Raw genomic sequence first — 55,584 nt, 5'->3', positions numbered from 1 at the left:
ATGAACTTGCCGAGCGCAACGGCATACCCGCTGAAAACCGGCACATGATCGTCGGCAATCCCGCGAAAGTGCTCGCCAGTTTTGCCGAAACTCGCGAAATCGATGTCATCGTCATGGGGCGGGTGCATCGGCGTGGTGCGAGCAAGAGCTTTGGCAGCACCGTGGAGGATGTGCTGTACCGGATGCCGAGCAGCGTGCTGGTGATCACCCCTGAGGACTTTGTCGGTTGAGGGCGTCCTGCCGCGCACGCTCCTTGATCCGGAGCATGCGCGGGTGGGTTACTGGCTGAGGTCGAGCTCATGGATCAGCTCGCTGAATTGGCCATTGTCATAGCGGCTGGTAAAGCCCAATTTTTTCGCCAATCGGTGCATGCTGTAGTTGTTGGCCGAATCCAGCGACGTCATGCGCTCGAATCCGTTGCGGCGGGCGGCCTGGATCAGGTGCTGCATCAGCAGTGTGCCCAGGCCACGGCGTTGCCAGTCATCGGCGACGACCACGGCGCATTCGCAGTGCTTGTGCCCCGGCATCGCCGCATAGCGGCTTACGCCGATCTCATGCAGTTCGCCGTTAACGTGGGCCAGTGCGACGTAGGCGATCCGGTTATGGCCATCCAGGTCCATTAGCTGATCCAGCAGTGTGAGGTCATCCCGATTGAAACCGCCCATGAACCGGGAGTGGCGGGACTCGGGTGACAAGTGCCTGATGAACTGAAATTCGCGCTGGCGATCCCGTTCTTGTAACGAGCGAATCAGCACATGGGTGCCGTCATTCAAGGCTTGTATCCAGTGCTCTTCGGTTTCGCCCTGGCAAAGGGCGGCCAAGGCTTTTTGTTGGCTTGGATCATTCGACATGGTGTGCTCCCGGATGGGCAATGGTGGCGGAGGTCTGTTGCAAGGTGTACGACGATCAGCCACGGCGTGTCTGATTTACATCAAGGTCTTCGGTCCTCCATGCCATTGGGCGAGATGACGCCAGGGGATGGATGTGCGCTTTTCAGGAACCTGTTCAAGCAGGCCAGTTGCTCCACATCGGTCACCGCCAGGTAAGCGGTGCTGCTCAGCCAGTGGCTGTTGAACAGGGCGAGGCGGATAACCCCATTCTTTGCCAGGAAACGTTGGGAGATGCACCGACATACCGGGGGCGCCAGGTAGCCCAGTCCGCTTTCCTGCTCATTGGCGGCCAGGGTACGGGTGAAGTTGGCAACACAGGTGGCGACAATCGCTGCGCTGGAGCGCGCTGCCAGGTAGGCCGTTGCGACGTAGCCGCCGATGAAAAGCAGGGTGATGAGGGAGAGCAGGGCCAGTTCATGGGGCCGTCGGCGTGCTGCAGCTGCGGTTTTTTTCGGTGAGCTGGCGGGCGCAGCGGGTGAGGGGCGGGATACCCGCGCGCACGCCAGGCCTGTCAGCCAGCATCCCGTGGTAAACAGCAAGATCGCCACCAACAGCGCCAGCCACAGTCGGTTGAACACGTTGAAGCCGGTGATGATCGCCAGCACGCTGACGAAGCCGAGACCGCCGACGACAAAGCCAAGACGTGCCAATGCGTCGATCAGCCGGGCTTGTCGCCTGTCGACCCTCATGACGTTGTCCTCGTTCGCTTACTCACCTCAAGGGTAGTACGCAGTGCCGCCGGTGTTGGCCGCATAACCCCCTGTGCGATAACCGTGCACGCTCGGAATTGGCCCGCAACCTGCATTGGCCCTGGCATCGATAGCTGATCGATTGGTCAAACACGTCGTGCACGACGTGGGGTTGTTCAACTGCACGTGCGCCTGCTCGCTCTATAGGGATGCAGTGCACCGTGTTCACCGAGGCGGGTTGCATGTCTGTTGCCGAACCACTCGACGCCACCTGCGCGCCGGCAGGCTGGAGCGCCGAGCTCACGCTGCGTTTTGTCCGTCGTGAAACGAAGACCTGTATTGGTGCGCGGCGTCATTTCGGACCTCTTTTGGTGCAGCGTCCGTTCTACCCGGAGGGCGCGCCTTGCCACGTGTATGTGCTGCACCCACCCGGTGGCGTCGTGGGGGGAGACCGCCTGGCGCTGGACATCCACCTGGAGCCCGGCAGCCATGCGCTGATGACCATGCCCGGTGCCACCAAGTTCTACCGCAGTGCCGGACCGACTTCGACCCTCAAACAGCATTTTCACCTGGCAGAAGACAGCATCCTGGAGTGGCTGCCTCAGGACAGCATCTGCTTTCCCGGCGCCCGGGTGTCGCTGCAAACCTGCTTTAGCCTGGCGCCCGGGGCCCGCCTGCTGGCGTGGGAAACGCTGTGCCTGGGGCGTCCGGTGATGGGTGAAACCTTTAGCCAGGGTGCGCTGGACAACTGCTTGCACATCGACATGCCTGATGACCCCGGTCTGCATGAGCGCCTGCGCCTTGAGGGTGGGCGCCTCGACAAACTCGGCGGCTACCCGCTGCTCGCTACCTTCTGCGCCGCTCCCGCTAACCCGGAGCTGTTGGAACAGGTGCGCGGCCTGATCGACGACCTTGCCGTTCCCGCCGGGGCGACCCTGCTGGGGCAACTGCTGGTGGTCCGTCTGCTGGACCACGACAACCAACGCCTGCAATCCACCCTGCAACGGCTGTGGCACGCCCTGCGACCGGCTGTTGTCGGCCTGCCGCCGTGCCCGCCGCGCATCTGGGCTACCTGAGAGAACACACCATGGAACTGACGCCAAGAGAAAAAGACAAGCTGCTGCTGTTCACCGCGGCGTTGCTCGCCGAGCGGCGCCGCGACCGAGGGCTGAAACTCAACTACCCCGAGGCGGTGGCGCTGATCAGTGCCGCCGTGATGGAAGGCGCGCGGGAGGGTCGCACCGTCGCCGAGCTGATGAGCCTGGGCCGTGAAGTCGTTTGTCGTGAGCAGGTGATGGAGGGTGTCGCGGAAATGATCCACGACGTGCAGGTAGAGGCGACCTTTCCCGATGGGACCAAGCTGGTCACCGTCCATGACCCGATCGTCTGACCGTCGCTACAGGAGAACGCCATGATCCCCGGAGAAGTACAGGTCGCCGATGGCGACCTCGAACTCAACACTGGCCGCGAAGCGCTGCGTGTCAGCGTCGCGAACCACGGCGACCGGCCAATTCAGGTCGGTTCGCACTACCACTTTTATGAGGTCAACAACGCGCTGGTATTCGACCGTGAGGCCACCCGTGGCTTTCGCCTGGATATTGCCGCCGGTACGGCCGTGCGTTTCGAACCGGGCCAGTCGCGTACCGTCAACCTGGTGGCTTACGCCGGCAAGCGCGAGGTCTACGGCTTTCAGGGACGGGTGATGGGCAAGCTGGAGGTGGGGGCATGAGTCGAATTTCCCGTCAGGCCTATGCCGACATGTTTGGTCCCACCGTCGGCGATCGCGTGCGTCTGGCTGATACCGACCTGTGGGTTGAAGTCGAGAAGGACTTCACGATCTACGGTGAAGAGGTCAAGTTTGGCGGTGGCAAGGTGATCCGCGACGGCATGGGGCAGGGCCAGATGCTCGCTGCCGAAGCGATGGACCTGGTGTTGACCAATGCGCTGATCATCGACCACTGGGGTATCGTCAAGGCCGACATCGGCGTCAAGCAAGGCCGCATCGCGCGCATCGGCAAGGCCGGCAACCCAGACGTGCAACCGGGTGTAACCGTGCCGGTGGGACCTGGCACCGAAGTCATTGCGGCCGAGGGCAAGATTGTCACTGCCGGTGGTATCGACTCGCACATCCACTTCATCTGCCCACAGCAGGTCGAAGAAGCGCTGACCTCGGGTGTCACCACCTTCATTGGCGGCGGCACGGGGCCGGCCACGGGCACCAACGCCACCACCTGCACACCCGGCCCCTGGTACCTGTCGCGCATGCTGCAGGCCGCGGATGCGCTGCCGATCAATATCGGCCTGCTGGGCAAGGGTAATGCCTCGCGGCCCGAAGCCCTGCGCGAGCAGATCGAGGCCGGTGCCGTGGGCCTCAAGCTGCACGAAGACTGGGGCTCGACGCCCGCTGCCATTGACTGTTGCCTGAACGTGGCTGAAGAAACCGACGTGCAGGTGGCGATTCACAGCGATACCCTCAACGAATCCGGTTGCGTCGAGGACACATTGGCGGCCATCGGTGATCGCACGATCCATACCTTTCATACTGAAGGGGCGGGCGGTGGACATGCGCCGGACATCATCCGTGCCGCTGCCTTCGGCAACGTGCTGCCGTCCTCGACCAACCCGACCTTGCCGTACACCGTCAACACGGTGGACGAGCACCTCGACATGCTGATGGTCTGTCACCACCTTGACCCGAGCATTCCCGAGGATGTCGCCTTCGCCGAGTCGCGGATTCGCCGCGAGACTATTGCTGCCGAAGACATCCTGCATGACATCGGTGCTTTCTCCATGACCTCGTCCGATTCCCAGGCCATGGGCCGGGTCGGTGAAGTGGTGTTGCGTACCTGGCAGGTCGCCCACCAGATGAAACGGCGGCGCGGCCCACTGGCGCCGGACACCGCCCGTAACGACAACTTCCGGGTCAAGCGCTACATCGCCAAGTACACCATCAACCCGGCGCTGACCCATGGCATCGCCCATGAGGTGGGTTCGGTCGAGGCTGGCAAGCTTGCCGACCTGGTGCTCTGGTCGCCGGCGTTCTTTGGCGTCAAACCGTCGCTGGTGCTCAAGGGCGGGATGATTGCCATGGCACCGATGGGCGACATCAACGGCTCGATCCCGACCCCGCAACCGGTTCACTACCGACCGATGTTCGGCGCCCTGGGCGCTGCCCGGCATGCCACGCGCATGACCTTCCTGTCCCAGGCGGCGGTAAGCCGTGGCGTGGATCAGGCGCTGGGCTTGCGCAGCCTGATCGGTGTTGTCAGCGGTTGTCGCCGTGTGCGCAAGGGCGACATGGTGCACAACGGCTTGCTACCGACAATCGAAGTGGACTCACAGACCTATGAAGTGCGCGCCGATGGTGAGCTGCTGGTATGTGAGCCGGCCAGTGTGCTGCCAATGGCGCAACGTTACTTCCTGTTTTGAAGGAGCAAGCATGATTCTTTTAACCCGTCGGGTAGTGGACGCCCCCCGAATCAGCGGTACCGTCACCCTTGATCTCGATGCTCGCATCAAGAGCCGCGTGCGCATCACCCTGGATGACGGTAGAGCGGCTGGGCTGATGCTGGCTCGTGGCCAACTGATTCGCGGTGGCGAGTTGCTGGCTGACGAGCAGGGCGGCGAAGTGATTCGCGTACAAGCGGCTGCCGAGGAGGTATCGACCGTGCGCTGCGACGACCCGTTGCGGCTGGCGCGGGCGGCTTATCACCTGGGCAACCGCCATGTGCCGTTGCAGATCGAAGCCGGTTGGCTGCGTTACCAACATGACCATGTGCTGGATGACATGGTGCGAGGTTTTGGCCTGCCGGTTACGCGGGAGCAGGCACCTTTCGAGCCGGAGGCCGGCGCCTACCAGAGCGCGCCGCATAGCCATAGCCACAGTCATAGCCATGACGCTAACCACGACCATCCCTTTGTGCGCATGCCTGGCCACGCTCACCCCTGAACTCGATCTGGAGACACCACCATGAAGAAGACCCTCGCACTTGCACTGCTGCTGATCGCGGTCCCCGCTTTTGCCCATCCCGGGCATGACACCCATCCGTTGCAGGATGGTCTGCTACACCCACTGACCGGCCTTGACCATTTGCTGATGCTGCTGGGCACCGGTGTCTTGGCCGCGTTGACCGGCCGCACCCTGACGCTGCCCCTGCTGACCCTCGGTGCCATGTTCGGTGGCGCCGTATTCGGCCATTTGCTGGGTGGGGTACCGGGTATGGAAACCCTGATCATCGGCTCGCTGCTGGTCGCGGCTGGCGCACTGTTATTGCCGCGCCGTCAGCACCTGCTGGCCTTGGCCATGCCACTGTTTGCCCTGTTCCACGGCTGGGCCCACGGAGTGGAAGCCAGCCCGGGTGCCTTCTGGGTGTTCAGTGCCGGTTTCGTTGCCGTCAGCGCCATGCTGTTGTTGGCGGGTTTCATCGGCGGCGGTTTGCTGCGTCGCCATGCACGCCTGCAACAAGCCTTCGGCGGTGGTTTGCTGGCGGGTGCAGCGCTGGTACTGGCCGGTTGATGCGTACCGATCTCAAGCTGCTGCGCCTGCTGCAGTTGGCCAGCCCCAACCTGCCAGTGGGCGGTTTTACCTACTCGCAAGGCCTGGAATGGGCGGTGGAGGCAGGCTGGGTATGCGGCACCGAAGGGTTTCGCGCCTGGCAGCGTCAGCAGCTCGAAGACACCCTTGGCCACCTCGACTGGCCTTTGTTGGCACGCCTGTATCGGGCCTGCCGTGACGACGATGCGTTGGCGTTTGCCCGTTGGAGTCAGTTCCTGTTGGCCAACCGCGAGACCGCCGAGCTGCGTCTGGAAGAGCGCCAACGTGGCATGGCCCTGGCACGGTTACTGGATGGCTGGGCGCTGTGCCAGGCACCAGCATGGCGCTCAAGCCTGGAACTGAGCCAGTTGGGCGGCATGGCCTGGTTGGCTGTGCACTGGGATATCCCGTTGCGCGACCTTGCCTTGGGGCACGGCTTCGCCTGGCTGGAAGGTGCAGTGATGGCGGGGGTCAAGCTGGTGCCTTTTGGTCAGCAGGCTGCCCAGAGCTTGCTTCGCGATTTGTGTGCAGAACTGCCCGCCGTACTCGAGGCGGCCCTGACGCTGCCCGACGAGCAACTTGGGGGTGGCCTGCCGTTGCTGGCCATCGCCTCGGCTCGTCACGAAACCCAATACACCCGATTATTCCGTTCCTGAGGTAACTGCCATGCAAAGCTACAAGCAACCCCTGCGCGTTGGTGTCGGCGGTCCGGTCGGTTCCGGCAAGACCGCATTGCTCGAAGCACTGTGCAAAGCGATGCGCGACCATTATCAAATCGCCGTGGTGACCAACGACATCTACACCAAGGAAGACCAACGCATCCTGACCGAAGCGGGGGCCTTGGCGCCTGAGCGTATCGTTGGCGTGGAGACCGGCGGCTGTCCGCACACGGCCATTCGCGAAGATGCTTCGATGAACCTTGCCGCCGTGGAAGCGCTGGCACGTAAGTTCGGCAACCTGGAAGTGATCTTCGTCGAGAGTGGCGGCGATAACCTCAGTGCCACGTTCAGCCCGGAACTGGCCGACCTTACGGTGTACGTGATCGACGTGGCCGAGGGCGAGAAAATCCCGCGCAAGGGTGGGCCGGGTATCACCAAGTCGGACTTTCTGGTGATCAACAAGATCGACCTGGCGCCCTACGTGGGGGCCTCACTGGAGGTGATGGAGCGCGATACCCAACGCATGCGTCCGGCGCGCCCTTGGGCGTTCACCAACCTCAAGACCGGGCATGGGCTGCAAACCGTGATCGACTTCATTGTCGAAAAAGGCCTGCTGGATACCGCCCGCGCCTGATGAGGGTACAACCAGGCCCGGCGTCTGCCACGTTGCAGAGGTCGGGCCTGCAGGCGGCGAATAACTTGAATCATTTGCAATATTTACATGAGAATCATTATCAAATTAAAATCGATGCCATTCACACCCCTTTGAGCATCGCCCTTGAACGCCGTATCCAACGTGTTTCTTCATTCACCTTCCACCCCGTTCCTGCTCTGTGCCTTGACCTGCGCCATGCTGCCTGTTCCGGCGGTTGCCGAACCCGCGCAAACCACATTGCCCGCGACGCAGATCGCCGCCGAAGCGTTCGATACGGCAGAAGGTTACCGTGCCAGCAGCGCCAGTACGGCGAGCAAAAGCGACGTTCCACTCAAGGATGAAGCACAGTCGGTTAACGTGGTGACACCGCAGACGATTGCTGACTACAACGTTCGCTCGCTGGACGATGCCATGAAGTTCGTCAGTGGTGTCAGCCAGGGCAATACCCTGGGCAATACCAAGGACTCACTGGTCAAGCGTGGGTTTGGTACCAACGACGACGGTTCCATCCTGCGTGACGGGGTACGCTCGGTGGTCTCGCACAACTTCAGCGCCACCACCGAGCGCGTCGAAGTGCTCAAGGGGCCGGCGTCGCTGCTGTATGGCGCCATGGAGCCAGGGGGTGTGATCAACGTGATCAGCAAGCAACCCCAGTACGTGCGCAGCACTACGCTGAGTGGTTCCGCTTTCAGCGAAGGCGGTGGCAGCGTTGGCGTCGACACCACCGGCCCGTTGGGGGACACCGGCCTGGCGTATCGCCTGGTTGCCGAGCGGCAGAGCGAGGACTACTGGCGTAACTACGGGGTCGACCAACACACCCTCATCGCGCCATCGCTCAGCTGGACGGGCGAGCGCGCAAGCCTGACGCTGGCTTACGAATACAACGACTACACGAGCCCGTTTGATCGTGGCACGGTGTTTGTCGATGGGCACCCTGCCAGTGTCGACTATGACAAGCGGCTGGATGAGCGTTGGGCGAAAACGGCGGGGATCAGCGAAACCGCCACGGCACGGTTCGAGTACCAACTGAGTGATGCCTGGAAGACCCGTCTGACCTATGGCTGGAACAACGACCGCTACAGCCTGGCGATTGCTCAACCCACGGCATTGTCGGCCAGCGGTGTACTGCAGCGTCGGGCCAATGGCGGGCAATACGATTACGAAACCCGCTATGCCAGCCTGGACTTCATTGGCCAACAGGTCGTTCTGGGGCAACAGCACGACCTGCTGGTCGGTGCCGAGCAGGAAGACTCCGACAAGTTCCGTGGCAAGACTTACCGTAATGCCGTGGACAAGGACTTCAATATCTATTTGCCAGTTTACGGTGGCATGGATAAGCCAAGCCTCGTCAGCCAGGCCGACAGCAACCTGAGCAATCAACTGACCTCGACGTCGCTCTACCTGAAAGACAATTGGCACCTTAACGACCAGTGGATTCTGGTCTTCGGTGGCCGTTATCAGCATTACGACCAGTTCAGCGAGCAGGGGCTGGGCAGTAAACGGACGTTGAACCGTGACAGCAATGGCGACACCTTCCTGCCGATGCTGGGGGTGGTGTTCAAGGTCGATGAAGACCTGTCGTTCTACGGTAACTACAGCCGTTCCTTCGTGCCCAACGACGATGTGGATGACAATGGCAACACCTTTGACCCTGAAGAGGGCCGTAGTTACGAAGTCGGTGCCAAGTATGACCTCGCGCCCGGCCTTAACCTGAACCTGGCGTTGTTCGATATCGAGAAGAAAAACGTTGTGACCCCTACGGCGGTAACGGGTATCAGCGAGGCCGCAGGCAAGGTGGGTTCCCGTGGCCTGGAACTGGATGTGACCGGGCGTATTGCCGAACGCTGGGACATGATCGGCACCTATGCCTACACGCGAACCGAGATTCTTGACGACCCGAAGCATGAAGGTAATCGCCTCGGCCAGGCGCCCAAACACGTTGCCAGCCTATACCTGAGCCACCACCTCCAGGTGCCTGCGGGGCTGGGTGACTGGCATGTGGGCGGCGGTGCCCGTTATGTCGGTGACCGTGCCGGAAACAATGAAAACACGTTCTACATGAGCAGCTACACCGTGGCGGACGCGTTCTTGCGGTGGGATGTACCGATGGCGGGCTACAAGACGCGCCTGCAACTGAACGTCGACAACCTCTTTGACAAGCACTACTACCCATCGAGTACGGGTAGCGCGTTGCAGGTCAATGTAGGCGAACCCCGTACTGCCAGGCTCAGCGCCAGCGTGACCTTCTAGCGCAACCTGCATCGCAGGCAAGCCTGCTTGTGTCCACACAGAATGCAGTGTTCTACGCGGATCCTGTGGGAGTTGGCTTGCCAACGATGCAGGCCCTGCGCACTTACTGACACCGCGCCGATGCTATCGCAGGCAAGCCTGCTCCTACAGAGAATGCAGTGGTCCACGCCAATTCTGTGGGAGTTGGCTTGCCAACGATGCGGGCCCTGCGCACTTACTGACATTCCGCCAAAGCCATCGCAGGCAAGCCTGCTTCCACGGGAGGTGGGCATGCCGGGCAAGGGGGAGGCTCTCGCCATCAACGGATTTTCACGCGAACCCAGTACCAGGGCGCTCACCGCGCAGTTAGCTAAACAAGAAAATTCCCCGGCCTAACCTCGTCGGTGCCTTCCAGTACCGGTATCTGCGCCTCATCCTTCAGGTTCACCCCCGACAACTGCCGCCGCCATGCCTCGCGCATCAGGTAACCGAGTTTGTGGGTGGCCATGGCGTAACTCAGCCCCTCCAGCCGCACGTTGGAAATACAATTGCGCGAGGCGTCGTTCAAGCCCACCCGCGGGGCATAGGTGAAATACAGACCGAGGCTGTCCGGCGAGCTGAGCCCGGGGCGCTCACCAATCAGGATTACCACCATGCGTGCGCCAAGCAGTTCAGCCACCTGATCGGCCACCGCTACGCGGCCTTGTTCGACCAGGCAAATCGGAGCAACGCTCCAGCCTTCATCCTTGGCCAGTGCTTCTATGCGCTGGAGCATCGGTTGGGCATGGCGGTGTACGGCCAGCGCAGACAGCCCGTCAGCCACCACCAGGGCCAGGTCGACCCCTTCCGGTTGAGCCTTGGCGTAGTCGCGCAGTTGCGCCACCGATGCTTCGTTCAGGCGTCGGCCGAGATCAGGACGTTGCAGGTACGTGTGCCGGTCTGGCGCAGCGCTGTGCAGGGCCAGGCTCTGCCCGCAGCCTGCGGCCAGACCGGCCAGGTCAAAACGCAGGTGCACGGCGTCACGGGCCTGGGCATGGGCATACTGGAAGTCGAGTTGCGCAGCCGTAGGCAAGCTGGTGCCCGCGCGGCCCAGGGCAATCCGCGCCGGGGTCAGGTTGCGTAATTGCTGCCAGGGGTCAGGCCGGGCGGGGCTTTTACCGTTATCGTCCATTGCTACCTCTACTTCAACTGTGCCAGGGCGGTGCGAAACAGCGGTGGTACGCCACTGCCCAGGCGTACCTGACCGTCGTGCTGTTGCAGGATGTCCATGCGTGCCAGCCACGCTTCAAACTCTGGTGCCGGGCGCAGGCCCAAGGTCTTGCGCGCATACAGGGCATCGTGGAATGAGGTGGTCTGGTAGTTGAGCATTACGTCATCGGAGCCTGGAATGCCCATGATGAAGTTGATCCCGGCCACACCCAGCAAGGTCAGCAGCATGTCCATGTCGTCCTGATCGGCTTCGGCATGGTTGGTGTAGCAGATGTCGCAGCCCATGGGGACGCCAAGCAGCTTGCCGCAGAAATGATCTTCCAGCCCGGCCCGGATGATCTGCTTGCCGTTGTACAGGTACTCCGGGCCGATGAAACCCACCACGGTGTTCACCAGGAACGGGTTGAAATGCCGGGCCACGGCATACGCGCGTGCTTCGCAGGTCTGCTGGTCGACACCCTGGTGAGCGTTGGCCGAAAGGGCGCTGCCCTGTCCGGTTTCAAAGTACATCAGGTTGTTTCCCAGGGTGCCGCGTTTCAGGCTCAGGCCTGCCTCGTAGCCTTCCTGGAGAATGCTCAGGCTGATGCCGAAACTGCTGTTGGCCGCTTGTGTGCCGGCGATGGATTGAAACACCAGGTCCAGCGGCACGCCCCGTTCGATGGCCGCCACCGAAGAGGTAACGTGGGTCAGCACGCAGGACTGTGTGGGAATCTCGTAATGCTGGATGACCCCATCGAGCATCTTCAGCAATTCGCTGATGGCGCTGAGGCTGTCGGTGGCTGGGTTGATGCCGATCATGGCGTCGCCATTGCCGTACAGCAGGCCGTCGAGCAGGCTGGCGGCGATGCCGGCAGGATCATCGGTCGGGTGGTTGGGTTGCAGCCGCGTGGACATTCGCCCACGCAGCCCAACGGTGTTGCGAAAGCGGGTCACCACACGGATTTTCTGCGCCACCAGTACCAGATCCTGAACGCGCATGATCTTCGATACGGCTGCAGCCATCTCCGGGGTCAGTCCGGGTGCCAGCGCCTTGAGACTGGCTTCGTCGGCGTCGTCTCCCAGCAGCCAGTCACGAAAGCCGCCGACGGTCAGGTGGCTGACCGGCGCGAAGGCCGCGTGGTCATGGCTGTCGATGATCAACCGCGTGACTTCATCCTCTTCATAGGGGATCAGGGCTTCGCTGAGAAAGCGCGTTAATGGCACATCGGCCAGGGCCATTTGTGCCGCCGCACGTTCTGCATCACTGGTGGCCGCGATCTCTGCAAGACAGTCGCCAGAGCGCGCCGGGCTGGCCTTGGCCATCAATTGCTTTAGGCTTTCAAAACGCCAGGTAGTGCCGGCGACTGTATGCACGAAGCTCATGGTGTGTCTCCTTACTCGCTGGCCAGCGCCACGGTGCCTGCGTTCTGGCTACGAACCGCGACGCAGAACAGCATGCCCACTGCCATCAGACCGATGAAGATCCCGCAGATCAAGGTGTTGAACCAGACCATTGCGACCAGGCAGACCACCGCCAGCAACAGCGCAATGGCCGGTACTACCGGGTAGCCTGGGGCACGGAAGGTGCGCTCAAGGTCGGGCTCGCTGCGACGCAGTTTGAACAGGCTGAGCATACTGACAATGTACATCACGATAGCGCCGAACACCGACATGGTGATCATGGCTGCAGTCAGGGTCATGCCCTGCAGGTTGACCAGTCCGTCGCTCAGGATGGCGGCGATACCGACGACGCCGCCGGCCAGAATCGCCCGGTGCGGGGTGTGGAAGCGTGACAGCTTGGCCAGCCCTTTGGGCAGGAAGCCGGCGCGGGCGAGGGCGAAGAACTGGCGCGAGTACCCCAGAATGATGCCATGAAAGCTCGCCACCAGGCCGAACAGGCCGATCCATACCAGCATGTGCATCCAGGTCGAATTGTTGCCCACGACCGACTTCATGGCCATTGGCAGCGGGTCGTTGATATTGGCCAGTGCGCGCCAGTCACCCACGCCCCCGGCGAAGATCATCACGCTGATGGCCAGGCTCACCAGGGTCAGGATGCCGGCGATGTAGGCGCGCGGAATGGTACGTTTCGGGTCTTTCGCTTCCTCGGCGGCCATGGCTGCGCCCTCGATGGCCAGGAAGAACCAGATAGCAAAGGGGATAGCGGCGAAGATGCCGCTCAGTGCGCCCAGGCTGAAGGTGTCGGAACCGGCCCAGCCCCCCAGGACAAAGCTGCTGAAGCTGAACGCAGGGGCGACCACGCCCATGAACACCAGCAGCTCCAGCACGGCGAGGACAGTGACGACCAGTTCGAACGTGGCGGCAATGCTCACACCGACAATGTTCAGGGTCATGAAGACAAAGTAGGCGCCCACGGCGGCCACTTTCGGATCGAGGTTGGGGTATTGCACATTCAGGTAGGCGCCAATCGCCATGGCGATCGCAGGCGGTGCGAAGACAAATTCGATGAGCGTCGCCATCCCGGCGATCATCCCCCCGGTCACACCAAAGGCGCGCAGGCTATAGGCAAAGGGGCCGCCAGCATGGGGAATGGCGGTGGTCAACTCGGTGAAGCTGAAGATGAAGCAGGTGTACATCACCGCGACCAGCAGGGTGGTCACCAGGAAGCCCAGCGTACCGGCGGTGCCCCAGCCGTAACTCCAGCCGAAGTACTCGCCGGAGATCACCAGCCCCACCGCAATGCCCCAGAGGTGCAGGGTGCCCAATGTTGGTTTTAGTTGTGATACGGCCATGGTATGTCCCCTTGAAGGTGTACCCGAAAAAATGCCTGGCTGGGAGCATAACCACAGGCCTGCGCTCAAGACTTGACCGGCCGACACCGCCACAATCGCGCTCGGTCAACTTTTGCCAAAGGCGCCTGCATGGCGCGTACGACACTGATCATGCACTCACGTGGGGCGGGTCGGAATCGCCCTGCACAGTGTCACCGAGCGGCAACGGGTGTTGGCGCAACCGCCTACACACTGCCCATTGCACCGAGTATTCGGGTAGCAGTTGCGGGTGTCGGCGCACCGGCAACCTCCTGTGCTAAAGCGTTTATGCACAAAGGTACGGTATTTGCTTGGAGGGGTGATTGCATTCTCTACACGGTAACAGCAGCCATGTTCCAGTCCTCCCTTGCCCAGGCTCCCTTGAACGCCCCTCGTGCGAACAATCGGGGTGTGCTCTCGGCGGCTGCCACCGGTATGGATGCCTTTATCGTCAACCATGGCGGTGACCTTGACCGGGTGTTCGGCCATGCCGGTATCGACCCCGAGCAACTCCAGCACCCGACCTTGAGCCTGGCCTTGCCGAACTACTGTCAGGTACTGGAGGAGGCGGCACAGCAGACCGGGTGCGATAATTTCGGCCTGCGTTATGGCGAACAATTCCAGCCCCAGGCCCTTGGCCTGCTGGGGTATGTCGGCCTGTGTTCGGCCACCCTGGAAGACGCGCTGATCAACTTCGCGCAGGCGTTTCCGTATCATCAGCACAGCACGTTGATCCGCCTGGTTGATCAGGGCGAGTGCTACAGCTTCGATTACCAGATCCATCACAGCGCTATCCGCCAGCGGCGTCAGGATGCCGAGCTGACCATGGGCATGGCGATGAACCTGGTGCGTCATGTACTCGGGCCGAAGTGGGCACCGCGTGAAGTCGCCTTTGAACATGCTCGGCCACAAGACTGGCATGAGCACCGTGAGGTGTTTGACGCCCCGGTGTATTTCGAGCGCGCCTGTAACTCCATTTTGATTCCCAAGCGCGAAATCGTCGGCAAGGCCATGCCCGGCCATGACCCGGTATTGCTCACGCTGGTCAAGGATGCGATCCGGCAATTGGGTGAAACCAACACCGGCCCGGATCTGCTGGAGCAGGCCTGTCAGGCCATCATTACGCTGTTGCCGCACGGTGATCCGAGCCTCGACAGCGTTGCCGATCAACTGCAACTGCCGCATTGGTTGCTGCAGCGTAAATTACGTGAGCAGGGCCTTAGCTTTACCCAACTGCTGGATCAGATCCGCCAGGACCTGGCTCTGCAGCACCTGGGGCAGCAAAGCCTGAACATCTCCGAACTGGCGCCATTGTTGGGCTACTCGGAAACCAGCGCGTTTTCCCGCGCGTTCCGCCGCTGGTTTGGCGTGAGCCCGCGCAAATGGCGCAGCGAGCACGAGCATTAGGCTGGCACAAGCATGCACGTGTTGCGCTAGCCTGCCCTCAATGCCCACAGCACTTCCAACACATGCTGAGTGGGGCGGTCGACGTCACCGGTACGGTGGGCAATGCCCAGTTGGCGCCACAACAAGGGCTGTAGTGGTCGCATGACTACCCTGGCATCGGGCAATGGGGTGTTGGCTTCATGGGGTAGCAGCGTTGCGCCATAGCCGGCTGCGACCAGGCTTTTGATGGCGTCGTTGTAGTTCAGTTGAATGCGGGGTGTCGGCTGGTAGCCGTCGTTGGCGAACCACTCCGACGTCAAGCGTGAGAGCCGCGTGCTGTTGTCATTCAGTATCAGCGGCTGAGCGGCCAGCCAGTCGGGGGTGACGACGTCCGGGCACGTCCAGCGGGCAGGCAAGAATGCCATGACCGGGTCGCGCCGCCAGGGTTCGATGTGCACGCCCTTCATCGTGGTTTGCGGGAGCGCGACCAAGCCGATGTCCAGCGTGCCTTCCACCAGCTTCTTCAGTGTCTCTTGCGAGGTCAGCACGGCGACCTGTACGTCGATATCCGGGTGCTGCTGGCCGAGGGTTTCCAGGGCTTGTGGCATCAACTGTGCGATGGCGCCGGTCGAGGCGCCCAGCCGTACGCGGCCAGCCAGGCCCTGCACCTGACGCTGCACCTCCTCAAGGGCCTGCTCGGCATCGGCCAGCAAACGCCGTGCGCGCTCCACCAGTGTTTCGCCAATCGCCGATGGCTGAACGCGTCCCCGTGTACGCGACAACAGTCGGGCGCCAACCCGTGATTCCAGATCGGTGATATGCAAGCTGATGGTTGGCGGCGCAAGGTTCAGCACCCGAGCGGCTTCGGCAAATGAGCCCAGGTCGGCAATCGCCACCAAGGTGCGCAGGCGGTCCAGGCTGATTTCGCGCATGGCGCGCTCCTTGATCAGAAAATCTGAATGTAATCGTTTGGAAATTCAACTTTTCCTATCTTAAGCCTGCGTCGAAGATCAGGTCTGCTGATTTCTGACTTCCGAGAGCACTTCATGACAATTCCTCTTGTATTCATCGATGGCGATCAGGGCACTACGGGCTTGCAGATCCACCAGCGACTGCGCGACCGGACCGACCTGCGGCTGCTCACGCTCAGCGCTGAGCACCGCAAGGACGCAGCTCATCGTGCCGAGGCCATCAATGCCTGTGACATTGCGATCCTGTGCCTGCCGGACGAGGCCGCACGTGATGCGGTCGCGAGTATCGAAAACCCCGCCGTTCGGGTGATTGATGCCAGTTCGGCGCACCGCACTCACCCGGACTGGACCTACGGTTTTGCGGAAATGAGCCCGCAGCAGGCGCAGCGCATTGCGACGGCGCGGCGTGTCAGCAACCCCGGTTGCTACCCCACGGGGGCGATAGGTTTGTTACGCCCACTGCTAGAGGCGGGGCTGGTGGGCGCCGACTACCCGATCAGTGTGCAGGCCGTATCGGGTTACTCTGGAAGAGGGCGGGCAGGGGTTGAGGCGCATGAGGGGCACGGCGCTTCGCTCGCACCGGCATTCCAGGTGTATGGGTTGGCGCTGGCGCACAAGCATGTTCCAGAAATTCAGCAGCACAGTGGCCTGACTGAGCGACCGATATTTGTGCCTGCCTATGGCGCGTTTCGGCAAGGTATTGTGTTGACCATTGCGTTGCAGCGTCGGCTGTTGTCGCCGGGGGTGGGCGCACTGCAGTTGCAGGCGTGTCTGCAGCAGCACTACACCCATTTCGAGCATGTGCAGGTGATGTCGATGCACGAGTCAAAGGCACTCACGCACCTTGATCCGCAGGCACTCAATGGTACTGATCAACTGCGCTTGATCGTCCTGGAGAGCGAATGCGAAGGGCAGGTGCTGTTGGCGGCCGTGTTCGATAACCTGGGCAAGGGCGCGGCGGGCGCTGCCGTGCAGAACCTGGATTTGATGCTGGCAGGCACATGCCGCCCTTTGCCGTCACGCACCTAAGGGCGGCATGCTCACGCCTACCCGCCATCACGCAAGATCGAAGCGATCAAGGTTCATCACCTTGTTCCAGGCTGCCACGAAGTGACGCACGAACAGTGGCTGTGCGTCGCGGCTGGCGTAGACCTCGGCAATGGCCCGCAGTTGTGCGTTTGAACCGAAGACCAGGTCAACCACAGTGCCTGTCCATTTGAGCGCGCCTGTCGCCCGATCGCGCCCTTCCAGCACGCCTTCAGTGGCCGCAGACTTCTGCCAGGTTGTGTTCATGTCGAGTAGGTTCACGAAAACATCAGGGGTCAGTGTTTCGGGGCGCTGGGTGAGCACGCCGTGTGCAGCGTGCCCGACGTTGCAGTTCAGTGCGCGCAGGCCGCCGATCAGTACCGTCATCTCGGGGGCGCTGAGTGTCAGTTGGTTTGCCCGCTCCAGCAGAAGCTCAGCTGCCGATCCTTCAAGCCCGCTGCGCAGGTAGTTACGGAAACCGTCTGCGCTGGGCTCCAACACGGCAAAGGAGGCGACGTCGGTCTGTTCCTGCGAGGCGTCCGTACGCCCGGGTGAGAAGGGTACGGTCACCTCGTGGCCAGCCCGCTTCGCCGCAGCCTCTACCGCGGCACAGCCACCCAGAACGATCAGGTCGGCCAGCGAGACTTTCGTGCCATTGGCCTGGGCGTTATTGAAGTCCTGCTGGAGCGTCGTCAGCGTGTGTAGCACTTTCGCCAATTCAGCGGGCTGGTTGACCGCCCAGTCTTTCTGCGGTGCCAGGCGAATGCGTGCCCCATTGGCACCACCACGTTTGTCGCTGCCGCGGAACGTTGCTGCCGATGCCCAGGCCGTCGTGACCAGTTGCGCGATCGAAAGTCCGGATGCCAGAAGTCGTGCCTTCAGGCTCGCGATGTCCTGCTCCCCGATCAGTGGGTGATCCACCGCGGGGACAGGGTCTTGCCAAAGCAGAGGTTCCTGGGGGACCAACGGGCCCAGATAGCGAGAAACAGGCCCCATGTCCCGGTGTGTCAGCTTGAACCAGGCCTTGGCGAAAACCTCGGCCAACGCCTGAGGATCGGCGTGGAAGCGCTTTGAAATCGGCGCGTACACCGGGTCCATGATCAGTGCAAGGTCGGTGGTGAACATGATTGGTGCGTGGGTTTTCGTCGGATCATGGGCGTCTGGTACGGTACTGGCGGCAGCGGCTTCCTTGGGCGTCCATTGGTGGGCACCGGCAGGGCTCTTGGTGAGTATCCACTCGTAGCCGAACAGGTTCTCAAAGTAGTTGTTGTCCCATTTCACCGGGTTGGTGGTCCAGGCGCCTTCCAGCCCGCTGGTGATGGTGTTGGCACCGTTGCCGCTGCCAAAGGTATTTTTCCAGCCCAGGCCTTGCTCTTCGAGCGCTGCTGCTTCGGGCTCAGGGCCTACATACTGGCTTGGGTCAGCCGCGCCATGGGCTTTACCGAAGGTGTGGCCTCCGGCAATCAGTGCGACGGTCTCTTCGTCATTCATCGCCATGCGGGCGAACGTCTCACGAATGTCCCGTGCTGCCGCGAGCGGATCCGGGTTGCCATTCGGGCCTTCCGGGTTCACGTAGATCAGGCCCATCTGAACCGCACCCAGCGGGTTCTCAAGCTCACGATCGCCGCTGTAACGCTCGTCTGCCAGCCACTGGCCTTCCGGCCCCCAGTAGATGTTGTCTTCGGGCTCCCAGATATCGACACGGCCACCGCCGAAGCCGAAGGTCTTCAGGCCCATCGAGTCCAGGGCGACCGTGCCTGCGAGCACCATCAGGTCGGCCCAGGACAGTGTGTTGCCATACTTCTGCTTGATCGGCCAGAGCAACCGCCGCGCCTTGTCGAGGTTGCCGTTGTCTGGCCAGCTATTGAGCGGTGCAAAGCGTTGCGCACCGCCGCCCGCGCCACCGCGCCCGTCGGCGATACGGTAGGTGCCCGCGCTGTGCCAGGCCATGCGGATGAACAGCGGGCCATAGTGGCCGTAATCGGCGGGCCACCACGCCTGCGAGGTCGTCATCAGGGCATGCAGGTCTTTGATTACCGCATCCAGGTCGAGGCTTTTGAACGCCTCGGCATAGTTGAAGGCTTCGCCCAGGGGATTGGCCTGGGGCGCGTGTGGGTGGAGGATTTTCAGGTTGAGTTGATCAGGCCACCAGTCGGCATTCGAGGGTGCCCCGGTTGCAGTGTGTTGGCGAGCGCCGCCCGCGAACGGGCAGGTTGCTTCGTTAGACATGATGCTCTCCTGTTATGTCCGGTTATCCCGTCATTTCAGCGTGGAGCCCGACTGCGGCCCCAGCCAATAGGTTTTCAGTATGGGATTCATAGTAGACGGGGAAGGTGAGCTGCCCGGCGCTGCGGATGTTTAAAATAATCGACTGGTGCTGGTGGAAAAGGTGTCTTTTTAGCCATGTAAATCCGCTTTACCCAAAAAAACGTCGCATTTCGTCATTTTTTATCCAGATCCCGGCGGTAATTGTTTGACATATTTAACGGCTTTGGCAGACTGCCAAGCCGTTGTCATAAGTGGTTACGATTTCCTCGTGCTGGTTACAGACGAGTTGTCGCACCGCCTGCGATACGCAAACAAAAACAACATAGTCAGTCGCGCTGCCCCTGTACGAGCCACGCTCGTCAGCCCGGTGTCGGACGAGCCAACGGAAAGTACAAATGCTGATTTGGTTTGTTGCGCTTTATCTGCTGCTCACGGTAGGTGTCGGTTTCTACGCGTCCACTCGCGTGAAAAACTCCAGGGATTTCGCTGCCGGTGGCCGCAGCATGTCCTTCCCGCTGGTCGCCGCGATGGTGTTCGCCACCTGGTTCGGCTCCGAGGCCGTATTGGGGATACCCGCTACCTTCATCCAGGAAGGCTTTGCCGGCATCATCGAGGACCCGTTCGGTTCCTTCGGCTGCCTGATGTTGGTCGGCCTGATTTTCGCCCGCCCCCTCTACCGCATGAACCTGCTTACGCTCGGTGACTTCTTCCGCAAGCGCTTCGGCCCGAACGTGGAAATGATCACCAGTATTGTGATCATCCTGTCCTACCTGGGTTGGATCGCCGCACAGTTCACCGCACTGGGCGTGGTGTTCAACGTGCTCTCCGACGGCGCCATCAGCACCACCCAAGGCATGTTGATCGGCGCGGTGATCGTGCTGCTTTACACCTTGTTCGGGGGGATGTGGTCGGTCGCGCTGACGGACTTCATGCAGATGCTGATCATTGTCGCCGGCCTGGTGTATCTGACCTGGTTGATCGGTGACATGGCAGGCGGGCCTGTGGCGGTCATCAGCCATGCGGCTAACGAAGGCAAGTTCAGTTTCATGCACAGCTTCGAGCCGAAGGACTTCGTGGCCTTCATCGGCGCTGCGGTGACCATGATGTTCGGCTCGATTCCGCAGCAGGACGTTTATGCCCGAGTCATGTCGGCCAAGACCGAGAACATCGCTGCGCGTGCATCGATGGCGGGTGCCTGTTTCTACCTGGCGTTCTGCATGCTGCCGATCTTCCTGACCTACGCGGCCTCGATGATCGATCCAGCGATGGTTCAGCGCTGGCTCGCTGATGACGCCCAGATGATCCTGCCGCACCTTATTCTGGAACGGACGCCATTGTTCGCCCAGATCATGTTCTTCGGCGCGCTGCTCTCGGCGATCATGTCCACGGCCTCGGGCACCCTCCTGGCGCCGTCGGTGACCTTTACCGAGAACGTGCTCAAGCGCTTCCTGCCAGACATGAACGACAAGCAGTTCCTGCTGGCCATGCGCCTGACCATCCTGGTATGCGCCATCCTCACCTGTGTGTTTTCGCTGTTTTCCAATGCCAGCATCTACGAGATGGTGGGCAACGCCTACAAGGTGACCTTGGTCGCCGCGGCGGTGCCGTTGTTTGCCGGCCTGTTCTGGAAGCGCGCCACCACCCAGGGCGCTCTGGCCTCGATGGGGTTTGGCATGGCGTCCTGGCTGTGGCTGGAATACACCCACACCGATGCCGACTTCTGGCCGCCGCAGTTGGCCGGGCTGCTGTTCAGCTGGCTGGGCATGTTGCTGGGGTCGCTGTTGCCACAGATTCTGAGTGCCCGCGACCCGGCGCGCGCGCACGTGGTGGGCAACGCCTCAGGTGCTGTTGCTATCGAGTAAGCCTATCGCTAACGAACATATTGGCTGAGGATAGGAATGGACGGGCAGTGCGCAAGCGCTGCCCGTTTTTTTTGCGCGCACACCAGGCACGTCGTGCCCGTGAGAATTTCAAACGCTGCGAAGACTTCTGTGAACACATTTCTGCAGTCGATGTCGCAACGCGGGGCAAACAGGTCATTTCTGCGAGAAGTGGTGAGTAAAACGCGCGAAAACAACGGAAATTCAACGCCAAAATAGTGGCACATTAATTGCTGCCGGGGCCTCGCATGGTTCGATAACTATAAGAGGGTCCAATGGCTATGGCCATCACTTGCGTTGCTTCCCAGTCTGTCGAGGTCTACTCGATTGCCTGCCAATGGCGCTTCACACGCCCTATGTCTCCAGCGTTTGAAGAGTGCCCGTCCTATGTTTGTTAAACACTCCTTGCGCACGCAAATACTGACGTTGCTGGGCGTCAGCCTGATGCTGGTTCTGCTTTCAGCACTGGTGTGTTTCAGCTTTTTCGCCAACAGCCTGAATACCTACAACGAGGTGCTGACGCGCTCTGCCCAGGCATCGAGGTATGTCAATGAAGCCAGCCTTGCATTCAAACGCCAATCTCAGGCGTTCACTAGTGCAGACCGCAGTCTTGATGCGTTTGAAGCGGCAGAGCGGAGGGTCAGGGAGTGCTTGGCCAAGGTGCTGGCGCTGGATATTGATGTATCGCTAAAGGCCCGGGTCAATGATCTGCTCAACGCACATCAGGTGCTGGGCGATCAATACCGCAAGCGTCACGACGCTGTCGCGACCACAGGTATGGACAGCACTATTGATCGGCCGGTCAGTGAGCAGATGGATGCCTTGGTGGAGCAGCTTTATCAAGACACCCAGGTACAACTCGGACAGGTCGATGCGCATGCCGAGCGTATCGGGTTGCTCGGTACCCTGGCGCTGTTGGCGGTCAGTGTGCTGACGTGGCTGTTTGGCATGTGGTTGATCAGCCGCAACCTGATCACGCCCATACATCGCCTGATGGCGTGTATTGTCCAGCTCAGCCAAGGCCAATTCGGTCAGCGCATCAACAGTACCCGTAAGGATGAGCTGGGGCGCCTGGCGAAGGCGACCGATGCGCTGCACGACGTGCTCTCGGACACGTTTGCCGGCCTCAAGCAGAGCACCCGGCAACTGGATAGCGCCAGTGACGAATTGAAGACCATTGCCAGCCAGTTGGGCCAGGGTGTCGAGAATCAGGGCTTGCGTACCGATCAGGTGGCGACTGCGATGGAAGAAATGTCATCGGCGGCCCAGGAAGTTGCCAGTCATACCCTGCAAGCTGCTCGGGCAGCGGACGATGCCGAGAACGCCACCCAGCAAGGCGAAAAAGCCATGGTCAGCATGGTCAAGAGCATCCACGATATCCGTGATGAAATCACCGACACGGCAAGCGTCATTCACCGCCTGGAAGCTGACAGTGGGCGTATCGGTGAAGTCCTGGCGGTGATCCACAGTATTGCGGAACAGACCAACCTGCTTGCGTTGAACGCTGCCATCGAAGCGGCCAGAGCCGGTGAACAGGGCCGAGGCTTTGCCGTTGTGGCCGATGAGGTACGAAACCTGGCGCAGCGCACTGCGCAATCAACGGCAGAGATCAATACCATCATCGATGCCGTGCAGAAGGGTGCGGAACAGGCGGTGCGGGCGATCGAAAGCGGTAAGCGCAGCAGCGAGAATGGCGTTGAACAAGTGCGGCTGGCAGGCGAGATCCTCAGCGGCGTTACCGGTGCGGTGCAAACCATCCGCGACATGAGCCAGCAGATCGCCACGGCTGCTGAAGAGCAAACCCTGGTGACCGAAGACATTTCGCGCAACCTGTGTGAGCTGGTGGCGATTGCGGCCAACAATCAGGAAAGCGTGCGCCGCACTGAAGGGGCCAGCAAGCACGTGCATCAGGTGTCCAGCACGCTTGCTGAACTGACCGGGCGGTAAAGCTGTTGATGCCGAAACGTTCATCTGGCGTATGGGGTTGTTCGGTCAAATGGTAGTCATTGTCGGTATCTGGAACAGGTTCATTTGCCGTTCACCGCATCAAAAAAGTAGATCGAATGGACAGGTGTTTCAGGGCATCTTCGGCATTGATGCCAGGACGGACGCTGAATAGCGGATCGTGACTACCTTCTCAGGAGCCGAAAGTGGCGCTGGCAGTTTTTTGCAGGGTACAGGTGGGTGGAGGATCAGGAACGACTTTTTGCCGGGTGAACTCCTTTTGCAATGGAGCTGCCAGTTACCGCCGCGAAACGATAGGGTGGCAGCTATACGTGGGTTCGCGGACCGAGGCAAAAGGAACTCGGCAGACCCGAAGGTCTCTCACGCACAGCTGCCATTACACAGACAGCGGGCGCAAAAAAAAGCGCCTGCAATTGTGGCTGTGGTGCGCTGTAGCGCCTTTTGCCAAGCGGGCCGCGACGCCCGGCCACTGAATTTGCAGCGACCGTGTAAAGTTATCGGGGTTGGGAAAGATGTTCAGGTAATGGATCTGACAGGATTCGGGGCTATTGGCGTTAGCGACCGAACCCTCAGAGAATGGAAAAGCATCGCCGACAAGACAGGCTCCTAGAGGTAGGTGTAGACGCCGGCCTTGTCGTTGATAGGGGAGAGCGGTTCTAGCGGTCAGGTCACCACTCGGTAGCACGGCTCATACGCCGCCCCACCTGGCAGTTTCATCCGGTGTTGCTCGACGAAGGCCTTCAGCAGGCGGTCCAGCGGCTGCATGATGGCTGCGTCACCGTGGATCTCATACGGGCCGTGCTCCTCGATCAGGCGAATACCGTTGTCCTTCACGTTACCCGCAACGATGCCGGAGAAGGCACGGCGCAGGTTGGCCGCCAGCTCATGGGGCGGTAGTTCGCGGCTCAGTTTCAGGTTGGCCATGTTGGCGTGGGTCGGGTCGAACGGGCGCTGGAAACCTTCGTCGATCTGCAGCAGCCAGTTGAAGTGGAAGGCGTCGTTGCGTTCGCGGCGGAACTGCTTGACGGTCTTCAAGCCTTCGGTCATATGCCGTGCCACTTGGGCCGGGTCGTCGATGATGATCTGGTAATGACGCTGTGCGGCTTCACCCAGGGTTGCACCGACGAATGCGTGCAGTTGGTGCAAGTAGGCTTCGGAACTCTTGGGCCCGGTGAGAATGACCGGGAACGGCAGGTCCTGGTTGTCCGGGTGCATCAGGATGCCAAGCAGGTAGAGGAACTCTTCTGCCGTGCCGGCGCCGCCCGGGAAAATGATGATGCCGTGTCCGACGCGGACGAAGGCCTCAAGGCGTTTCTCGATGTCCGGCAGGATCACCAGTTCGTTGACGATCGGGTTGGGTGCTTCCGCGGCGATGATGCCCGGCTCGGTCAGGCCCAGGTAGCGGCCACTGCTCATGCGCTGCTTGGCATGGGCAATGGTGGCGCCTTTCATCGGGCCTTTCATCACGCCCGGGCCGCAGCCCGTGCAGATGTCCAGCTTGCGCAGGCCCAGTTCGTGACCGACCTTCTTGGTGTACTGGTACTCCTCGGTACTGATCGAGTGACCGCCCCAGCACACCACCATTTTTGGCTCCAGCCCTGGGCGCAGGGTGCGGGCGTTGCGCAGCAGGTGGAAGACATAGTCGGTGATGCCTTGGGAGCTGCTCAAGTCGATGCGCAGGCTGTCCAGTTCATTTTCGGTGTAGACGATGTCGCGCAGGGCGCTGAAGAGCATTTCGCGGGTGCTGGCAATCATTTCGCCGTCGACGAAGGCGCCCGCGGGTGCATTGATCAGCTCCAGGCGCACGCCACGGTCCTGCTGGTGAATACGGACTTCGAAATCCTGGAAGGCGTCGAGGATGGTCTTGGCATTGTCGACGTGGGCGCCGGTATTGAGGATAGCCAGGGTGCACTGGCGGAACAGTTGGTAGATGCTGCCCGAGCCTGCTTCGCTCAATTGCTGAACTTCACGCTGGGACAGCGTTTCCAGGCTTCCTTTGGGGCTTACCGACGCGTTGATTACATTTCTTGGGATCATTGTGTAATTCCTTTAAACGATGCCAACCTGCCAGAGAGCGCCTGTGGCATTCGGAGGTTTGACACCGAACGTGGCCGCACAGGGCAGGTACTTTTCAAGCGCTCGGGGGATAACGCAAACACGGCACTCAGGTCCTCCGTCAAATGTGTGCTCAGGTCACGGCGGATACCCCATCGGGATGTTGCCTGTAAGCCGAAAGCACTGTGTGTTCAGGCGGTTACATTACTAATGCCACATTTTGCTGCGGCCTGTCTTTTAAAAAATCAGTGAAAGGTATGTTCTGGTACATGTGTGCCTGGTTATGCCCTTGACGCTGGGGCAGGGGGCAGGTTGCGTGAGGGCCGTGTTTTGTTGCAAACCGTGCCGAGCTGTAGGGGCGTCGATTTGAGCATAGGCCGTGGTGTGGCGGACCTTGCAGAATTTGCAGTGCCTTTGTTAGTGTATGAAACATATATATTTCATATATGGGGCCTCATCGTGGGTATCGTCAAAATTTCCGAGCAGATGCATGAAGACCTGCGTCTGGCCAGCAATGCGCTGAGCCGCTCGATCAACGCGCAAGCCGAGCACTGGATGCGCATTGGCATGTTGGCCGAGCTGCATCCAGAGCTCGATCACAGCGCACTCTGTCGCCTGTTGATTCGCGCTGAACAGGCAGGTGGCCTGCAGCTGAGCGAGCTTTCTGCGCTGGCCGCTGCTGCATCTGTCGCTCGGGGCAAAACCGCCGTGGAGGCTGGACAATGAGCAAGAAAGTGACACTCAAGACACCCGCCGAGATCGCCATGGCGCGTGTGGCCGGTACGCTGGCTGCAGACGTGCTGGCGATGATTGCGCCGCATGTCAAACCGGGCGTGTCGACCAATGAATTGGACCGTCTGTGCCATGACTACATCGTCAACGTACAGAAGGCCATACCGGCCAACGTTGGCTACCACGGTTTTCCGAAGACTATCTGTGCGTCAGTCAACCATGTGGTCTGCCATGGCATTCCCTCGGACAAACCGCTGGAAGACGGCGATATCGTCAACATCGACATTGCGGTCATCAAGGATGGTTGGTTCGGCGACACCAGCCGCATGTATTTCGTCGGTAAACCCCGGCCTGAAGCCGAGCGCCTGGTCAGCACCACCTATGACGCGATGTACGCCGGTATTCGTGCCGTACGCCCGGGTGCCACGTTGGGTGATGTCGGCCATGCCATCCAGCGCGTGGCCGAGCAGGCCGGCTACAGCGTCGTGCGCGAGTACTGCGGGCACGGTATCGGCAAGGTCTATCACGACGAACCACAGGTGCTGCACTACGGCATCCCGGGGCAGGGCCTGACGCTTAAACCCGGCATGGTCTTCACCATCGAGCCGATGCTCAATGCCGGTAAGCGTCATGTGCGCACCCTCGGCGATGGCTGGACAGTCATCACCTCCGACCGTTCGCTGTCGGCGCAATGGGAGCACATGGTTGCGGTGACTGAGAATGGCGTTGAGGTGCTGACGCCCTGGCCAGACAGTTCGCAGGGCTGACTGATCGCGCTCAGTTTCGCTTGGTGCTGTGTCCGTCAGTGTGGCTGTTCTGTCTGCGCCCGAGACTTGCCAAAGCGCTTGCGGTAGGTCGAGGGCGAAATGCCTATGGCATCCAAGCCTGACGCTCAAGCGTGGCATAGTCTTTATCATCGAACCGACGCCCAGGTGTTAAGGCGAGCACGCGCTATAGTTCAGTGAAGCCTTGGATCAGTAGTCAGGCTTCCCTAGGGGGTAACGACCACGCATACCAAACGTCCTGACGGGTGATTGAAATGCGCAACCTGATGGTGCTGTTGGGCATGATAGCTGCCCTGTCTTGCGCCTTTGCTGAAGAGCAGAGGCCAGCCTTCCCCTACATCGTCGACGGCACCAACAGGATTACGGCGATACTGTCCGAGTCCCCGACGCCCAGTCGCAAGGATCTGATCAAAGTCAGCACCATTGCGTGTGACGCACTGAAGCAGTTGCTGATGGATCAGGCATTTTACGAAGGGTTGTTTGCCGTTGCGAACACGATGTCGGATACCGCACCCGAGCGGGCTCAGTGGGTGCGTGATATTGAGCTGTTCAACCTGCGTTTTCTTGCCATTGAACAGCAGACCTTTGAAAGGGCCGGGTTGGATGAACGTGCCACCAAGAGCTTGGTGGATGCCTTGGGCAAGTACCGCTCTAGTGTTTCCAACAAGGTCGATCCGAAGGCCATGATCGATGCCATGGGGCGCGTGAAGGATGACTTCTGTAAAAGCGCTGTCGAGTTGCAGGCCTTGGAAGACAAGGCCGTCGCACAGGCTCAGGTCGCGGCGTTGGCCGAAAAATCTGCATGGCGGTGGAAGGGCATCGCGGTCATTGCCCTGGATGTCGGTGCTGCTGCTGCGATTATTGTCGGCAGTGGGCCAGCAGGGGCTGTAGTTGCAGGTCCGGCTGTCACGGTCGTGGCCGGAGGGTCCATTGCTATTGGTCAGGACATGATGGGGCGCGGAAAAGACTGAGCGGTTATTGTGCCACCGGCTCGCTACTGCTGGTTCTGCTCCCGCAGCGCATTACGCGATACCAGGATGCCCGGCAGCATCGGTGCCCAGAAACTCAGGCCGCGAAACAGCAGTGTCGCGGAGAGTGCTACGGGCAGGGCAATGCCCGCCCAATGCAGGGCGCTGACAGCGCCGCCCTCAAATACGCCCAGCCCGCCGGGCGTTATGCCGATACTGCGCAACAGGCTGGCCAGCATGAAGGCGGCATACACGCCGCTCCAGTCGGCGTCGGCGCCCATGGATAGCACCAGCGCCCAGAGGGTGGTGGCGTCCAGCAGGAAAATGCTCAGGTCCAGCAGGGTCGTGGTGGCCAACAGTTGAGGGTTACGGGTCAAGCCTGCATCGGCTTCGTTCAGTGTGTCGAGGCTGTGTTTGACCCAGCGGTACCGGGTGATGCCGTTCAGTGCGCGGGTGGGTTGGTGCCCTTGCAACAAGGCCAGGCCAATGACTACGGCCAGGCTGCCCACAGTGAACAGCGTACAGGCGGTGATCAGCAGGGGGCTTGCATGCCCGTCCACGATCAGGATGACCAGCGCCCAGCCGATGGCCAGTACATAGGCAAGCATGTAGGAGAGGATGCTGATGACAAAGCAGGCAATTACCACTGGGCGCGATATGCCGAGGCGCTCAAAGGCCGTGCTCACGGCAACGGCGCCGCTGACGCCATAGGTCGGTAGGGCTTGATCGAAGAACAATTTGAGTAGCCCCAACCTGCAGGCTTTCATCAGCGATAATCGAGCGTGACCGGTGCGCGTGATCCGCCGATAGATCTGTCCTTGAACCACATAGGTCATGGCTTGCAAGGCCAGCGCCAGCGCAAACCAGCCAGGCTGTACCTGATGACTCAACTGGAGCAGGCTCTGCGCTTCCGAGAAATGCAGCGCGACGGCCACGACCCCTGCAAGTGACGCCGCACCCAACAACCAGGAACTCCAAAGCACACCTCGTGAGCGCATGCGGCCCATGGCCGAGGACGCCTTGCTGCTGTGCTGGTTGTCAGGGCTTTCCATGATTCACGCCGGTCAGAGCAATGGCCGAGCAGGACGAGGTTTGGCCTTTGCTCGTAGTACGTAGTGGTAGAAAAAGCGTTTGGCCAGTTCGACCATCATCAGGTAGACCAGCACCATGGCTCCGAGAATGGCGTAGAAGGCTGGTGGCAGCGGTACGAAGCCAAAGTAGTGGTTCAGGGGTGAGTAGGGCAGTACCAGTGCCAGTGCGACGATCGTCAGTGAGGTCACGGTCAGTACCGGGTTGGCGTGACTCTTCAGGGGGTTGCCACGGGTGCGGATGATAAAGATGACCAGGACCTGAGTGCACAGCGACTCAACAAACCAGCCGGTCTGGAACATGCCTTCATTGGCCTTTAGCACCTGCAGCATGACGTAGAAGGTCAGGAAGTCGAACAGTGAGCTGATCGGACCGATGATCAGCATGAAGTTGCGGATAAAGGTCAGGTCCAGCACCTGCGGGTGGCGCATGTCGTCAGTGTCGACCTTGTCCAGAGGTATTGGTACTTCGGAAATGTCGTAAAGGATGTTGTTGAGCAGGATCTGTGTCGGCAGCATGGGTAGGAATGGCAGAAACAGTGCGGCGCCAGCCATGCTGAACATGTTGCCGAAGTTGGAGCTGGTGCCCATCATGATGTACTTGAGGATATTGCCGAAGGTGCGCCGACCTTCCAGTACCCCGGACAACAGCACATGCAGGTCCGGTTTCAGCAGGATGATGTCAGCGGCCTCCTTGGCCACATCGACCGCCGAATCCACCGAGATGCCGACATCCGCCGAGTGCAGCGATGGTGCGTCGTTGATGCCGTCGCCCAGGTAGCCAACGACATGGCCGCGGGCGCGCAGCGCAAGCAGCACACGCTCCTTCTGCCCCGGATTGACCCGGCAGAACAGGTTGGTTGTTTCCGCGCGAGCACTCAAGGCATGGTCGTCCAGCAGGGCGATTTCCTTGCCTGTCAGCAGGCCGGTGACTGGAATGTGCAACTGCTCGCACACATGCCGTGTGACCAGATCACTGTCGCCGGTAACGATCTTGATCGACACACCGACTTTGGCCAGCGCCGACAGCGCAGCACCTGCGCTGGTCTTCGGGGGATCGATAAAGGCGCAAAAGCCGACGAGTATCAACTGCGCCTCATCACCTACCACGGCATGGGCGTGGGTTTGCTCCACGTCGCGCCAGGCAATCCCCAGCACCCGCAGGCCTTCCTGTTCCAGTGCATGGTACTGGGCATAAATTGCCAGTCGGTCGGCGTCGCTCATGGGCTGAGCGTGAGCGTCGGGGCCACTTTCATAGTGGGTGCATAACCCGATTACGTCGTCCGGCGCGCCTTTGACCAGCAACCAGCGTGCCTGTCCGTTGTCGATCAGCACGGAGACACGCCGACGCTCAAAGTCGAAGGGGACTTCGTCAACCTTGGTCCAGGTGCCAGGGTCGAAGTGGGTCGTGGCGAGAATGGCTTCGTCGAGTGGGCTCTTCAGCCCGGTTTCAAAGTAGCTGTTGAAATACGCCAGCATCAGCGGACGGTCGCTAAGCTGGCCCAGCGGGTCGACATGCCGCTCCAGATGGATGACCGCTTCGGTCAAGGTGCCGGTTTTGTCGGTACACAGGACATCCATCGAACCCAGGTCCTGAATCGCCGAGAGACGTTTGACGATCATGTCCTTGCTCGCCATGCGCAATGCACCGCGTGACAGGGTCACGGAAACCACCATGGGCAGCAGTTCGGGGGTCAGGCCAACGGCCAGCGCGACCGCGAAAATGAACGATTCCAGAAGGGGTTTGTGCAGCGCGACATTGACCAGCAACACGAACAACACCATCAGCACTGTCAGGCGCATGATCAGCAAGCCGAAGTGACGTGTGCCCAGTTCAAATGCCGTCGGCGAAGATTGGCGGGAAACGCTATCGGCAATGGCGCCGATGGCGGTTTGCGCACCGGTGTTGACCAGCCATACCGTTGCACTCCCGCTGATGACCGAGGTGCCCATGAATACCGCATTGCTCGCTTCGGCCAGTTCGGTGGCCGACGCCGGAGGCATCTGTGCATGCTTCTCAACCGGGTAAGGTTCACCCGTCAGCAAGGCCTGCTTCACAAAAAAGTCGTGTGCTTCGATCACCCTGGCGTCTGCGGGGATCAGATCGCCCGCGCAAAGCTCCACGACATCCCCCGGTACGACATCGGTGACCGCGATATCCAGTACCTTGCCATCACGGCGCACTCGGGTGCGCACCGCAACCGTATGGCGCAGTTTCTCGGCGGCGGCATTGGCACGGTACTCCTGGACAAAGTCCAGCGTCACACTCAGCAGTACGATGCACGTGATGATGATGAAATTGACCACTTCGCCGCTCAAGGCCGAAATGGCACTGGCGGCCAGCAGAATGATCACCAACGGGTTGCTGAAGCGGCTCAGGTACTGGCGCAGGATTGACCGCTGCTGAGTACTGACAAAGGCATTGGGGCCGAACTGGGCCAGGCGTCGTTTTGCTTCGGCAGCCGAAAGTCCGGAGGTAAGGGTCGTACTGACCTCAGTGGGAATCGGCTCCAGCCACCATGCAGTGGTTGGCGTAGTGTTTGCCATGTCAGCAGCCTCTGTCATGAGTCAGGTCGCCGTCAGTGTAGTTCGCCTGGGCAGGGTGATGCCCGATGAGGCGTCATAGGCAAAGGAGGCCGTGCATGGCTATGATTGAACGTCATGACAGCCTCTTTTCCGATCCGCCAACCCTGCCCGCCCGGTGCCTGCGACTGTGACCGCGAACAACTGCTGGACAGTCCAGGTGCCGATCAGCGCATCCTCCTCCTGACCCGTCAGGAGGAGAAACGTTTGCTTGAGCGTCTGGAAAGCCTTGAAAGCCTCGCCGATCTTGAGCGGATGCAACGGCGTATGCACGAGCAACTGGGCATCCGTCTGGATATCGCCCCCGGCTTCAATGAAGTGCGTACCATGCGCGGCATTGGTATTCATATCGGTGCGCAAACCGGGTTGTGCCGTAAAACCCGTCAATCGATTCCCGCCGCTATCCGTCGGGCATTGGAGCGCCGCCCCGAGATTGCCTATGAGCTGCTCAATGCCCATGACCTCCTGCGTGATGCCTGAGGTGCTCGTGGGACACTGAATTGGCTCGGCAAGACGTGCCAGCAAAAAGCCATTCTTTTGGATATGCGGTATAAATTGTGCTCGCCGTTTCGGCAGTATCGACAGAGCTGAACATGCTGAGTCATATGAAACCTCTAGACCTGAGCCTGCGCATACCGGCAGAGGTGCCAGACACCCTGCCGGACAAGCGTTTTGACAGCCTTTTGCGTATTGCCCGGTGTCACTTCGAGGTTGTCGATGCCGTTTTCCTGCCTGAAGCGGTCAGCGGGTCGTGGGAGCCTGTGCTTGAGGGCCGCGTGGCGCCAGGGCTGTCAGACGTGTTTTCGCTTTGTCGATACCTGACCCCGCACGATGATGTACTGGTCGTTCCTGATACCTTTGCAGACGGGCGTTTTCACCGGCAATTGCACGACACCGGCAACCGGCCTGTGCGTTTTCTGGCGAGTTGCCCGGTCATTGCCCATGCGGCAGAGCCGGTTGGTTTTTTTTGCCTGCTTCATGACACGCCTCGGGACATGACCGAAGAAGACCAGGCATTTCTACGCGATCTGGCCCGTTTGGCTGCCGGGATCATCGAGCGTGATGGTACCCAGGTGCGCCTGGAAGAAGATGTCGATGCCCTGCGTGAAGGTGAGCGCCGCATGACACTGGCCATTGCCGGAAGTGGAACCGGCATATGGGACCGTGACATCAAGGCCGGTGAAATCTATTACTCCGCGGGCTGGAAGGCCATTTTGGGGTATACCGATACCGAGATCTCCAATCGTATCGAGGACAGTTACACGCGTATCCATCCGGATGACCTCGATTACGTCAGGGCTGCTATCCGCGCGCACTTTGAGCAACAGACCGCCAGCTATGAGGTTGAGCACCGTATCCGATGCAAGGATGGCCACTACAAATGGATTTCCAGTCGCGGCCGGGTGGTGAGTCGCGACGCTGACGGCACGCCGTTACGAATGATCGGAACCACCACAGATGTTTCAGCCATCCGTGGCCTGTCAGAGCGATTGCAGCAGACGGTCGACCTCCTTACCAACCTGACCAATGAAGTGCCCGGGCTGGTCTTTCAGTACCAGCGCACGCCCCGTGGCGAGTCGTTTTTCTCGTATGCCAGTGCCGGTATCCAGGACATGTATGAGCTGACTCCGGAGCAGGTCGTCGCAGACGATTCAGCGGTCAACCGACTCGTTCATCCCGATGACCTTCCGGGTTACCTGATGTCATTCGATGTGTCGGCGGAGAGCCTGGCCCCGTGGCATTTTGAGTACCGCGTCTGGTTGCCCCGGCAAGGCCTGCGCTGGCGCCAGGGCGATGCCCGACCGGTTCGGCTATCGGATGGCAGCACGCTTTGGCACGGTTTCATCACGGATATCACGGAGCGCAAGCGGATCGAGGCAGAGCTTCAGGAGTTCGCCACTGTAGACTTCCTTACCCAACTGCCCAACCGTCGGCATTTCATGATGCAGATCGAGGCTGAATTGACGAAGGTCCAGCGGGCCCTTGTTCGTCGCTCAGCCGTGTTGATGTGCGATCTTGATCACTTCAAATTGATCAACGATCAATGGGGGCATTCCGTGGGTGATCAGGCGTTGAGGCATTTTGCAGCCATCCTGCGCGATCAACTCAACGCATGGGACCTGGCAGGTCGGGTGGGTGGCGAAGAATTCGCCGTGGTACTGAGTGGCAAGGACATTGGCCAGGCTGCGGCCTTCGCTCAGTTATTGCAGCAGCGTATTACCGGTACTCCATTGCTGGTGGGTGGCCAACACATTCCTCTGACTGTCAGTGTCGGGGTCTCCGTGATCATGGCAAGCGATGCCAGTGCCGATGCCGCGCTGTCGCGAGGCGATCAGGCGTTGTACCGGGCCAAGAAGAATGGCCGTAATCGTATCGAATGCTATGAAGTGGTGTGAGTTGCCGGCGCAGATACGCTGACAGCTCAGTCATACTCCGCTTCCTCATGCTCACCCAGCAGGCGCCGTTGCCGTGGTGTGGCGGCTTCGAGCACTGCGGGGTTGAAACGCCAGTGCAAGTAGGGTGAGAACTTTTGCGCCACCATGCGTCGGCCATAATGCACCTGCAGCAGGTAGCGGGTTCGGTCGAGGGTGCGGTTATCGCTACCCGCGTGCCACAGCTCGCTGCGAAACATCAGGGCGTCCCCGGCCTTGCACAGTACCGGTTGTGCCGTTTGGCCTTGCCAGTCATTTTCGCCCGCCACTGGTGGCCGCCCGGCACGGTGACTTCCCGGGATCACCCGCGTTGGACTTAAGTTGGCATCGATAGCGTCGAGGTAGAGATGCACGGTGCAGATCTGCATGGGCAACTCAAAGGCCGGGTCTGCCAGCAGGCTTTGCGGCAGTGCCATTACCAGGTAGTCCAGGTGCAATGCAGCACCGATGAAGCCGGGATGGCAGCGCCAGGCGGTCTGGCCAATGATGTGACAGTCCGCACCCAAGGCTGCCTCGGCCAGTTCAATGATCCCGTTCAGGTCAAGAAATGGCAGCCACAGTGGGTCACGGTTGAACACGCATTTGTAATGGTCAAGCAGGCCCCTGTAGTCCCAGTGTTGGGGCTTCAGGTTGTCGATCGCCGCACGCAGGGTGGCGATTTGATCGGCGTCAAGCACGCCTGGCAGCAGGACGAAGCCGTCACGGTGCAAGGCGGCAAGGCGGCTGGCGGTCGGTGTCGGCAAGAGGTCAGTGGTGGTCATGGCGCTTCCCTGGATAACTCGGAAGACACCTCTTCATACTGGCACCCTGCGCGGTGCTGCGCCAGGCGCATTCACACTACACTGAGATGACTGTTGATTCAGAACGATAGACGCTGTGAGCACGGCTCGCAGGTATCGCATGGCTGTGCGAGGTTGGACGCATGCACAACGCATATGAGCACAAGCGAGCTCGCGTACTCGACCCGATAGAGCGGGTCACAGAGGTCATTTTCGGCCTGTTGATGGCGATGACCTTCACCGGAACGCTCAGCGTGGCCACGGCCAGCCGTGAGGAAGAGCGCACCATGATGATTGCCGCCCTCGGTTGTAACCTTGCCTGGGGGCTTGCCGATGCGGTCATGTACCTGCTGCGTACCTTGATCGAGCGTTCGCGCAACCGCATGTTGCTCGACACCCTGCGTACAGGGGCAGACCCCGCAACCGGCCGGGCGCTGATCGCTGAAGTGCTGCCGTCGCGTCTGGCCGCTGCCGTCGGCACGGAGGGGCTTGAGATGCTGCGTCGGCGTTTGCTGGACCAACAGGCTATCGTGCTGCCACCGCGCCTTGGCTGGGACGATTTCAAGGGCGCGTTGGGCGTGTTTCTGCTGGTAGTGTGTGCCACGTTCCCCTTGGTGGTGCCGTTCATTGCGCTTGATCAGGCCGCGCTGGCTATCCGTCTTTCAAACGGTATCGGTGTTGCGGTGTTGTTCATTGCGGGCTGGGTTCTGGCTCGGTACGCCGGCGCAAAACCCTGGCAGGGCGGTGTGGCAATGGCGGTCACGGGTGGGTTGTTGATCGTTGCGATTATCGCGCTGGGCGGCTGATGAGCTTGGCAGGGGGCATCAAGGCCCGGTTGGTGTTTGCGCCTGGCTGCGAAACTCTCGGGGGCTGGACTGGACGTGTTTGCGGAAAAAACGGCTGAAATAGCCGACATCGGCAAAGCCCAGGCTGTGTGCGATCTGCTTTACGCTCTGACTGGAGTGGGCCAGCTCGCGTTTGGCTTCAAGCACTAATCGTGCATTGATTACGGTCATCGGTGTCATCCCCAGTTGTTCCTGACACAGTCGACCGAGGGTGGCTGCAGTGACACCGAGCTCATCGGCGTAATCGTTGAGCGAGCGATGCTGGCGAAAGTGCAGGTCTACCAGCTCGCGAAAGCTGGTAAGTTGCTGGCTGCGGCGGTTGTTGGCGGTTGCTGGTGAAGTGTCGCCCGCCGCGCTGAAACGCATGAACTGGATCACCAGGGCCAGCAGCAGCGACATGCTGCAGGCGACATGGTCGCGGGCGCGATTGTGGTACTCCTCGTACAGGGACAGGCACAGGGGGAGGAGTGGGTCTTGCGCAGGTGACCAGTGCGGGACGGCAATCACCTGTGGCTTGAGCAGTTGTGGCAACAGTGTCGGGCAGAGCATTCGGGTAATGCTCTCCAGCGGGTGTTGCACGGCCGTTATGACATGCCCCTCGACCGCCCCGGCCCAAGAGAAACCGTGCACGATCTGCGACGGGATGAACAGTACGCAGGGGGCCTGGGCGCGAACTTTGGCATTGTCCAGCAGTACTTCACCGGTACCGCTCTGCAGGTAGAGAATCTGCAGGAGGCCATCATGGCGATGCGCTGAGATTTCCCAGTCGTGAGCACCGGAGCGCTTGGAAATCGACTCCACATGCAAGGACTCATGCCATGCCGGCTGAGGTGATTCGCCGTAGAGGGCGTAGTTGGGGATCTTGTTCATTGTTGTTATGGGTGCTCTCGACCTTCAGGTCATAGGTGCTTTTACCCTAACCAACCTTCATGGCATCAGGCAACTCCGTCTGCGAGGTACGTCGTCAGGCCGGAGACCCGTGCGCGATTGTCGAAAAAGTCTGGTTGGTTGTGGGTTTTGTCCATTCTGACCGACCACCCTATGCCCCTATGCTCTGTCTCACGTGAAGGCGCTGTCTGGCTTTTCCTTCGCGCCCGTCGCGGCTTAGTGCTGCGCAACGATGGCGGCTTGCTGCGCCGCCGCGCCTTCGAGACATGCTGGAGAGCGTCATGAATAACAATAATCAAGCAAGCAACTGGTTGGGCCTGGCGTCCGCCGTCTGTGTGATCACCGGCGCCGCCGGCGGCATAGGGGCGGCCATCGCCCGTGCTTTGGTGGAGCAACGGGCCCAGGTGGTGTTGCTCGATCACGATGCCGACGGCTGCCAGGCCCTGGCGGCCTCGTTGTCCGAAACGTCTGGCGCTGAGGTAGTGGCCCTGAAGTGCGACATTGCCGACTCGCAGAGCGTTCAGCTTGCCGCCGATTGGGTCAACGAGCGCTTTGGGCGTTGTGACGTGCTGATCAACAATGCCAGCGTGCTGCAACCCGGCAGCCTTGCCGAGATCAGCCTGGCGAACTGGAATCGGCTGCTGGAGGTCAATCTCACCGGTTACCTGTTGTGCTCCCAGGCGTTCGGGCGGCTGATGCTGGCCAATCAGGCGGGTAGCCTCGTGCATATCTCCTCGATCGCTGCCCATTTTCCGCAGACCCACAGTGGTGCCTACAGTGCGGCCAAGGCCGGGGTGAGTATGCTCTCACGGCAACTCGCCGCCGAGTGGGGGCCGCAGGGTATTCGTAGTAACGCGATTTGCCCTGGGCTGATACATACACCGCTGTCGGCAGCGTTCTATGCCGACCCCAAGGTCGAGCAGCAGCGTAAGGCGATGACGGCCAATCAGCGCATTGGCCAGCCTATCGATATTGCCAATGCCGCGTTGTTTCTCGCCAGCCCACGGGCTAACTATGTCAATGCCACCGAGCTGACTGTCGACGGCGGCCTTGAAAGCATGTTGATGGCGTTGATCCCGCGTCCCGGTTACGAATCCCCGGCCACTCGCCGCTAGCCCAGTCGAGCCTGCAGCGCTGCGCACGACAGTGCGCGGCGGGCGTTTGCCTGCGGGACATGAACACGGAGATAACAACAATGACACGATTGAGTTCGACGGCAACACAGACCTGCGATGTGCTGGTGATCGGTGCAGGTGCCGGTGGTCTGGCCACTGCGATCGTCGCCAAGAAACAGGGCCTGGATGTGATTGTGGTGGAGAAGGAGGCCTTCTTCGGTGGCACCACGGCGTTTTCCGGTGGTGTGTTGTGGGTGCCTTGCAACCCGCAGGCCAGTGCCAATGGCATTCAGGACAGTCGCGAAGCCGCGCGTACTTACCTGCGCAACGAAACCGGCGATTACTTTGACGCCGAGGCTGTTGACGCCTTCCTCGACAATGCACCGGCCATGGTGTCGTTTTTCGAGCGTGAGACGGCCGTTAAATTCACCCCGACACTGTACCCGGATTATCACCCTGACGTGGCTGGAGGGGTCGATATCGGTCGCTCCATCCTGGCAGCGCCCTTTGATATTCGTCAGCTCGGGGCCGACATGGCCAGATTGCGTCCGCCACTGAAGACCATCACGTTCATTGGCATGATGTTCAATTCCTCGAACGCCGACCTGAAGCACTTCTTCAATGCAACCCAATCGCTGACCTCGTTCATTTATGTGGCCAAGCGTCTGGCAACGCACATCAAAGAGCTGCTGTTGTACCGTCGTGGTATTAACGTCACCAGCGGCAATGCCCTGGCGGCGCGTCTGGCCAAGTCTGCGCTGGACTTGGGTATACCCATTCATACGCAGACCGCTGCACACCAATTGTTGCAGGAGCGGGGGCGGGTGATTGGCGCGCGGCTTAACAGCACGCAGGGCGAGTGGCGTATTGATGCGCGGTGCGGGGTGGTGCTGGCCGGCGGTGGTTTTTCGCATGACCTGCAGCGCCTCAAGCAGGCATACCCTCATGTCAAACGTGGTAGCGAGCACTTTTCACCGGTGCCGAGTGGTAACACTGGCGATGGCGCGCGGATGGCCGAAGCGGTCGGTGGTCAGCTCGACATTCGCTTCAAGGATGCCGCCGCCTGGATGCCCGTGTCCAAGGTGCCGATGGGTGATGGCAGGTTCACTGCTTTCCCGCATCTGCTGGATCGCTATAAGCCAGGGGTGATCGGGGTGCTGCGCAATGGCCAGCGCTTCACCAACGAGTCAAATTCCTACCATGACGTCGGTGCCGCGCTGATACGCGCCTGCGCAGATGAGCCCGAGACGGCCATGTGGCTGATCTGTGACGCTCAGGCCATGGCCAAGTATGGCCTCGGTTATGCCAAGCCAGCGCCGATGCCACTGGGTCCTCTCTTGCGCAATGGCTACCTGCTCAAGGGGGACAGCCTGGCGGAGCTGGCCTGCCAGGCGGGTATCGAACCCGCTGGCCTGGAGCAGACGGTAAGGCAGTACAACCTCGGCGCGGAGCGTGGCGAGGACCGCGAGTTCGGCCGCGGCAGCACCTGCTTCAACCGTTACCTGGCTGACCCGCAGCATCAGCCGAACCCCTGCGTGGCACCCATCGGTAAAGGTCCGTACTACGCGGTCAAGGTCATCATGGGCGACCTGGGTACGTTTGACGGGATCAAGACCAGCGTTGTTGGTGAAGTACTCAACGAGGCAGGCGCAGCCATTCCCGGGTTGTACGCCGTCGGCAATGACCGCGCGAGCATCATGGGCGGCAACTACCCAGGCGCAGGCATTACCTTGGGTCCGATCATGACCTTTGGTTACATCACCGCTCGCCACTTGGCACAGGGCCTCAGGTCGCAGGCGGATAAGCCGTCACAGCAGGAGGTTGCATGATGAACCATAAAGCCATCGTCGATCACCGCATCTACACCATCAGGCCGCGTGGCATGGCCGAGTTCATCGAGGTATTCGATCGCTTGGCCATGCCTGTTCTGCTCAAGCACCTGGGGGCACCTCTTGCGTTCTACAGCAGTTGCATCGGGCCGCTTAACCAAGTGGTGCATTTGTGGGGTTATGACAGCCTGGATGACTTTGAGAAACGCAGCGCAGCGCGTGACCGCGATGAGGCGTTTGCGACCTACCTACAGGCATCGGCGCACCTGATCCTGGCTCAAGAGACACGCATCATCAAACCCGTGCATTTCCAGAGCCTCAATCTGTCTTGACCCGGCCGACAATGCCGTGCGAATCGCTTCAACAATAAAAAAGTGGGTACCGCAGCGTCGCTGTCGAGAAACCCTACAAATAGAGGTGAACGTCGTGGATAAAGCGCAAGCAATAGACGTGCGTGAATTGATCAACAACAGGCCCGTCGGGGCTTATCAAAAGTGGGTGGTTTTTCTCGGCTTCCTGATCATCGCGCTGGATGGCTTCGATGTGGCGATCATGGGGTTTATCGCCCCACAATTGAAGATGGACTGGGGTCTCAGTCATCAGGATCTTGGCCCGGTACTGAGTGCGGCGCTGATTGGCCTGGCATTGGGGGCGCTGGTCGCGGGGCCGTTGGCCGACCGCTATGGGCGTAAAATTGTCCTGGTGGTGAGTGTGTTCTTCTTCGGACTCTGGACACTGGCTACGGCCTTTTCCCCTGATCTTACGAGCATGGTGATCCTGCGTTTTCTGACAGGGCTAGGGTTAGGGGCAGCGATGCCCAATGCCTGTACCCTGGTTTCCGAGTTCGCCCCGGATCGCAAGCGCTCGTTCATGATTACCCTGGCGTTCTGCGGTTTCTCCCTGGGCGCTGCAGCAGGTGGTTTTGTCTCTGCCTGGATGATTCCCCACTTCGGCTGGCACAGCATGCTTGTGCTCGGCGGTGCCGGGCCGTTGCTGGTGGCACCGCTGCTGTTCTTCAAGTTGCCAGAATCGGTGACGTTCCTGGTGATCAAGAATGCACCACAGGCACGTATTCGTAGCATTGTCGACAAGCTGGCGCCTGGCGTGGCCAGCGCCAGCTCAACCTTTTGCATGCCGAAAGCTGCAATTGTCAGTGCCAGTGCTCCGCAGATCGTACTGTCGGCACAGTACCGGTTCAGTACCCTGATGCTATGGAGCGGGTACTTTCTCGGTCTGTTTCTGGTCTACCTGTTCAGCAGTTGGTTGCCGACGCTGGTCAAGGAGGGGGGCGGCTATAGCGTGGCCGACGCAGCCATTGTCACGGCGATGTTCCAGATTGGTGGCCCTGTGGGTTCCCTGGTGCTGGGGTGGGCGATGGACCGCTGGAGCAAGTACACGGTCTTGATCGTCAACTATCTGGTCGGCGGCCTGGTGATTTTCGCCATCGGCCAGACCATGCAGCACTTTGTTTTGATGTGCGCTGCAGCGTGGATGGCGGGGTTCTGCTTCAACGGCGGCAGTGTTGGCCAGAACGCCCTGGCAGCCTCTATCTATCCAACTGAGGCGCGTGCAACCGGTGCGAGCTGGATGAGTGGTGTGGGGCGTTTTGGTGCGATCCTCAGTGCGTTTGCCGGGGCCCAGATGCTCAGCCTGGGCTGGTCGTTCGCGCAGGTGTTCAGCGTACTGGCGATTCCAGCGTTGCTGACGGTCTTGACCACCTATGCTCAGGGGCGGCGCGCAGCTACCCTGGCCCGTCCCAGGGCTGTGCGACTGTCGCCCCTCTGAGGCGCTGCTGCTTTCATGCCGATCAGCCACTGGTGCTGGCCCTGCACAGACGCTTAGACTGAGGCCATCGCGCAGAAATCGGTTGCGCACTCACAAGGAGGTGAATATGGCGTTTTCACATGATGAGCGTGCTGCGCTGCTGGAAGTAAAGGGCGTGGGCCCCACCGTGGTTGATCGTCTGGAACAGTTGGGTTTCAACTCGCTGGCTCAGCTCAGCGAGGCCAATGCGCTGGAGATCGTTACCCAGGCCGCGGCATTGGTAGGTTCCAGTTGCTGGAAGAACAGCCCGCAGGCGCGAGCGGCGATTGCAGCGGCGATTGCCCGGGCGAAAGTGGCGCAGGCCTGATGGGCTGACGATGCGCCTTCGCAGGCATTGACGGCGCGACATGCCCAAGCGAGGCTTGGGCCCTTTTTCAGCAGAGGGTACATACGATGTTGATCGACTCCAGCCAGGCCACGTTGCTGGTCATTGATGTTCAGGAAAAACTCATTGGCGCAGTGACTGACCCTGCAGGCACCGTGGCCCGTACCCGTTGGTTGCTGGCTGCCACGGGTGAACTTGGTTTGCCGGTGGTGTTTTCCGAGCAGTACCCCAAAGGCCTGGGATCGACGCTGGCAGAACTCAAGGAGGCGGCGCGCGATGCGCAGGTGGTCGAGAAGCTGCATTTTTCCTGCGTGGCCGCCAACTGTCTGCCGGCCAGCCTGCTCGCCCGTGATCAGGTGATTGTCTGCGGTATGGAGACCCATATCTGCGTACTGCAAACTGTTCTGCACTTATGCGAGGCGGGTAAGCAGGTGTTTGTCGTCGAGGATGCCTGTGATTGTCGCAGCCCGCTGAGTCAGGCTAGCGGCCTGCAGCGTATGCGCGATGCCGGGGCGCAGATGGTCACCCGTGAAATGGTGCTGTTCGAGTTGCTGGGCAGTGCCGGTCACGAGCAGTTCCGGCACATCAGCAAAACCTATCTGGTGGGCGAGCAGCCCTGAGACTGGCGCCATGGTGCTGCGGAGCAGCCATAGCGTTTAGCATTTTTGAGCAGAGAACGCCATGTTGTTCGTTGTCATGCTGGGGGGCAGACACCCTGGCGCCAAGATCGAAGTCCACGATGTTGTTTTTGTTGTTGCGCCGAACCTGGAGGCGACCTATCCGCAATTGCGCGAGCAATGGTTCGGCAGCCCCAAGGGCTTGCATATCGATTCGTGGCTTGAGGTCGATGGGGCAGAGGGGTATGCATTGCACTGGTCTGATCTGCAACCTGCTGCGGGTGATCCACGTTTGTACTTCATCAACCTTGGAGGGTACGAGCCGGGTAGTTTTGGTGAGGCTCATCGCTACCTGCTGGTGGTCGCGTGCAGTCGGGAGGAGGCCAAGCTCAAAGGCAAATTGCAGATGGCCCGTGACTGGCTCAAGCCGCATACCGATGCTCTGCTGGATGTCGATGACTGTATCGCGATTGATCAGGTGGGAGGACGATACGTGCAATTGGTCGCGGGCGAACATGCGCCAATTGCACAGTTCAGTGATTACATCATTCTCTCCTGACGTGCAGATGAGCTATGGCTGTGACCTATTGATCTGAATTAGAGTGCGCGTTTTTTCCACCATCGATTTCTACAGGATGTTCCGATGAACACGCGTGCCCTCGTTTCCTTTTGCTCGACCCTGGCGTTGGGCAGCTTTCCGCTATTGGTCCAGGCCCAGGCAACGGTGGCTCAGGTCTTCAATGGCGAGATGCTGGGGAGCAGCCTGCGCGATTTTGAATCGGTTGCAGGTGTTTCCCAGGCTTCGGATGGCGATAGCCATAACTACCGGGTGCAAGGCTGTGAGGTGACTGCAACGGCAGCGGGCGCGACGGTCAGTGCATTGCGCTTGGAGCTGTCACCCACCTGCAAGGCCGACTTGAGCAGTTTTATCGGGACCTTCGCTCCGCCGAGCAATGAAACGCTGACCTTCGGTGCGCTTAACCGGTCTACAGGTGGCCCGATGGCGTTCTATGCAGACTGTCTCGATTTGTGCGGTAACGCCTATGATCCTTCGGTGTACGCACTTTGGGAGGGACCGCATGCGGTCAACTTCACTCAAGTGATGCTAGAGGTGGTACTGGCGGGTGATCAGGCGGTCAATGCGGCTTACAGCTGGCGTGAAGCGATCAGCAAGGCCAAGGGGGACGATTTTGTGGTCGATACCCGCTTCAACTGCGAACGTACGTTCGACCCGGCGGCGATGCATCATTTCCAGAGCGTGGAAGTGACAGCCGTGACCATTGGTACGGGGTTGAGTACGCCCGGCTGCTAAAGTCACGGCTGTATCCTTGCAGGTGATCTATGTGTTCACTTCGGTTGCTGCTGTCTCTTGCCGTGTTGCTGGTGTTGGCCGGCTGTGCCGCTCCGCGCGCGACCCAGCCTGCCAGCCCTGTCGAGCTACGCGCACAGATCGTTCATCTGTTGCCGCCCACGCTCGTCGACCGTCAGGGGTGGGCAGAGGATATGCAAGTCGCCTTCACCCACCAAGGCATCGCCGCAACACGAGACAACCTTTGCGCAGCGTTGGCTGTCACTGAACAAGAGTCTACCTTTCAGGCCGACCCTGTCGTTCCCGGCCTCGGGCGTATTGCGCGTGAAGAAATCGACCGTCGTGCTGCCAGGCTGCATGTTCCGCAGTTTCTGGTCAATGCGGCGCTCGCTACCCGCTCGCCCGATGGCAAGACCTATAGCGAGCGCCTGGAGAAGGTACGCAGTGAGCGGCAGTTGAGTGCAATTTTCGATGACCTGATCAGTACCGTGCCGATGGGGCGCACGCTGCTTGGTGACCTCAATCCGGTTCATACGGGTGGCCCGATGCAGGTGAGCATCGCCTTTGCCGAGCGCCATGCCAAGGGTTACCCCTATGCCTATACCGGCACGATTCGTCAGGAAGTGTTCAGTCGTCGAGGCGGGCTGTATTTCGGGGTTGCTCATTTGCTCGGCTACCCGGCGAACTATGATCGGCAACTGTACCGCTTCGCTGATTTCAATGCGGGTTGGTACGCCAGCCGCAATGCGGCCTTTCAGCAGGCCGTCAGCCGTGCATCAGGGGTCAGGCTGGCGCTCGATGGGGATCTGATTGCTCCGGGCGCGATCTTGCCCGGCGCGACGGAAAGGGCTGTGCGGCAGTTGGGCGATGCCCTGGATATGCGCAACCCAGTGATTCGCAGTCAATTGGAGAAGGGTGACAGCCTGGATTTTGAAAATACCCGCCTGTATCAGCGGGTATTTGCCTTGGCCGAGCAGCGTGCGGGTAAGCCGTTACCCCGCGCACTGTTGCCGGGGATTGTGCTGGACAGCCCCAAGATCACCCGCACGCTGACCACGGCCTGGTTCGCCAACCGGGTTGAGGCACGTTATCGGCGCTGTATGCAGCATGGTTGAACATGCGCCGCTGTCAGTTTCAGCGGCGCACAGAACCCGATGGCTAAAGGTTCCACCTGCACGGTCGATAAGCTGACTAACGTAAATACCATCAGGACGATAAGCACATGGTCGGAATCAATACGCTGGCGGCCGGCATCAACATCAACGGCAGCCCGAGTGCAACCCATGTCAGTGGTGTGAGCATCAACGGTGCGGCGCCTGCCGAAGTGACGGATGCAAGCGGCGTCAAGGCAGACCTCTCCCAGGTGCGGGAGAATGGTGAGGCCAAGGCCAGTGGTGCCAGCGGAGGCGACAGTGAGCCAGCACACATCAAGCAGTTGCGTGAACAGATAGAGAAACTGCAAAAGCAGCTGGCCGAACAGCAGAAGCAATTGCAGAAAGCAATGGCCAGTCAGCAGGAGGCGACAGCCAAGGCTGCTGAGGTGATGGCCGCTCAAAGCGCGGTTTCAAGCACCATGGCCGCAATTCAGACGGCAACCAGTGCGTTGTTGGAGGCCTTGACCTCCAGTGGCGGAAGCAGTTCGGGTTCGCTGGTCAGCACCAGCGCCTGAGATTTGCTTCAGGGGCCTGCCATGCGCAACGCCGGGCAGGCCCTGTAGTCCTTCAGTCGGCGACTGGCCGGTTCTGTGTTCGATCCGATTTGTAGCGCATCGCCACGGATGGCGCGGCACTTGCCTTGCCGGTTTCCATCCACTGACGCAGGCGGCTGGCATCAGCGAAGTGGGTGTATTTGCCAAAGGCGTCAAGGATGACCATGGCCACCGGGCGATCAGCCATACGCGTCAGCAGCACCAGGCAATGGCCCGCCTCATTGGTGAAGCCGGTCTTGGTCAGCTTGATGTCCCAATCACTCTTGTTGACCAAGTGGTCGGTGTTGCGAAAGCCCAAGGTGTAGTTGGGTTTGCGGAACGCTACGGTCTTCTCGCGTGTGGTGCTCAACTCGCTCAGCATCGGGTAGTTGCGTGCGGCCAGCAGCAGCTTGCTCAGGTCCCGGGCGGTAGAGACGTTATACATCGACAGCCCCGTCGGTTCGACATACCGCGTGTGGGTCATACCCAGTGCGCGGGCCTTGCTGTTCATGGCTTTGATGAACGCGTCGTAGCCGCCTGGGTAGTGGTGCGCCAACGTTGCCGCAGCACGGTTTTCCGAGGACATCAGGGTAATCAACAGCATCTCTCGACGGTTCAGTTCACTGCCGAGCTTGACCCTGGAAAAGACGCCTTTCATTTCCTTGGTCTGCGCGATCGTGACGGGGATCACCTCGTCCATGCGCTGCTTGGCGTCGAGGACGACCATCGCGGTCATCAGTTTGGTGACCGATGCGATGGGGCGTACTGCGTCCGCGTTGTTGGCGTACAGCACCTGGTTGGTCTGTACATCGATCAATAGAGCACTGCGCGATGCCAGGTGCAGCTTGGACGGGTCACGTTGAACTTGCGCGGGTGGTTGGGCGACAGCATTCGACGAGACTGCGGCGGTACCTGTGAGCAATAGCAGCAGACTTAAAATCGAAAGGGAGGTTTTCACGTTGGCGCTCACTAAATGTTGGTATGTCGTTGGCTGTGCAAAGGTTTTCGGTAAAAAACCGTTACATTTTAGGAGTATGGCTCAGGGGCTGTCGATTGCCCCGGATTCATTAGGCCAAATATGAAACAAATTTAACCTTGTTCCATGTTTGTACCCTTTAGCCGCATCTCCAGCGTCCCGACTTCCGACCAACCTGCTGATGAGCTGAGTCAGCGTGCGTAGGTAGAGCGTAGTACCTGGGCTCGCGGTATGACGGGTTTGGCGACATGAGGCATCAGCCTGCTCAAGTTAGGCATACTGTGTTTTTCGCGCATTTCAGGAGATCCGCATGGTCCCCAGTAAAGACACCGTCCTGTGCATGTCCCTGGCGGGTCGTCCCGGCACCTTTGGCGTACGTTTTCATAATCACCTGTACCAACAGTTGGGGCTGGATTTTTACTACAAGGCCATGACCACCACCGATCTGCCCGCAGCCATCGGCGGGATCCGTGCCTTGGGTATTCGTGGGTGTGGTGTATCGATGCCATACAAGGAAGCCTGTATGGCCTTGGTCGATGAGTTGGACCCTTCGGCAGCTGCCATCGACTCAATCAACACCATCGTCAATACCGCCGGGCACCTGAAAGCCTACAACACCGATTACCTGGCGGTACGTCAGTTGCTGGCGCGCCATCGTCTGGACCCCGCCATGAGCTTCGTCTTGCGTGGCAGCGGGGGGATGGCCAAGGCCGTGGCGTGTGCATTGCGTGATGCCGGCTTTGCCAATGGCACCCTGGTCGCACGTAACGAAGCCGCCGGGCGGCGTCTGGCGCAGGTCTGTGGGTATGGCTGGCAAGCCGAGTCAGGCAGCGTGCGTGCGCAGTTGTTGATCAATGTGACGCCAATTGGCATGGCTGATGGTCCAGACGCGGATCAGTTGGCGTTCCAGCCCGAAGCGATAGAGGCAGCGCAGTGTGTGTTCGATGTAGTGGCAATGCCAGTGCAGACGCCATTGATCGGGCAGGCGCAGGCATTGGGCAAATCGGTCATCACCGGCCTGGATGTGATTGCATTGCAGGCGCTGGAGCAGTTCGTGCTGTACACCGGGGTCAGGCCGACGGACGAGCAGGTCGCCGCGGCAGTGGCGTACGCACGAACGCCATCACCCGCCTTGGCGGCGCCTGCACCTTTGTAGGCGTATTTGTAGGCGTATTGTCGGGAGCCGGCCGTTGCCGGCGGCATCCCGGCAGCGTTACTCCAGTTGTGCCAAGCGTTCTTCCAGCGCGGCGATACGGGCTTCCAGCGCTTCGATACGCTCTAGCGATACGGTGGTGGCGGTCGAGCGCTCGGGCCCCTGCTGGCGCGCCGCCAGGATGGCTGCGATGTCTTCCGGATCACCGAACGCATGGGTGTAACGGTCTTCCCGTTGGCCGGCCTGGCGCGGCAGATGCAGGGCAAAACCGCGAGCAATGAGGCGTTCAAGTTGATGCACGACTTGCTCCGCATCGTCAAAGTCGTGCATGCGGTTGCTGCGGGTCAGCAGTTCGTTGACGGTCTGCGGGCCGCGCAGAAACATCAGGCCAAGCAGGGTCACTTGTGCGGGAACCAGCTCCAGGGCCTTGTCGATACGGTGTTCCCAGCGGTCGGCGCGACTGCCCATTTGCAGGCGGGTCATGCCTTGGCTTTCCAGGGCGCGAAGGCTCTGGCCCACCTGGCCCTGACTGAGGTTCATCACCGGCTCACGGCTGGTTTTCTGGTTGCAGGCCAGCACCAGGGCGTTGAGGGTCAGTGGGTAGGTTTCGGGGTTGGTGGCCTGTTTCTCGATCAGCGAGCCGAGAATCCGGATCTCGGTACTGTTGAAGCGGGCAGGGGAAGCGGTTTCGTGTTCGGTGGACATGGCCCTGTCTCTGTTCGAGGAAAGGCCCTAGCCTAGGTGCGGTTGACGGTAAAACACAAGCAGCCGGTGCGGGGGCACCGGCTGTAGGGGCGTGGTCAGGCGCGAGCGGCTTGGCGCTCTTTGGCCTGGCAGGCTGCGGCGGTGAAGAGTACATCGGTGGAGGAGTTCAGCGCGGTTTCTGCCGAATCCTGCAGTACGCCGATGATGAAGCCAACGGCCACCACTTGCATGGCGATTTCGCTGGGGATGCCAAACAGGCTGCAGGCCAGCGGGATCAGCAGCAGCGAACCGCCAGCGACACCCGAGGCGCCGCAGGCGCAGACCGCCGCAACCACGCTGAGCAGCACGGCGGTCGGCAGGTCTACGGCGATACCCAGGGTATTCACGGCTGCCAGGGTCAGGACGGTGATGGTGATGGCCGCACCCGCCATGTTGATGGTCGCACCCAGAGGGATCGATACCGAATAGGTGTCTTCATGCAGGCCAAGCTTGTCGCTCAAGGCCAGGTTGACCGGGATGTTGGCGGCGGAGCTGCGGGTGAAAAAGGCGGTGATGCCGCTTTCACGCAGGCACATGAACACCAGTGGGAACGGGTTGCGACGGATTTTCCAGAACACGATCAGCGGGTTGACCACCAGCGCGACGAACAGCATGCAGCCGATCAAAACGGTCAGCAGGTGCAGGTAGCCGACCAGGGCATCAAGGCCGGACTCCGCCAGGGTCGAGGCGACCAGGCCAAAGATACCCAGCGGCGCAAAACGAATGACCACCCGCACGATCACGGTCACGCCGTTGGACAGGTCTTCCAGTACGGTTCGGGTCGTCTCGCCCGCATGGCGGATGGCAATGCCAAGGCCAATGGCCCACGCCAGGATGCCAATGAAGTTGGCATTCATCAGGGCTTTGATCGGGTTGTCTACTGCGCTGAGCACCAGGCTTTGCAGGACTTCACCAATGCCGCCCGGGGCACTCAGCGATGCGTCGGAGGTGTTCAGTGCCAGGTGGGATGGGAAGGCCATGCTGGCAACGACTGCGACCACCGCAGCAGCGAAGGTGCCCAACAGGTACAGCACCAGAATCGGACGTATATGGGTTTCCTGACCGTGGCGATGGTTGGCGATAGAGGCCATCACCAGGATGAACACCAGGATAGGGGCAACAGCCTTGAGTGCGGAGACAAAGACTTTGCCAATAAAGGACAGGTGAGCTGCGGTTTCAGGTGAGATCAGTGCGAGGGCGATACCGGCTATCAGGCCAACGATGATTTGCAACACAAGGCTGGTTCGATTCAACACGTTTAAAACGGGGGTCATGGCAGGTGTTTCTCTGTCTTGTTCAAGGGTTTCAGCAGTGCCGAAACATGGCGCATTGACGGCATCTGGAAGGCAGCGCCGCGAAAAAGGGCGCGACTTTAGCACAGTGTGCAGTCGAGGGTCGCTGCACGGTGTCGGAGCGCGGATAGGAGGTGTAGTATGCCCGCCCTTTTTACGCGGCCCTGGCCGCGTGCTTCTTGCGTTGGAGTGTGGATGTTATTGCCAATCCTGTTGCTGGCTGCTGCTGGTTTCACTGTACTGACTACCGAGTTCATCATCGTCGGGCTATTGCCGGGCATTGCCCGCGACCTGCAGGTCAGCGTGTCTCAGGCAGGGCTGTTGGTGACCTTGTTCGCCTTCACAGTGGCGTGTTGCGGCCCGTTCCTCACCGCATGGTGCGCACGTTTTGACCGTAAACGGCTGTTTATTGGCATTTTGCTGGTATTCGCGGCTGCCAATGCCCTCGCAGCAGTAGCCTCGAACATCTATGTCATGGGCCTCGCGCGGTTGATTCCGGCGCTCGGGCTGCCGGTGTTCTGGGCGCTGGCGAGTGAAACGGCCGTGGATATCGTCGGCCCGGCTTATGCCGGGCGAGCCATTTCCAAGATCAGCTTTGGCGTGGTGTGTGCGACGGTGTTTGGCATTCCGGTCGGCACCCTGATTGGTGATGCGCTTGGGTGGCGGGCAGCTTTTGCGGTACTGGCAGTGCTGGCCTTGGCCAAGGCGCTGCTGTTGTACGGTTACCTGCCGCGTACGCCGAGGCAGACGCCGGCGTCATCACTGCTTGGGCAGTTTGGCATTCTGCGCAGCCCTTTGTTGCAAGGGCATGTGTTGCTGTCAGTGCTGGTGTTCAGTGGCATGTTCACGGCCTATACCTACCTGGCTGACATGCTTGAGCGTTTGGCCGGTTTCGATGGCAGTCGGGTGGGCTGGTACCTGATGGGGTTCGGTGCCGTCGGCCTGATCGGCAACAGCCTGGGCGGCCGAGCCGTGGACCGTCACCCTTTGCTGGCGTCCAGTAGCTTCTGTGCCTTGATGATCATTGGCCTGGTAGCGGTGGTGCCGAGCATGCATTCTCCTCTGGGCCTGATGCTGGCGCTGGCTATTTGGGGGGCAACCCAGGCAGCGCTGTTTCTGGTCAGCCACGTACGTCTGATCAAGGCCGCGCCTCAGGCCCCGGCGTTTGCTGCTTCATTGAACATCGCAGGAGCCAACCTGGGGATCGGTCTGGGGGCGGTCATTGGCGGTCGGGTTATCGATACCCTGGGCCTTTCCAGCCTGGGCTTCTCTGCGGCTGCGCTGATCGCAGTGTCGGTGGTCCTGGGGCTGTGGTTGATGAGCGCGCGATTCAGGCCAGAGGCCAGTTGAACAGCTCGCGGCGGGCGCCCTCGGTGATCGCGAGGATACCGGGGTGCTTGACCTTGCGCTCCACCGAGATGGCATAGAACGACTCGATCACGGCATCCGTCTGGCCGATCAACTCGACACCGTACTGGCGGCATACCTCTTCGGCGATGACGCTGGGTGCGATGAATATTCCACTACCTGATTGCCCGAAGGCTTGCATCAAAGCGCTGTCGTCGAAGTCGCCGATGATCCGGGGTTGCACATTCTGCTCGGCAAACCAGCGCAGCAAGCGGCTGCGTACGACGGTTTCCTGCCCCGGTATCAGCAGTGGTGCATGTTGCAGTCCCCGGGGGAAGTTGGCCCCATAGCGCGCGGCCAGTTTGGCGGTGGCGAAGAAGCTGATGCCGCATTCCCCCAGTTTCTGGCTGTAGCCCTTGATGTCCAGATGGCTGGGCATTGGGCTGTCGGAGATGACCAGGTCCAGGCGCTGAATCGCCAGGTCGGCGAGCAGGCGCTCCAGCTTGTCTTCGCGGCAACTGATGCGCAGTGGGTCGCTCAGCTCCATGGTCGGCGCAATCAGTCGGTAAACGATGGACTTGGGCACCACATCCGCTACGCCAACCCGAAACAGGATCTGTTTTTCTTCTGGTTGTGTACGCAGCAGGGCTTCCAACTCGCTACCAATCTGGAACATCGGCTCGGCATAGCTCAAGGCCTGGCGTCCGGTTTCAGTCAGTTCCAGTTGCCTACCAACGCGGCGAAACAGCTCCACCCCATAGGTTTGCTCAAGTAGGCTGATCTGTCCGCTGATGGTTTGCGGGGTCAGGTTCAGTTGCTCGCAGGCGCGGACAATGCTGCCGGTTTTGGCCACGACCCAGAAGTAGTGCAGCTGTCGGTAGTTGAGCATGAGGGCTCTCACTTCGTAAAAACCGAAGTATAAACATTAAAAAAACGAATTTTCCTGATGTATCTCGGTCTTTAGAATGCATTGCTATCTAAGGCGCAGGCTTCAGGGCTGGCCGTTACAAGAGGAAAGAACATGCTTCACTTCAAATCGATTGGTACGCCGTTGGTGCTGGCGCTGGCGTTGTTTGCCATCAGCGGCTGCGAACAGGCAGAAAAGTCCGCCCAGCAGGTGCTCAATCAGGCCGCGCAGTCGGCCAAGGACGCCATCGACAAGACCAACGAGGCGGCTCAGCAAGCCTTGAGCGAAGCCACAGGTTCGCAGGCACAGAAGAAGCCTTCTGACACTGAGCGCGATGACAGCGCTCAAGACATCTGATTCAACCAATCCCCCGATTCAGGACTGATTCATGGAATACCTGTTAGAACTTGCTGCAAGCCCTACCGCCTGGGTCGCCCTGGCCACCTTGGTGGCCATGGAGATTGTCCTGGGTATCGATAACCTGATCTTCATTTCCATCCTGACCAACAAGCTGCCCGAACAGTACCGCTCCAAGGCACGGCGCGTGGGTATCAGCATGGCGCTGGTGATGCGTCTGGCACTGCTCAGCACTGTGGCCTGGATTGTCCAGTTGACGGAGCCGGTGCTCGACGTGCTTGGCCAGAGCTTCTCCTGGAAGGACATGATTCTGATTGCCGGTGGCCTGTTCCTGTTGTGGAAAGCAACCACTGAAATCCACCACAGTGTTGATCCCGTGGCACAGGAAGACGCCAAGGCAACGTCGACCATCACCCTTGGTTTTGCTGCTGCGATTGGTCAGATCCTGCTGCTGGATATCGTCTTCTCGATCGACAGCATCATTACCGCTGTGGGCATGACCGAGCACTTGCCGATCATGATCATCGCAGTGATCAGTGCGGTGGTGGTGATGATGGTGGCCGCTGATCCTCTGGCACGCTTCATCAATGACAACCCGACCGTCGTGATGCTGGCCCTGGGCTTCCTGATCATGATCGGTATGACCCTGATCGCTGAAGGCTTCGGTGTCCACGTGCCAAAAGGCTACGTTTACGCGGCGATGGCGTTCTCTACGGCGATCGAAGTGCTGAACATCCTGTCGCGACGGGCTCGTTTGAAGCGTGAAGAAGTGTCCGCCTGATCATTGAGTCGGATCTGACGGCCGGCGCTGGGGCAACCTGGGCCGGCCGTTGTCGTTTGTGTGGTGCGCCGAATCAGTGTGCGTGGGCGTGCCGACGTGGGTGATGAGGCGTGCTCGCGCTCATTTCCCGGGGTTGCAGGTGAGGGTGATGGTGGCGACGGACGATGCGCAGTACGCCCCAGAGCATTGCGGCTGCGACGCTCAACCACGCGCCGATCAACATGAAAATCGCCAGTGTCAGGCTCATGTGTGCCTCCTGTTAAGCCCGGCAGGCTTTGCGCCTGCCTTGTGCATCAGTCTAGCTGTTGTTGCGCGGCAGGCTATTGACCTATGGTCTAGCGTCTTGGTCTGTTTTGTTCTAGAACGTAGGCGGGCTATACCGCGAAGCGTTGCCAGCCTATGATCGCAGGCCGAGGCCAGGCGCTGCCTGCCTGGCACCAGAACAAGCGAGAGTCCATGCCTGTATTCCCTATCGCATCCCGTCGTCTGTTCGCGGCTGTCGCCGTGACCCTGAGCCTGGCGGGTTGTGCCAGTCCATTTTCGTCCCAGCTCAACGGCATGGCGCAGCGGGTTGAGCTGAGCGGTGTGCCGTACTTCCGTGGCAATGCCAACCAGAGTGCCTCGATGGCCTTGGCGGCGATACTGTCTCAACAGGGGGTGCGGATTACGCCCGGCCTGCTTGATGGGCCACTGCATCTGCCGAAAGAGATCGACAAGTTGCCGGAGGCGTTGCCGGCAGTCGCCCGTGAATACGGGATGATGGTCTACCCACTGGACCGACAGCTGCCTGCACTGCTGGCGCAGGTCGCTGCAGGTAATCCGGTATTACTGCGTTACAGTGAGGGTACAGCGTTGTGGGGGGAGCCGCGCTATGCCTTGCTGGTGGGCTACGACCGTTACAAGGAGCGCGTGTTGTTGCGTTCGGGTAATAACCGACGGTTGTTGATGGGCTTCGATAGTTTCAATGCCGCCTGGCAGAAGGAGGGGGCATGGGCTGTATTGGTCCAGCAGCCAGGGCAGTTGCCGGCGCAGGTTGATCGACAGCGCTGGCTCAAGGCCGCCAACGACCTGGCCCAGGCAGGCCAGGAGCAGGCGGCCCGTCAAGCCGTCAAGGCCATAGGCCCGTGACGGCTTGAGCGGTAGGCGTTAAACGCCGAGACGGTCGCGCAGGCTGTAGTACCAGGCGCCGATGGCGCTGAACGGTACGCGCAGCAGTTGCCCGCCAGGGAACGGGTAGTGTGGCAGTTCGGCGAATGCATCAAAGCGTTCGGCCTGGCCGCGCAGCGCTTCGGCCAGCACCTTGCCTGCCAAGTGGGTATAGGTTACGCCGTGGCCGCTGCAGCCCTGCGAATAGTAAATGTTGTCGCCCAGGCGACCGACCTGAGGCAAGCGCGACAGGGTCAGCAGGAAGTTGCCGGTCCAGGCGTAGTCGATCTTCACGTCCTTGAGCTGCGGGAAGGCCTTGAGCATTTTCGGGCGAATGATCGCTTCGATATTGGCCGGGTCGCGTGCGCCATAGACCACGCCACCGCCGAAGATCAAGCGCTTGTCAGAGGTCAGGCGGTAATAGTCGAGCAGGTAGTTGCAGTCTTCGACACAGTAGTCCTGTGGCAGCAGCGAATGCGCCAGGTCGGCATCCAGCGGTTCGGTGGTAATCACCTGAGTACCGCATGGCATCGATTTGGCGGCGAGTTCCGGTACCAGGTTACCCAGGTAGGCGTTGCCGGCGACAATCACAAACTTGGTGCGGACTTTACCCTGAGGGGTGTGAACCACCGGGTTTGCACCGCGCTCAATGCGCACGGCAGGCGACTGTTCATAAATCTTGCCGCCGAGGGACTCCACCGCTGCAGCTTCGCCCAGCGCCAGGTTCAGCGGATGGATATGCCCGCCGCTCATGTCGAGCATGCCGCCGATATAGCTGTCGCAACCGACGACTTCGCGAATGCGGCGCTGGTCCATCAGTTCCAGCTGATTATGGCCAAAACGTTCCCACAGGCGTTTCTGCGATTCCAGGTGGCCCATCTGCTTGGCGGTCAGGGCTGCAAATACACCACCGTCTTTCAGATCGCACTGAATGTTGTACTTGGCAACGCGCTCACGAATGATCCGGCCGCCTTCAAACGCCATCTGCCCGAGCAGTTGCGCTTGCTTGGGGCCGACAGTGCGCTCGATCACATCGATGTCGCGGCTGTAGCTGTTGACGATCTGTCCGCCGTTACGGCCAGAGGCGCCGTAGCCGACTTTGGCAGCTTCCAGGACGGCAACCTTGAAACCGTTTTCAAGCAGGAACAGTGCGCTGGACAGGCCGGTGTAGCCGGCGCCGATCACACAGACATCGACGTCGATTTCTTCCTGCAAGGCTGGGCGCTGCGGAACAGGATTGGCCGATGCGGCGTAGTAAGACTGAGGGTAGGGGGTGTGCGCCATGGGGGTGGACCTCTGTTTTATATTTTTTACGTATGAGCGGATCCTATCAACAATAATTAACACCCGCTAGCGGGGTGTTTAAAATTCTGAAAACGGGTAAGCCCTAAATATTTTTAATATTCAGTGAGTTAGCTCGAAAAAAAGAGTTGACACCATTCGTCATTTCCGTAGAATGCCGCCTCACAGCAGGCACATAGCTCAGTTGGTTAGAGCACCACCTTGACATGGTGGGGGTCGTTGGTTCGAGTCCAATTGTGCCTACCAAATCAGGCCGCTCCTGTTGGCGGCAACGAAAAAGGCGATCCGAAAGGGTCGCCTTTTTTGCATGGGTCATTTTTTTGTTTTTCAGAGCGTTCAGCAAAAGTTTGATTTATTTGCATATTTCTATTTACGGCGTGTAAAAACCTGAGTAGAATGCGCCCCACAGCAGGCACATAGCTCAGTTGGTTAGAGCACCACCTTGACATGGTGGGGGTCGTTGGTTCGAGTCCAATTGTGCCTACCAAACAAAGCCCCGTTTTTACGGGCACTTAAAGGGCGATCCGAAAGGATCGCCCTTTTTGTTGTGCGCCAGGCATGGCGCGTTGCGCGTTAGCGCAACCCGTTTGGCTGTGGTGGCTGAATG

Annotated in this window: 53 protein-coding genes, 2 tRNA genes and 1 pseudogene (1 of these 56 only partly in view); 38 read left to right on the top strand and 18 right to left on the bottom strand. The window is 60.2% G+C overall.

Annotated features, from left to right (window positions below):
- Positions 1–230 carry the end of a universal stress protein gene (locus IE038_RS16935; RefSeq protein WP_163932564.1) on the top strand. Its footprint begins 697 nt before the window's first position, so 230 of the gene's 927 nt are visible here — the last part of the coding sequence; its start codon lies off the left edge, out of view; the stop codon is at positions 228–230.
- Positions 231–278: 48 nt separating this feature from the next.
- Here IE038_RS16935 and IE038_RS16930 read toward each other — a convergent pair whose 3' ends face one another.
- Together IE038_RS16930 and IE038_RS16925 are read right to left on the bottom strand one after the other, a co-directional pair.
- Positions 279–851, bottom strand: coding sequence for a GNAT family N-acetyltransferase (locus tag IE038_RS16930; RefSeq protein ID WP_163932567.1), 573 nt, complete (start codon positions 849–851; stop codon positions 279–281).
- Between the two features lie 80 nt (positions 852–931).
- Positions 932–1,579, bottom strand: coding sequence for a hypothetical protein (locus tag IE038_RS16925; protein WP_163932570.1), 648 nt, complete (start codon positions 1,577–1,579; stop codon positions 932–934).
- Positions 1,580–1,821: 242 nt separating this feature from the next.
- Here IE038_RS16925 and IE038_RS16920 point away from each other — a divergent pair, with 242 nt between their 5' ends.
- The 9 genes from IE038_RS16920 to IE038_RS16880 all read left to right on the top strand — a co-directional run bounded on the left by IE038_RS16920 (position 1,822) and on the right by IE038_RS16880 (position 9,677).
- Positions 1,822–2,655, top strand: a complete 834-nt coding sequence (locus IE038_RS16920; protein ID WP_163932573.1) for an urease accessory protein UreD — start codon at positions 1,822–1,824, stop codon at positions 2,653–2,655.
- Positions 2,656–2,666: 11 nt separating this feature from the next.
- Positions 2,667–2,969, top strand: a complete 303-nt coding sequence (locus IE038_RS16915; protein ID WP_163932576.1) for an urease subunit gamma — start codon at positions 2,667–2,669, stop codon at positions 2,967–2,969.
- Between the two features lie 21 nt (positions 2,970–2,990).
- Entirely contained in the window at positions 2,991–3,308 is a 318-nt protein-coding gene (locus IE038_RS16910; protein ID WP_163932594.1) for an urease subunit beta, read from the top strand.
- Complete coding sequence (gene ureC, locus IE038_RS16905) at positions 3,305–5,008, top strand: urease subunit alpha (protein ID WP_163932597.1); 1,704 nt, start codon at positions 3,305–3,307, stop codon at positions 5,006–5,008. Before IE038_RS16910 ends, ureC begins: the two co-directional genes overlap by 4 nt.
- A gap of 10 nt (positions 5,009–5,018) precedes the next feature.
- On the top strand, positions 5,019–5,528 hold the full coding sequence (gene ureE / locus IE038_RS16900; protein WP_163932599.1) for an urease accessory protein UreE: 510 nt from the start codon (positions 5,019–5,021) through the stop codon (positions 5,526–5,528).
- A gap of 21 nt (positions 5,529–5,549) precedes the next feature.
- A complete protein-coding gene (locus tag IE038_RS16895) occupies positions 5,550–6,095 on the top strand; it encodes a HupE/UreJ family protein (RefSeq protein ID WP_163932602.1) in 546 nt (181 codons plus the stop codon).
- Positions 6,095–6,769: an urease accessory protein UreF gene (locus tag IE038_RS16890; protein ID WP_163932605.1), complete on the top strand. Its 675-nt coding sequence runs from the start codon at positions 6,095–6,097 to the stop codon at positions 6,767–6,769. The genes IE038_RS16895 and IE038_RS16890 overlap by 1 nt, the downstream gene beginning before the upstream one ends.
- A 10-nt stretch (positions 6,770–6,779) precedes the next feature.
- Positions 6,780–7,406 (top strand): urease accessory protein UreG, encoded by a 627-nt coding sequence (ureG, locus tag IE038_RS16885; RefSeq protein WP_189395973.1) that lies wholly within the window; start codon positions 6,780–6,782, stop codon positions 7,404–7,406.
- A gap of 216 nt (positions 7,407–7,622) precedes the next feature.
- The gene (locus IE038_RS16880; RefSeq protein WP_163932691.1) at positions 7,623–9,677 is read left to right on the top strand and encodes a TonB-dependent siderophore receptor; all 2,055 of its coding nucleotides are present in this window, start codon (positions 7,623–7,625) and stop codon (positions 9,675–9,677) included.
- A 349-nt stretch (positions 9,678–10,026) separates the two neighbouring features.
- Here the strand turns inward: IE038_RS16880 and eutC are convergent, their stop codons facing one another.
- From eutC to eat, 3 genes are read right to left on the bottom strand one after another with little or no spacing between them, the layout of a single operon-like run.
- Positions 10,027–10,827, bottom strand: coding sequence for an ethanolamine ammonia-lyase subunit EutC (gene eutC / locus IE038_RS16875; RefSeq protein WP_189395972.1), 801 nt, complete (start codon positions 10,825–10,827; stop codon positions 10,027–10,029).
- Between the two features lie 8 nt (positions 10,828–10,835).
- On the bottom strand, positions 10,836–12,227 hold the full coding sequence (locus IE038_RS16870; protein WP_189395971.1) for an ethanolamine ammonia-lyase subunit EutB: 1,392 nt from the start codon (positions 12,225–12,227) through the stop codon (positions 10,836–10,838).
- Positions 12,228–12,238: 11 nt separating this feature from the next.
- The gene (eat, locus tag IE038_RS16865) at positions 12,239–13,597 is read right to left on the bottom strand and encodes an ethanolamine permease (protein WP_163932608.1); all 1,359 of its coding nucleotides are present in this window, start codon (positions 13,595–13,597) and stop codon (positions 12,239–12,241) included.
- A gap of 369 nt (positions 13,598–13,966) precedes the next feature.
- On the opposite strand from eat, the gene qhpR reads away from it, so the two are divergent.
- Positions 13,967–15,022, top strand: a complete 1,056-nt coding sequence (qhpR, locus tag IE038_RS16860; RefSeq protein WP_163932612.1) for an AraC-like transcriptional regulator QhpR — start codon at positions 13,967–13,969, stop codon at positions 15,020–15,022.
- Positions 15,023–15,048: 26 nt separating this feature from the next.
- On the opposite strand, the gene IE038_RS16855 is transcribed toward qhpR, so the two are convergent.
- Complete coding sequence (locus tag IE038_RS16855; RefSeq protein WP_163932615.1) at positions 15,049–15,933, bottom strand: LysR family transcriptional regulator; 885 nt, start codon at positions 15,931–15,933, stop codon at positions 15,049–15,051.
- A 114-nt stretch (positions 15,934–16,047) separates the two neighbouring features.
- Between IE038_RS16855 and argC the strand changes: the two genes are divergently transcribed.
- Positions 16,048–17,001 (top strand): N-acetyl-gamma-glutamyl-phosphate reductase, encoded by a 954-nt coding sequence (argC, locus tag IE038_RS16850; RefSeq protein WP_163932619.1) that lies wholly within the window; start codon positions 16,048–16,050, stop codon positions 16,999–17,001.
- A 27-nt stretch (positions 17,002–17,028) separates the two neighbouring features.
- On the opposite strand, the gene katG is transcribed toward argC, so the two are convergent.
- The gene (gene katG, locus IE038_RS16845) at positions 17,029–19,227 is read right to left on the bottom strand and encodes a catalase/peroxidase HPI (RefSeq protein WP_189395970.1); all 2,199 of its coding nucleotides are present in this window, start codon (positions 19,225–19,227) and stop codon (positions 17,029–17,031) included.
- Positions 19,228–19,661: 434 nt separating this feature from the next.
- Between katG and IE038_RS16840 the strand changes: the two genes are divergently transcribed.
- From IE038_RS16840 to IE038_RS25345, 3 genes and pseudogenes are all read left to right on the top strand, one after another.
- Positions 19,662–21,128, top strand: coding sequence for a high affinity choline transporter 1 (locus IE038_RS16840; RefSeq protein WP_163932622.1), 1,467 nt, complete (start codon positions 19,662–19,664; stop codon positions 21,126–21,128).
- A 405-nt stretch (positions 21,129–21,533) separates the two neighbouring features.
- Positions 21,534–22,217 (top strand): annotated as a pseudogene (locus tag IE038_RS25350) (methyl-accepting chemotaxis protein); the annotation flags it as partial.
- A gap of 171 nt (positions 22,218–22,388) precedes the next feature.
- Complete coding sequence (locus IE038_RS25345; protein ID WP_438810783.1) at positions 22,389–23,093, top strand: methyl-accepting chemotaxis protein; 705 nt, start codon at positions 22,389–22,391, stop codon at positions 23,091–23,093.
- Between the two features lie 681 nt (positions 23,094–23,774).
- On the opposite strand, the gene ppnN is transcribed toward IE038_RS25345, so the two are convergent.
- On the bottom strand, positions 23,775–25,148 hold the full coding sequence (ppnN, locus tag IE038_RS16830; protein WP_163932628.1) for a nucleotide 5'-monophosphate nucleosidase PpnN: 1,374 nt from the start codon (positions 25,146–25,148) through the stop codon (positions 23,775–23,777).
- Between the two features lie 477 nt (positions 25,149–25,625).
- Here ppnN and IE038_RS16825 point away from each other — a divergent pair, with 477 nt between their 5' ends.
- The 3 genes from IE038_RS16825 to IE038_RS16815 all read left to right on the top strand — a co-directional run bounded on the left by IE038_RS16825 (position 25,626) and on the right by IE038_RS16815 (position 27,654).
- Positions 25,626–25,892 (top strand): ParD-like family protein, encoded by a 267-nt coding sequence (locus tag IE038_RS16825; RefSeq protein WP_163932631.1) that lies wholly within the window; start codon positions 25,626–25,628, stop codon positions 25,890–25,892.
- Positions 25,889–26,665, top strand: coding sequence for a type I methionyl aminopeptidase (gene map / locus IE038_RS16820; RefSeq protein ID WP_189395969.1), 777 nt, complete (start codon positions 25,889–25,891; stop codon positions 26,663–26,665). Before IE038_RS16825 ends, map begins: the two co-directional genes overlap by 4 nt.
- Before the next feature lie 272 nt (positions 26,666–26,937).
- Positions 26,938–27,654 (top strand): hypothetical protein, encoded by a 717-nt coding sequence (locus tag IE038_RS16815; protein ID WP_163932634.1) that lies wholly within the window; start codon positions 26,938–26,940, stop codon positions 27,652–27,654.
- Positions 27,655–27,677: 23 nt separating this feature from the next.
- Here IE038_RS16815 and IE038_RS16810 read toward each other — a convergent pair whose 3' ends face one another.
- Positions 27,678–28,703: a lysylphosphatidylglycerol synthase transmembrane domain-containing protein gene (locus tag IE038_RS16810; protein ID WP_229775684.1), complete on the bottom strand. Its 1,026-nt coding sequence runs from the start codon at positions 28,701–28,703 to the stop codon at positions 27,678–27,680.
- A gap of 12 nt (positions 28,704–28,715) precedes the next feature.
- The gene (mgtA, locus tag IE038_RS16805; RefSeq protein ID WP_163932637.1) at positions 28,716–31,286 is read right to left on the bottom strand and encodes a magnesium-translocating P-type ATPase; all 2,571 of its coding nucleotides are present in this window, start codon (positions 31,284–31,286) and stop codon (positions 28,716–28,718) included.
- A gap of 114 nt (positions 31,287–31,400) precedes the next feature.
- On the opposite strand from mgtA, the gene IE038_RS16800 reads away from it, so the two are divergent.
- Together IE038_RS16800 and IE038_RS16795 are read left to right on the top strand one after the other, a co-directional pair.
- Positions 31,401–31,802: a hypothetical protein gene (locus tag IE038_RS16800; protein ID WP_189395968.1), complete on the top strand. Its 402-nt coding sequence runs from the start codon at positions 31,401–31,403 to the stop codon at positions 31,800–31,802.
- A gap of 113 nt (positions 31,803–31,915) precedes the next feature.
- Entirely contained in the window at positions 31,916–33,718 is a 1,803-nt protein-coding gene (locus IE038_RS16795) for a sensor domain-containing diguanylate cyclase (protein ID WP_229775683.1), read from the top strand.
- A 26-nt stretch (positions 33,719–33,744) separates the two neighbouring features.
- On the opposite strand, the gene IE038_RS16790 is transcribed toward IE038_RS16795, so the two are convergent.
- Entirely contained in the window at positions 33,745–34,515 is a 771-nt protein-coding gene (locus IE038_RS16790) for a phytanoyl-CoA dioxygenase family protein (protein ID WP_189395967.1), read from the bottom strand.
- Between the two features lie 161 nt (positions 34,516–34,676).
- On the opposite strand from IE038_RS16790, the gene IE038_RS16785 reads away from it, so the two are divergent.
- Entirely contained in the window at positions 34,677–35,339 is a 663-nt protein-coding gene (locus IE038_RS16785; protein WP_163932643.1) for a VIT1/CCC1 transporter family protein, read from the top strand.
- Positions 35,340–35,357: 18 nt separating this feature from the next.
- Here the strand turns inward: IE038_RS16785 and IE038_RS16780 are convergent, their stop codons facing one another.
- Positions 35,358–36,248, bottom strand: a complete 891-nt coding sequence (locus IE038_RS16780; protein ID WP_163932646.1) for a helix-turn-helix domain-containing protein — start codon at positions 36,246–36,248, stop codon at positions 35,358–35,360.
- Positions 36,249–36,547: 299 nt separating this feature from the next.
- Between IE038_RS16780 and IE038_RS16775 the strand changes: the two genes are divergently transcribed.
- The 10 genes from IE038_RS16775 to IE038_RS16730 all read left to right on the top strand — a co-directional run bounded on the left by IE038_RS16775 (position 36,548) and on the right by IE038_RS16730 (position 44,954).
- On the top strand, positions 36,548–37,381 hold the full coding sequence (locus tag IE038_RS16775) for an SDR family NAD(P)-dependent oxidoreductase (RefSeq protein WP_163932650.1): 834 nt from the start codon (positions 36,548–36,550) through the stop codon (positions 37,379–37,381).
- A gap of 80 nt (positions 37,382–37,461) precedes the next feature.
- Positions 37,462–39,210, top strand: coding sequence for an FAD-dependent oxidoreductase (locus IE038_RS16770; protein ID WP_163932652.1), 1,749 nt, complete (start codon positions 37,462–37,464; stop codon positions 39,208–39,210).
- Positions 39,210–39,542, top strand: a complete 333-nt coding sequence (locus IE038_RS16765) for an NIPSNAP family protein (RefSeq protein ID WP_163932694.1) — start codon at positions 39,210–39,212, stop codon at positions 39,540–39,542. Before IE038_RS16770 ends, IE038_RS16765 begins: the two co-directional genes overlap by 1 nt.
- Positions 39,543–39,636: 94 nt before the next feature.
- Positions 39,637–40,995 (top strand): MFS transporter, encoded by a 1,359-nt coding sequence (locus IE038_RS16760; protein WP_163932655.1) that lies wholly within the window; start codon positions 39,637–39,639, stop codon positions 40,993–40,995.
- A gap of 106 nt (positions 40,996–41,101) precedes the next feature.
- Positions 41,102–41,341: a helix-hairpin-helix domain-containing protein gene (locus tag IE038_RS16755; protein ID WP_163932659.1), complete on the top strand. Its 240-nt coding sequence runs from the start codon at positions 41,102–41,104 to the stop codon at positions 41,339–41,341.
- Between the two features lie 86 nt (positions 41,342–41,427).
- Positions 41,428–41,979 (top strand): hydrolase, encoded by a 552-nt coding sequence (locus tag IE038_RS16750; protein WP_163932662.1) that lies wholly within the window; start codon positions 41,428–41,430, stop codon positions 41,977–41,979.
- 61 nt (positions 41,980–42,040) lie between these two features.
- Positions 42,041–42,535 carry a DUF1543 domain-containing protein gene (locus IE038_RS16745; protein WP_163932665.1) on the top strand — a complete coding sequence of 165 codons (495 nt, stop codon included), beginning with the start codon at positions 42,041–42,043 and terminating at the stop codon, positions 42,533–42,535.
- An 84-nt stretch (positions 42,536–42,619) separates the two neighbouring features.
- Complete coding sequence (locus tag IE038_RS16740) at positions 42,620–43,288, top strand: hypothetical protein (RefSeq protein ID WP_163932668.1); 669 nt, start codon at positions 42,620–42,622, stop codon at positions 43,286–43,288.
- Between the two features lie 29 nt (positions 43,289–43,317).
- Complete coding sequence (locus tag IE038_RS16735; protein WP_163932671.1) at positions 43,318–44,400, top strand: DUF1615 domain-containing protein; 1,083 nt, start codon at positions 43,318–43,320, stop codon at positions 44,398–44,400.
- A gap of 107 nt (positions 44,401–44,507) precedes the next feature.
- A complete protein-coding gene (locus IE038_RS16730) occupies positions 44,508–44,954 on the top strand; it encodes a YolD-like family protein (protein ID WP_163932674.1) in 447 nt (148 codons plus the stop codon).
- A 52-nt stretch (positions 44,955–45,006) separates the two neighbouring features.
- Here IE038_RS16730 and pbpG read toward each other — a convergent pair whose 3' ends face one another.
- A complete protein-coding gene (gene pbpG / locus IE038_RS16725; protein WP_163932676.1) occupies positions 45,007–45,930 on the bottom strand; it encodes a D-alanyl-D-alanine endopeptidase in 924 nt (307 codons plus the stop codon).
- 328 nt (positions 45,931–46,258) lie between these two features.
- Here pbpG and IE038_RS16720 point away from each other — a divergent pair, with 328 nt between their 5' ends.
- Complete coding sequence (locus IE038_RS16720; RefSeq protein ID WP_438810782.1) at positions 46,259–47,104, top strand: shikimate 5-dehydrogenase; 846 nt, start codon at positions 46,259–46,261, stop codon at positions 47,102–47,104.
- 57 nt (positions 47,105–47,161) lie between these two features.
- Here IE038_RS16720 and IE038_RS16715 read toward each other — a convergent pair whose 3' ends face one another.
- Together IE038_RS16715 and sstT are read right to left on the bottom strand one after the other, a co-directional pair.
- A complete protein-coding gene (locus IE038_RS16715) occupies positions 47,162–47,806 on the bottom strand; it encodes a YceH family protein (RefSeq protein ID WP_163932679.1) in 645 nt (214 codons plus the stop codon).
- A 95-nt stretch (positions 47,807–47,901) separates the two neighbouring features.
- Complete coding sequence (gene sstT, locus IE038_RS16710; protein WP_189395966.1) at positions 47,902–49,119, bottom strand: serine/threonine transporter SstT; 1,218 nt, start codon at positions 49,117–49,119, stop codon at positions 47,902–47,904.
- Positions 49,120–49,332: 213 nt separating this feature from the next.
- Here sstT and IE038_RS16705 point away from each other — a divergent pair, with 213 nt between their 5' ends.
- Complete coding sequence (locus IE038_RS16705; protein WP_189395965.1) at positions 49,333–50,487, top strand: MFS transporter; 1,155 nt, start codon at positions 49,333–49,335, stop codon at positions 50,485–50,487.
- Here IE038_RS16705 and nhaR read toward each other — a convergent pair.
- Entirely contained in the window at positions 50,468–51,373 is a 906-nt protein-coding gene (nhaR, locus tag IE038_RS16700; protein WP_163932682.1) for a transcriptional activator NhaR, read from the bottom strand. The genes IE038_RS16705 and nhaR overlap by 20 nt on opposite strands.
- A gap of 132 nt (positions 51,374–51,505) precedes the next feature.
- Here nhaR and IE038_RS16695 point away from each other — a divergent pair, with 132 nt between their 5' ends.
- Both IE038_RS16695 and IE038_RS16690 read left to right on the top strand, forming a co-directional pair.
- Positions 51,506–51,748, top strand: a complete 243-nt coding sequence (locus tag IE038_RS16695; protein ID WP_163932685.1) for a hypothetical protein — start codon at positions 51,506–51,508, stop codon at positions 51,746–51,748.
- Positions 51,749–51,779: 31 nt separating this feature from the next.
- Positions 51,780–52,529, top strand: a complete 750-nt coding sequence (locus tag IE038_RS16690; RefSeq protein ID WP_189395964.1) for a TerC family protein — start codon at positions 51,780–51,782, stop codon at positions 52,527–52,529.
- A 73-nt stretch (positions 52,530–52,602) separates the two neighbouring features.
- On the opposite strand, the gene IE038_RS16685 is transcribed toward IE038_RS16690, so the two are convergent.
- On the bottom strand, positions 52,603–52,776 hold the full coding sequence (locus IE038_RS16685) for a hypothetical protein (protein ID WP_167523957.1): 174 nt from the start codon (positions 52,774–52,776) through the stop codon (positions 52,603–52,605).
- A 152-nt stretch (positions 52,777–52,928) separates the two neighbouring features.
- On the opposite strand from IE038_RS16685, the gene IE038_RS16680 reads away from it, so the two are divergent.
- Complete coding sequence (locus IE038_RS16680; protein ID WP_163932688.1) at positions 52,929–53,657, top strand: peptidase C39 family protein; 729 nt, start codon at positions 52,929–52,931, stop codon at positions 53,655–53,657.
- An 18-nt stretch (positions 53,658–53,675) separates the two neighbouring features.
- Here the strand turns inward: IE038_RS16680 and IE038_RS16675 are convergent, their stop codons facing one another.
- Positions 53,676–54,959, bottom strand: coding sequence for an NAD(P)/FAD-dependent oxidoreductase (locus IE038_RS16675; RefSeq protein ID WP_189395963.1), 1,284 nt, complete (start codon positions 54,957–54,959; stop codon positions 53,676–53,678).
- Positions 54,960–55,146: 187 nt separating this feature from the next.
- On the opposite strand from IE038_RS16675, the gene IE038_RS16670 reads away from it, so the two are divergent.
- Together IE038_RS16670 and IE038_RS16665 are read left to right on the top strand one after the other, a co-directional pair.
- A tRNA-Val gene (locus tag IE038_RS16670) sits at positions 55,147–55,223 on the top strand.
- 164 nt (positions 55,224–55,387) lie between these two features.
- Positions 55,388–55,464: transfer RNA gene (locus IE038_RS16665), tRNA-Val, on the top strand.
- Positions 55,465–55,584: the final 120 nt, after the last annotated feature.

Origin of the sequence: Pseudomonas laurentiana (genome assembly GCF_014648275.1) — a bacterium.
Taxonomy (GTDB): Bacteria; Pseudomonadota; Gammaproteobacteria; order Pseudomonadales; family Pseudomonadaceae; genus Aquipseudomonas; species Aquipseudomonas laurentiana.
This window is presented reverse-complemented; position numbering and strand designations above follow the sequence as displayed.

What these genes read in the sequence shown, in the direction of transcription:
- IE038_RS16720 (WP_438810782.1), top strand. Translation starts at nt 46,259, where the DNA reads ATGGTCCCCAGTAAAGACACCGTCCTGTGCATGTCCCTGGCGGGTCGT.
- IE038_RS16715 (WP_163932679.1), bottom strand. Translation starts at nt 47,806, where the DNA reads ATGTCCACCGAACACGAAACCGCTTCCCCTGCCCGCTTCAACAGTACC.
- IE038_RS25345 (WP_438810783.1), top strand. Translation starts at nt 22,389, where the DNA reads ATGGAAGAAATGTCATCGGCGGCCCAGGAAGTTGCCAGTCATACCCTG.
- IE038_RS16750 (WP_163932662.1), top strand. Translation starts at nt 41,428, where the DNA reads ATGTTGATCGACTCCAGCCAGGCCACGTTGCTGGTCATTGATGTTCAG.
- IE038_RS16775 (WP_163932650.1), top strand. Translation starts at nt 36,548, where the DNA reads ATGAATAACAATAATCAAGCAAGCAACTGGTTGGGCCTGGCGTCCGCC.
- IE038_RS16740 (WP_163932668.1), top strand. Translation starts at nt 42,620, where the DNA reads ATGAACACGCGTGCCCTCGTTTCCTTTTGCTCGACCCTGGCGTTGGGC.
- katG (WP_189395970.1), bottom strand. Translation starts at nt 19,227, where the DNA reads ATGTCTAACGAAGCAACCTGCCCGTTCGCGGGCGGCGCTCGCCAACAC.
- sstT (WP_189395966.1), bottom strand. Translation starts at nt 49,119, where the DNA reads ATGACCCCCGTTTTAAACGTGTTGAATCGAACCAGCCTTGTGTTGCAA.
- IE038_RS16770 (WP_163932652.1), top strand. Translation starts at nt 37,462, where the DNA reads ATGACACGATTGAGTTCGACGGCAACACAGACCTGCGATGTGCTGGTG.
- nhaR (WP_163932682.1), bottom strand. Translation starts at nt 51,373, where the DNA reads ATGCTCAACTACCGACAGCTGCACTACTTCTGGGTCGTGGCCAAAACC.
- IE038_RS16680 (WP_163932688.1), top strand. Translation starts at nt 52,929, where the DNA reads ATGATCGCAGGCCGAGGCCAGGCGCTGCCTGCCTGGCACCAGAACAAG.
- IE038_RS16780 (WP_163932646.1), bottom strand. Translation starts at nt 36,248, where the DNA reads ATGAACAAGATCCCCAACTACGCCCTCTACGGCGAATCACCTCAGCCG.
- IE038_RS16795 (WP_229775683.1), top strand. Translation starts at nt 31,916, where the DNA reads ATGCTGAGTCATATGAAACCTCTAGACCTGAGCCTGCGCATACCGGCA.
- map (WP_189395969.1), top strand. Translation starts at nt 25,889, where the DNA reads ATGAGCAAGAAAGTGACACTCAAGACACCCGCCGAGATCGCCATGGCG.
- IE038_RS16915 (WP_163932576.1), top strand. Translation starts at nt 2,667, where the DNA reads ATGGAACTGACGCCAAGAGAAAAAGACAAGCTGCTGCTGTTCACCGCG.
- IE038_RS16840 (WP_163932622.1), top strand. Translation starts at nt 19,662, where the DNA reads ATGCTGATTTGGTTTGTTGCGCTTTATCTGCTGCTCACGGTAGGTGTC.
- IE038_RS16735 (WP_163932671.1), top strand. Translation starts at nt 43,318, where the DNA reads ATGTGTTCACTTCGGTTGCTGCTGTCTCTTGCCGTGTTGCTGGTGTTG.
- qhpR (WP_163932612.1), top strand. Translation starts at nt 13,967, where the DNA reads ATGTTCCAGTCCTCCCTTGCCCAGGCTCCCTTGAACGCCCCTCGTGCG.
- ppnN (WP_163932628.1), bottom strand. Translation starts at nt 25,148, where the DNA reads ATGATCCCAAGAAATGTAATCAACGCGTCGGTAAGCCCCAAAGGAAGC.
- IE038_RS16870 (WP_189395971.1), bottom strand. Translation starts at nt 12,227, where the DNA reads ATGAGCTTCGTGCATACAGTCGCCGGCACTACCTGGCGTTTTGAAAGC.
- IE038_RS16785 (WP_163932643.1), top strand. Translation starts at nt 34,677, where the DNA reads ATGCACAACGCATATGAGCACAAGCGAGCTCGCGTACTCGACCCGATA.
- IE038_RS16880 (WP_163932691.1), top strand. Translation starts at nt 7,623, where the DNA reads ATGCTGCCTGTTCCGGCGGTTGCCGAACCCGCGCAAACCACATTGCCC.
- IE038_RS16920 (WP_163932573.1), top strand. Translation starts at nt 1,822, where the DNA reads ATGTCTGTTGCCGAACCACTCGACGCCACCTGCGCGCCGGCAGGCTGG.
- IE038_RS16695 (WP_163932685.1), top strand. Translation starts at nt 51,506, where the DNA reads ATGCTTCACTTCAAATCGATTGGTACGCCGTTGGTGCTGGCGCTGGCG.
- IE038_RS16930 (WP_163932567.1), bottom strand. Translation starts at nt 851, where the DNA reads ATGTCGAATGATCCAAGCCAACAAAAAGCCTTGGCCGCCCTTTGCCAG.
- IE038_RS16890 (WP_163932605.1), top strand. Translation starts at nt 6,095, where the DNA reads ATGCGTACCGATCTCAAGCTGCTGCGCCTGCTGCAGTTGGCCAGCCCC.
- ureE (WP_163932599.1), top strand. Translation starts at nt 5,019, where the DNA reads ATGATTCTTTTAACCCGTCGGGTAGTGGACGCCCCCCGAATCAGCGGT.
- IE038_RS16765 (WP_163932694.1), top strand. Translation starts at nt 39,210, where the DNA reads ATGAACCATAAAGCCATCGTCGATCACCGCATCTACACCATCAGGCCG.
- argC (WP_163932619.1), top strand. Translation starts at nt 16,048, where the DNA reads ATGACAATTCCTCTTGTATTCATCGATGGCGATCAGGGCACTACGGGC.
- IE038_RS16800 (WP_189395968.1), top strand. Translation starts at nt 31,401, where the DNA reads ATGACAGCCTCTTTTCCGATCCGCCAACCCTGCCCGCCCGGTGCCTGC.
- IE038_RS16910 (WP_163932594.1), top strand. Translation starts at nt 2,991, where the DNA reads ATGATCCCCGGAGAAGTACAGGTCGCCGATGGCGACCTCGAACTCAAC.
- IE038_RS16790 (WP_189395967.1), bottom strand. Translation starts at nt 34,515, where the DNA reads ATGACCACCACTGACCTCTTGCCGACACCGACCGCCAGCCGCCTTGCC.
- IE038_RS16895 (WP_163932602.1), top strand. Translation starts at nt 5,550, where the DNA reads ATGAAGAAGACCCTCGCACTTGCACTGCTGCTGATCGCGGTCCCCGCT.
- IE038_RS16745 (WP_163932665.1), top strand. Translation starts at nt 42,041, where the DNA reads ATGTTGTTCGTTGTCATGCTGGGGGGCAGACACCCTGGCGCCAAGATC.
- IE038_RS16755 (WP_163932659.1), top strand. Translation starts at nt 41,102, where the DNA reads ATGGCGTTTTCACATGATGAGCGTGCTGCGCTGCTGGAAGTAAAGGGC.
- IE038_RS16690 (WP_189395964.1), top strand. Translation starts at nt 51,780, where the DNA reads ATGGAATACCTGTTAGAACTTGCTGCAAGCCCTACCGCCTGGGTCGCC.
- IE038_RS16855 (WP_163932615.1), bottom strand. Translation starts at nt 15,933, where the DNA reads ATGCGCGAAATCAGCCTGGACCGCCTGCGCACCTTGGTGGCGATTGCC.
- mgtA (WP_163932637.1), bottom strand. Translation starts at nt 31,286, where the DNA reads ATGGCAAACACTACGCCAACCACTGCATGGTGGCTGGAGCCGATTCCC.
- IE038_RS16685 (WP_167523957.1), bottom strand. Translation starts at nt 52,776, where the DNA reads ATGAGCCTGACACTGGCGATTTTCATGTTGATCGGCGCGTGGTTGAGC.
- IE038_RS16705 (WP_189395965.1), top strand. Translation starts at nt 49,333, where the DNA reads ATGTTATTGCCAATCCTGTTGCTGGCTGCTGCTGGTTTCACTGTACTG.
- eutC (WP_189395972.1), bottom strand. Translation starts at nt 10,827, where the DNA reads ATGGACGATAACGGTAAAAGCCCCGCCCGGCCTGACCCCTGGCAGCAA.
- IE038_RS16730 (WP_163932674.1), top strand. Translation starts at nt 44,508, where the DNA reads ATGGTCGGAATCAATACGCTGGCGGCCGGCATCAACATCAACGGCAGC.
- ureG (WP_189395973.1), top strand. Translation starts at nt 6,780, where the DNA reads ATGCAAAGCTACAAGCAACCCCTGCGCGTTGGTGTCGGCGGTCCGGTC.
- IE038_RS16675 (WP_189395963.1), bottom strand. Translation starts at nt 54,959, where the DNA reads ATGGCGCACACCCCCTACCCTCAGTCTTACTACGCCGCATCGGCCAAT.
- ureC (WP_163932597.1), top strand. Translation starts at nt 3,305, where the DNA reads ATGAGTCGAATTTCCCGTCAGGCCTATGCCGACATGTTTGGTCCCACC.
- IE038_RS16810 (WP_229775684.1), bottom strand. Translation starts at nt 28,703, where the DNA reads ATGGAAAGCCCTGACAACCAGCACAGCAGCAAGGCGTCCTCGGCCATG.
- IE038_RS16925 (WP_163932570.1), bottom strand. Translation starts at nt 1,579, where the DNA reads ATGAGGGTCGACAGGCGACAAGCCCGGCTGATCGACGCATTGGCACGT.
- eat (WP_163932608.1), bottom strand. Translation starts at nt 13,597, where the DNA reads ATGGCCGTATCACAACTAAAACCAACATTGGGCACCCTGCACCTCTGG.
- IE038_RS16815 (WP_163932634.1), top strand. Translation starts at nt 26,938, where the DNA reads ATGCGCAACCTGATGGTGCTGTTGGGCATGATAGCTGCCCTGTCTTGC.